Raw genomic sequence first — 41,775 nt, forward strand, 5'->3', positions numbered from 1 at the left:
ATTTGCAATGTGTTGATTATCAGTGGGAAACATCAATAGGCTTGTTTCGCGCTCTTGATGCAGTTTTGCTGAAATGGTTTTCTTCATTTAACATCCCCTGCTGCACGGCTTCACAATCGGTGGAAAGTGTTCCTGAACAGGTTGGTACCGTTGTTCTATATGCAGGGCCACGCTTCGATGCTGTTTCGGCAAGCAGGTTTCCATTGATTATCCCAAGCCGGTTGTTAGGCAACCGTGGCGTGATTTTGTTGCTTGTTCCCGGCTTTCCGAGCGCGTTGGTGCTCTTGTAGGCATCTTGTGGGCGCTTTGCTTCGGCGTGGCCCGTTACGCCTCTGGCAAGAGTGAATGCCAATCTGCACCGCGGCATGCCCCATTTGCTTTGGCCTCTGAATGACGATTCGGGATTGTTGCATGATGTTTGCCATCCACCTGCCACTATGCCTGTTTCCCACAGACAGCTCTCCGGCCCAGGCGTGGCTTCGTTTTTTCAGTCATAAAAGCGGCCGAGGCCTGTAACAGGTGGTGTTTCTGTTGCAGGCCTCGGCCGGTTGTTTTGTATGTGTATTGCGATGCTTTACTTCAGGTAGTCTTCGAAATACTGCGTTATGCGCTCGTGCAGGTGCACGCTTTTGTGCCCCCTCATGTTGTGGCCCTCGCCGGGATAGACGAAGAAGTCGGGCTGGGTGCCGGCCTCCTCGCAGGCGTTGAGGAACTGCAGGGCGTGCTGAGGAACTACGGTGGGGTCGTTCATGCCTATGATTATCTGCAGCTTGCCTTTCAGGTTCTTGGCCTTCGCGAGCAGGCTCGTCTGGGCGTAGCCCTCGGGATTGGCCTCCGGGGTGTCCATGTAGCGCTCGCCGTACATCACCTCATACCATTTCCAGTCGATGACCGGGCCTCCGGCCACGCCCACCTTGAACACATCAGGATATGTGGTCATGAGCGACGTGGTCATGAATCCGCCGTAGCTCCATCCGTGCACGCCCATTCGTGTGGTGTCGACGTAGGCCAGCGACTTGAGGTAAGCCACCCCCCGCATCTGGTCTTTCATCTCTTCTTGCCCCAGGTGGCGGAATGTTGCCTGCTCGAAGTCGCGCCCGCGGTCAGACGAGCCTCGGTTGTCGAGTATGAAGAGCAGGTATCCCTTCTGCGCCATGTACGTCTCCCAGGAGCGGCTGGCATAGTGCCATCCGGCCTCGACGTTGCGTACGTTTGGCCCGCCATATACGTAGACCACGGTAGGGTACTTCTTTGCGGGGTCGAAGCCGATGGGTTTCACCATTCGGAAATAAAGGTCGGTAGAGTCGTCGGCAGCCTTTATCGTGCCGCACGAGTATTCGGGCACGGCATAACCCGCCCATGGGTCGGGGGCGCTCAATATGCGGTTGCTTGCTGCCGTTGCCGTGTTGGTCACACAGATGTCGCGCGGCACGTCGGGCTCTGTGTAGTGGTCGAAGAGCCATTTGCCCGATGCCGACAGCATTCCGCCCTTGTCTCCGCGCCCGAAGTAAGCCGCGTGCATGCCCCGCCCGTTGTCGAGCAGGGTGCGCCGGCCGCTCTTCAGGTCTACGGCATACAGGTTGTTCTGTATCGGCGAGGCCTCGTTGGAGAGTATGATGGCGCTTTTCTTGGCCTTGTTGAACCCGACAAGGTCTATCACAACCCACTTGCCGCTCGTCACCTGGCGCAATTCGCGGCCCTCGGTGTCGAACAGGTAGAGGTGGTTGTAGCCGTCGCGCTGGCTTTGCAGCAGGAACTTGGTGTCGTCCCACGGCAGAAACGCTATAGGCGTCATGGGCTGCACGTACTTGTCGTCGTGCTCGGTGTAGAGCGTGGTCTTTCTTTTCCCGCTGGCGGCGTCATAGCTCCGCAGCGCCATGTCGGTCTGGTCGCGGTTCAGCTCAATCATGTATACGGTCTTTGAGTCGGGGCTCCAGGCTATGTTAGTGAAGTAGCGGTCGGTCGGGTCGCCTGCGTCAAGGTATACGGTCTTGCCCGTCGACAAGTCGTATACGCCCACCGTGACCTTGTGGCTGGTCATGCCGGCCATGGGATACTTGTCGGGCTCTTCGGTGGCTATGCGCGTAAACGTGTTCACCTGCGGGTAGTCGGTCACCATGCTCTGGTCCATCCTGTAGAAGGCGAGGCGCTTGCCGTCGGGGCTCCAGAACGTGCCCTTCATGATGCCGAACTCGTTGCGGTGCACGGCCTGGCCGTAAACGATGTCGCGGCTGCCGTCGGTGGTCAGCGTGCGGGTGGCGCCCTCGGCGTCGGTCACGCATAACTGGTTGTCCCTGACGAAGGCCACGGCGCGCGTTTCGGCTGTCCAGTCGCTGTATTGCTCGCCCTCGCACGGTTGCCTCCACACCACCTTGCCGGCCTTCCAGTCGTAGAGCACGCGCTCCTTGCTGTTTTTCAGCAGTGCCAGAGGGCTGTCGGGGTAGGGGAATGTCACGTTCATGGCCGAGGCCACCTTGCCGTTGCCCATGGCCGCGTCGACCTTGTCGAGCGTGGCGACGGCTGTCTTGCTGCCCGTCTTCATGTCTACCGTGCCCCATTCCTCGGCGTCTTGGTACATCAACTTGTCGCCCCACCATCTCAGGTACATGTTCTTTGGGCGCATGTTGTGGTAGTTGTTGCCGCCGAAGTTTAGGTCTTCGAGTGTGAATTGCTTCAGTTGAGCTGCCATGTTTTGTGTTAAAAACAGTGCCAAAACGAGCGGTATGGTGCGGCGCACCATCTTACCTATCGTTGTCGTAGCGGTTGCGTTTTCGGTCATAGTCACGTCCTCCTTTATTTTGTTTCCTGTCGTTGCGTCCCTGCCTGAAGCGGTCGTCGCGGCCCCACGAGTCTCGGTCGCGGTTGCGTCCGCCCCAGTCGGAGCCACGGCGGTCGTCGCGCCGGTCACGGTTCCACCCGTCGCGGTCGCGCCTGTCGTCACGTCGGTCGTCACGTCGGTCGCGCTTGTCAAACCGGTCGAAGTCAATGCGGTGGAACTTGAATGAGCGTATGTCGCCCTCTTCGTTCTCTTCGGCTTCGTCGAAACGCTTCTTGAACTCCCTGTTCTTCTTGAATCGGCCCTTCTCGGCCATCTGCTTGCGCTCCTCGTCGCTCTGTACGGCTCCGCCTTCTGTGCGGAACTCCTTCATGCGGCCCTCGAAAGTCTGGTACTTCCTGAACTCGCATTCGAGCGAGCCGTTGTATAGCGGTATCTTGATTGATGGCCTCAGGCCTATCTGCTCGAAGCACTCTTCGCGGTAGCTCAGTATCCATGCGTCGTTGTCAACGAACTGGTGCTTCAGGCGTTCGCCTATCATTTTGTACGTGCCGAGCAGGTCGGGCGTTGATATACGCTCGCCGTAAGGCGGGTTGGTCACTATGATGCTCTTTTCCTTAGGCTGGGTGAAGTCCTTGAAGTCGGCCTCCTCAACCGTGATGTCGCTTGTCAGGCCCGCAGCCTTGACGTTCATGCGGGCCGTGTTGACGGCTTTTATGTCTGCGTCGTAGCCGTAGATGTGATGCTTGAACTCGCGTTCTTGAGAATCATCGTTGTAAATCTCGTCGAACAAGTCTTGGTCGAAGTCTGCCCATTTCTCAAAGGCGTACTCCTTGCGGAACACACCCGGGGCCATGTTGCGGGCTATGAGGGCAGCCTCGATGAGCAGTGTGCCCGAGCCGCACATGGGGTCGATGAAGTCGGTCTCGCCGTGCCAGCCGGTCATGAGAATCATTCCGGCCGCCAACACCTCGTTAAGCGGGGCCTCAACGTTCTCCTGCCGGTAGCCGCGGCGGTGCAGGCTCTCGCCGCTGGAGTCGAGAGAGAGGGTGCACCTGTCTTCGGCAATGTGCATGTTCAGGCGTATGTCGGGGTTGGCCACGCTGATGTTGGGCCGCTTCCCGGTCTTTTCGCGGAACTGATCCACTATGGCGTCTTTCACCTTATATGACACAAACTTGGAGTGGCGGAACTCTTCTGAGAACACAACCGAGTCGACCGAGAATGTCTGTTCGAGTGTAAGGTATTGCGACCAGTCTATTTTCTTGGTTTCTTCATACACCTCGTCGGCCGTCGTTGCCTTGAAGTGGCGTATTGGCTTAAGTATTCTTATGGCAGTGTGCAGCTGGAAGTTGGCGCGGTACATGAGTTCCTTGTTGCCTTTGAACGACACCATTCGCCTGCCTATCTGCACATCGTTAGCGCCGAGCTCTGTCAGTTCTTTCGCCAAAACAGGTTCCAGACCCATGAACGTCTTGGCGATCAATTCGAATTCTTGTTCCATTTGTTGTCTTGTTTGGATTTTGCCGGAGAACCAGTTGCCTCGGTTCGTGTTGGCGGAGGGCAAAAACCTTGCCGTCGTTCTGCTGTCATATACCGTTGGTATGGTAGTTCTCCTGTGTGAAGTTATTCCTTTTTATATTTCTTGGTGTTAGGTTTCATGTCTTCGGTCACCCAAATGTTGGCCCCTATAATGCATCCGCGCCCAATGGTGATGCGGCCCAGCACGGTGGCGTTAGAGTAGACTATCACGTCGTCTTCGAGTATTGGGTGGCGTGCAATCCCCTTTATCGGGTTGCCGTTTTCGTCGAGCGGGAAGCTTTTTGCACCGAGGGTGACGCCCTGGTATAGCTTCACGTTGTTGCCGATGATGCACGTTGCGCCTATGACCACGCCTGTGCCGTGGTCGATGGTGAAGTGGTGGCCTATCTGTGCGGCCGGATGTATGTCGATGCCCGTCTCTGAATGTGCCATCTCCGATATTATCCTCGGTATCAGCGGCACCCCCAGGGTGTGTAGCTCGTGGGCTATGCGGTAGTTGACAAGGGCCTTTATCACAGGGTAGCACGATATGATCTCGCCGTAGCTTTGGGCGGCCGGGTCGCCGTTGTAGGCCGCCTCGACGTCGGTGGCCAGCGTGCTTCGTATCTGCGGCAGCCTCCCCACGAGTTGCAGCGATATCGTTTCGGCCTTGTTGGCGCAAGCCCCGGTGCATGGTTCGCCCGCCTTGGGGCATGTGAAGCACAGCCCGGCCATTATCTGGTCGGTGAGGAGCTTGTGCAAGCGCTCTATGTTGACGCCTATATGATAGCGTATTGTGCGGGTATTGACGGAGGACTTGCCGAAGTATCCTGGGAAAATGATGGAACGCGACAAGTCTATTATCTCTTCGAGAACCTTGCCCGACGGCAACGGGTTGCCCTCGCGATGCTGGTGGAACAGGCCCTTTAGCGATGCGGGGTCAGACAATTCGTCAACCGTCCGTGTAAGGATGTGAGCGAAATCGGTGTTACTCATCTTCTTGTTGTGTCAATACGTATTGGTTTGCAAAGATACATTAAAGGGAGGAAACAGCAAAGGATTGCACCGTGTTTTTTTGCTTTTTTTCAGCTGTCGGCCAATGTTGCTCCCGTTGCGGTTGTTTGATGGGCGGATGGCATGATGGTTTGCAGGCCATGGCCGCCGCCCGTCCGCGCTTTTGGCGGCCAGGCCGGCCTTGGCTGCCTTGGCCGTTGTGGCTTTTGGGATGTGCGCCATGGGGTCTTTTCAGCGTTTTGTGTATTTGCTTGGGGCGACCCCATGGTAGCCCTTGAAGCATCGGTAGAAGTAAGAGGGCTCGCTTATTCCCACCGCCATGCCCACCTCGCTAACGTTCATCTTGCCATCGGCGAGCAGCGTGGCTGCCGTTTCCATGCGTATCTTCATTATGTACTTGCCGGGCGACATGCCCGTAGTCTCTTTTGTCTTGCCATATAGTTTGGTCCGCCCAACGTGCATCATCTCTGCCAGGGTGTCGGTGGTGAAGGCCTGGTCTTTGAGGTGGCATCTGATGATTGTGTCGATGCGGTCGCGGAACACCTTGTCCGACTGCGACGTGAGCAGGGCGCCCTGCCCCTTGTGCGCTGCCGTGCCACCGTCTTGTTGTTGCGCTACGGTTGCCGACTGCCATCTTATCAGTTGTGCAGCCCTGGCCAGCAGCACGCGCAGGTTGCACGGTTTGACCATGTAGTCGTCGGCCCCCGCCTTGTAGCCTTTTATCTGGTGCTCCTCGTCGTCGAGCGCCGTGAGTATGATCACAGGCAGATTGCTGGTGGCGGGGTGGCTTTTTAAGTGCTTCACAACGTCGTATCCGCTCATGCCGGGCAGCATCACGTCGCATACTACCAGTGCCGGAGGCTGTGCCGTTATGCCCTTGGCGGCCTCGGCTCCGTCCATGTATGTGTCTGTCTTGAAATAGTTGCCGAGTTCGTTGCGCAACTGTTCCATCATGTCGGGGTCGTCTTCTACAATTGCCACCCGTACGTCGTTCATTGCAAAGGCCGTCTCGATGGGCGTGCCGGTTGGGCGCGACTCACGTCCGTACTCATTGTCGATGGCTTTCGGGCGCACCTCGTCGGGGGTGTAGGCATCAAGTCTTGTTGGCAGCACGACGGTGAAGACAGAGCCTTGTCCGTTGGGGCCGCGTCTGTAGTCGAGGCTTCCGTGGTGCAGACGGGCCATGTTTTTGGCAAGGAAAAGACCTATGCCCATGCCTCCTTGCGACACATATCCGTGCATGAAAGGTTCGAACAGGTGTTCCTGCTGCTCGGCTGCTATGCCCGGCCCGGTGTCGGCCACGGCTATGGTAATGCTGTTTTCGTTCTCGCCCAGCTTCACGGTCAGTTCGACGGAGCCCTTTTGCGGGGTGTATTTTATGGCGTTGCTGAGCAGGTTGTAGGTTATTGTCTCCACCATGTGGCGGTCGAAAGGCATTTCGAAAGAGCGGGCAAACGGTGTGAAGGTGAGCGATATGCCTTTCTGGCGGGCCATGGGCAGGAAGTCGTTGAGCACGTCGCGCACAAACCCAATCACGTCGCCCGGCTCCACTCTCAGCCTCAGGCTGTTGGCGTTTATCTTCCGGAACTCCATCAGGCGGTCAACAAGCCGCGACAGCCTGCGTGTGCCGCGCATGGCAGTAGCCACGGCCGAGCGTGGCGGATGGTTGTCGCCAGCGTCGCATATCTTGTCGATGGCCCCCTGGATGATGGCCAGTGGTGTGCGGAACTCGTGGGCTATGTGGGTGAAGAAGTTAAGCCTGAACTCGCTGAGGCTGCGTTCTATTTCCATTTTGCGGCGCAGCCTGGACTTTGCCCGCCACCCTCTAATCAGTGCCAGGGCAACAGCCGAGGCCGCCATGGCATAGGCCAGCCAGGCCCACCATGTGTTGTACCATGGCTGGCGGATGGTTATCAGCAGTGACGTTTCGGGCGAGTGGCCGTCGGGGGTGAATTTGCGTAGCCTGAAAGTGTATCTCCCCGGCGGCAGGTTGCCGAAGTCGGCGCGGTTCAAGCTTGTCGGTTCGTGCCAGTTGGCGTCGATGCCTTCGAGCATGTATTGGTAAAGGGTGGAATGCGGCTTCGAGTATTCAAAGTCGGAGAACAGCAGCGTCAGCGAGTTCTCCGTGTGTCCGAGGCTGATGTGCCGTGTGCGCGTCAGGGCCGAGGTGAGCGGCCTGTCGTTGCCGTCCATGGTCAGCGCCGACACACCGTTAATCCGGATGTCGGTCAGGGCGCACCGTGCAGAAGCCTGCCTTGTGGGGTCTTTATGCGGCGTTATGGCCAGTATGCCCTGGCGTGAGCCAAAGAACAGCCGTCCGCTGCCGTCGGTGGCCGCACTGTTTTCGATGAACACGTTGCCCATCAGTGTCGGTGCAAAATTGTAGGATGCCACTGCCAGCGTGGCAGGGTTGACACACGAGATGCCCTCTTCTGTTGCTGCCCAGATGTTGCCGTGGGCGTCTTCGGCTATAGAGTTTACTATGTTGCCGGCCAGCCCGTGGGCGGCGTCAAAGTATTTTGTTGCCGTCAGCCTGCCGTTCTTCACGCTGCAATGTGCCAGTCCGTGTCCGTGAACCCCTATCCACAGCCCGCTGCGCTTTGAGTATAGCATGGTTATGACTTCGTTGCCGCGCAGCCGGCGGTTCTGCAGGTTGTAGCGATGGGCCGTCACGGGCTTTTTGCCTTGGCCGCCGTAGCTGATTGCGTACAGTCCGTTGTCGGTGCCGGCCCACATCGTGCCGCGGCCGTCGTCAGCAAGGCATCTAACCCGTCTCTCGTTGGGCGAGCCGTCGAGCATGGCCTGCCATCTCAGGGTTCCTTGCCCGTCGAGTGTGGCCCTCAGCAGTCCGCCGTTCCAGGTGGCAATCCAGAAGTGGTTGCGAGGCGCCTCGGCCAAGTCGTAAATGTCGTCGCAGGGCAGGCGGCTGTCTTTGCTGCCCGTGTGGTAGTGGCGCCGCCCTATGAACAGGCCCGCCCCGCGTGTGCCTGTCCATGGACGGCCGTGGCTGTCGGTCATCATGGCGAACGCTGGCGCCGGCAGCCGGCCGGCCTTCAGCGCGGGGGTGCCGCCGTCGCAGTCGACGCTCACCAGCTCATTCTTGCGGGTGCAGGCCGTCAGCCGTCCGTCGGTTTCGTATCGCAGGGCGTATATGTGGTTTGCCGTCTCGTCGTTGTTGCCGGGTTCCGGGTAAATGTACCTTGCGGCCACGTCTTCCATTACCGACAGGCACACCGCCCCGGCGGCCTCGCTTCCTATCCAGATGTTGCCGTCGCGGTCGGTGGTGGCGCATGTCAGGAAGTCGGAGTATATCACCGGGTGCCTGTCGGATGCGCTGTAGTGCCCCATGTTTTCGGTGGCCTTGTCGAACACGAAGAGCCCGTTGCCATACGTGGCAATGAACACATGGCCTTTGCCGTCGTCGGCAGCGTAATACCTGTGGCGCCTTGCCTGGGCGTAAGGGGCGTTGCTCAGCAGGCTGAAACGGCGCACGGGCTTGCCTTCGGCAAACATCCACAGGTCGCCGGAGCCGTTCGACACGTATATGCACCCGGGCGTGCTGCATTGGTATACGGGCGACTCCACCTGCAATTCGTCGGGCTTGGCAAACCTGCCCGTCGTCATGTCGAGGGCGAATGTCGATTTGTCGGCCATTATGACAAAGCGCTTTCCCCACACGAAACAGAACACCACGCGGCCCATCTTCCCCATGGCCGGCGGCATCCGGTAGGCGCCCGCCACTCTGCCGTTGGCGTCGAGGCGCGTCACCATCCCGTCGGTGACCATTAGCGAGTCGCCTTCGTAACAGCTTTTTGCCAGTATCGGCATGCCTTTCAGGGTTCCGAGCCGCCTGCGCCTGCCCGTTGCCATGGTGTAGGCCGTGAATCGCGCCTCCTCAAGGTTGTATGTGGCGCATGCCGAGTTTGCCGTGGTCACGCGCAGGTTGTGGCCATCTACGGTTATGCTGCCGATGTGCCTGTCGGTGGGTTCGCCCGGCACGGGGCTCAGACCCGTGAAATTCACAGCCGAGTAGCCGTCGAAACGGCTCAGCCCGTTCGACGTGCCCAGCCATACATAGCCGTCGGGGTCTTGGGCTATGCAGTTGATGTTGTTGCTCGGCAGCCCGTCGGCGGTCGATATGCTGCGGCTTGCCAGCTGCAGGTCGGCGCCCATGGCCATGTTTGCCGTTGCTGCCAGTGCAAGGGCGAGCAATGCTCTTCTCATGGTGTCTGTCGTCATGGCAGGTTGTTGTCGTTTGTTTGTTTTACGTTACAAATGTACAAAATAAGATACAAAGCGGTGTCGGCATCATCCTGAAATAATCCATTTGCAGGCATTGCCATGGTTTGGCTGAAGCCTGCCGAGCCCCAGTGGCGCCATGCCATCGACCCAGAGGCTCGGCGCATAGGCCGTGGCGCCAAGTCAGTGGGCTGGAGGCGGCAGGGCGTTTCAATATATATAATAATGTGTAATCCACATAGCGGCATTGCCGTGCCATGCGTACCGCCACCATGTCACGCATAAAGCCACCTCTGTGGCTCCTGCCGTCGCTGCGTGGGGGCCATGGCTGCAGGCGCGGGGTTGGCAGTGGCGGAGTAGCCGTCAGGGCCGGCCCTTATGGCCTGCATTACGGATATTGTAATACAAATGAAACATACATTTAGCTAAAATGCAAAATAAATTACTTAATTTTGCCGCGATTTTCTGAACGAAACATAAAGTTTTATGGAAGCAATTTATTTGGTTATCGTGGTCTTCCTGCTTATTCTGGCGGTGTTTGACCTGTTTGTGGGAGTCAGCAACGATGCTGTCAACTTCCTCAATTCTGCCATCGGAGCCAAGGTGGCAAAGTTTAAGACCGTCATATTCATAGCCTCTATGGGCGTGCTTGTGGGCGCGGTGATGAGTGCGGGGATGATGGACGTGGCAAGGCATGGCATCATGCACCCAGTAAATTACAATTTTCATGAGGTTATGACGATATTCCTCGCCGTGATGGTGACGGATGTCATTGTGCTCGACATGTTCAACACGATGGGCCTGCCCACCTCGACAACGGTGTCGCTTGTGTTCGAGCTGTTGGGCGGAACGTTTGTGCTGGCCATCTTGAAGATGCACGCCGACCCCTCGTTGGGCTTCGACGATTTGCTGAACAGCAACAAGGCACTGAGCGTCATCATAGCCATTTTCGTAAGCGTGGCCATTGCTTTCGTGTTCGGAATCATCGTACAGTGGATTTCGCGCGTCATTTTCACGTTCAACTATACCAAGCACCTGCGTTACACGGTGGCCATCTTCGGCGGCATAGCGTTCACTTGCCTGGCTTATTTCATATTCATACAGGGCCTGGCCAAGTCGCCTCTGATGGCCGACGACGCCAAGGCATGGATTGTTGACAACACCAACATGCTGCTGCTCTGGACGTTTGTCGGTTCGACCATCGTCATGGAGGTGTTCCACCTGCTGCGCATCAATGTGTTCAAGTTTGTTGTGCTCATGGGCACGTTTGCCCTGGCCATGGCCTTTGCGGGCAACGACCTCGTCAACTTCATAGGCGTCCCGCTTGCCGGCCTCGACTCTTACCAAGACTTTGTGGCCAACGGCAACGGCGACGACAGCGCATTCTTCATGACCTCGCTCATGTCGTCGGCCAAGACACCGTTGCTCTATCTGATTATTGCCGGCCTGGTGATGATTGTTGCCATGACCACGTCGAAGAAGGCGCAAAACGTGATAAAGACCAGCGTCGACCTGTCGCGCCAGGACGAGGGCGACGAGATGTTCGGGTCGTCGAAGGCAGCCCGTAGCATTGTGCGCGCCACCCAGGACGCCGGTGGATTCCTCGGCAAGTACGTGCCGAAGTCTGTTTCCAACTGGATTGACTCACGCTTCCGCAAGGAAGACGCCATACTGGCCGACGGCGCTGCGTTCGACATGGTGCGTGCGGCCGTAAACCTGGTGCTCGCCTCGATGCTAATCACCTTCGGCACCAATTACAAGCTGCCGCTGTCAACCACCTACGTCACGTTTATGGTGGCCATGGGCTCGAGCCTTGCCGACCGCGCATGGACACGCGAGAGCGCCGTGTTCCGCGTCACTGGCGTGATATCGGTCATCGGCGGATGGTTCATCACGGCCGGCGTGGCCTTCGGTGCCTGTGCGCTGGTGTGCCTGGTGATGTATTACGGCGGCTTCGTGGCCATGTTCCTCTTCATGGCTCTGGTGGTGTTCCTGCTTGTGCGCAGCAACATACAGTATGGCAAGAAAGCCAAGGAAGAGGGCAAGGACGACGTGTTCAGGCTGATGATGCGCACCCGCGACCCCGAAATTGTTTGGGACTTGCTGACAAAGCACGTGTCGCGCACGCAGAGTTTTGTCAACCGTTTCGCCCTCGAGCAGTTCAACAAGATAATAGACGGCTTGGCAAACGAAAACCACCACGTGCTCTCGAAGAGCCAGCGCGAGCTCAAGAGCGAGCAGGAGCAGCTCAAGAAATTCAGGCGCAAGGAACTGCTGGCGCTGCGCAGGGTGCCCATGGAGATAGCCGCCGAGCGCAACACGTGGTACCACCTGGGCGTCAACAGCGACTCTCAGTTCATCTATTGCCTCAAGCGCATGCTCGAACCGATAAAGGAGCATGTAGACAACAACTTCAACCCGATGCCACAGGTTTATGTCGACGAGTACCGACCTGTCAGGGATAAGATATCCGAACTGATGGAGCGAACCGAGGCCATGCTCTCCACCACGAGGTTCAACGAGTATGACGACGTGCTGTCGGAGGCCGACAAGCTCAAGGACGAGCTCTCGGTAATACGCAAGCACCATTACGACCGCATGCAAAGCGACCACGATGTGAGCAACCTAAAGATTTCGCTCGTATATCTCAACATACTGCAGGAGAGCCAGGAGTTCCTGAGCATCATGCGCCATCAGCTTAGGGCTGCCAACCGGTTCTACGGCAACTGACGCCTCTCCGGGGCTTGGCCGTGAGTCCGCCGCGCAAGGGTCTGAAGCAGGCCCCGGCGCGGCGGATTCTGTTTGGTGCCAACGCCAGGCGCCTGCCGCGGGACATGCCGGCCGGCTATGCCCATGGCTGGGTGGCGGGGCGCCAAGCGGTTCATTCCGCCACGGGCCTGGCGGTGTTGCAAGATGTGCCGTTTTGCACCGCGATACAGGCCGTTTTGCACTGCGATACAGGCCGTTTTGCAGAGTGAAACGGCACGTTCCCATAAATGGTTGGCCCTCAGGCGGTTCGGCAACCGTGCCGCCGGCCTTCGCCATCGCCTGCATTTCACTGCCCAAAGCCATGCATGCAGGTGGCGCCAAGCCCGGCCGGAGGGTGGGCATGGGCCCGGCCGATTTGTTATGAAATGTATATGGCATGATTGTTTGTCGCATATAAGTGGCAAACATACGTTAATGTGTGTTCATTTACCTTTTTGAATAGATTCGTAGATGTTTCGAACGCTTTAATCAAATATATTGCTAAGAAAAATTAAAATGCCCCGGGAGTTTTCTGATATAAGGCGGATTTTACCTAACTTTGTTGCCCGGAACATAATGATATAATGTAATCCGGACATGATATTGGCCATTGGCAGGGCAGAACGATTCTCTCCCAACTCGGTAGAAAAGGACGCAGCGATACTGGAAGGCGTGGCTGACGTGCTTCGGCACGACGGCTACGTAGTCGAGACCGTTGGTGAAACGGCTTTGCAACCCGGTCCCGTTGCAGAGGCATGCTTGTCGATGGGGCGCTTGCCCCAGACGCTGGCTTACCTCACCCAGATGCAGGCTCGGGGCTCGGTCGTGGTCAATTCGCCGGCCGGGGTCGACCTGTGCTGCAACCGTAGGCGGCTCACCGAAGCCTTGCGGATGGCAGGCGTGCCTGTGGCCCCTGCCGAAGGCAGCCACGGCTATTGGCTCAAAAGAGGCAGCGGAGTGGCCGAAAGCCGTCACGACGTGCAGTTTGCGGCCACCAAGGCCGACGTCGCCGTGGTGATGGAGGCCATGAGGCGGCACGGCGTTGACGACATAATGGTGTCGGCCCACGTTGAGGGCGACCTGCTGAAGTTCTATGGCGTGCATGGCACCGGCTTCTTCCGGTATTTCTATCCCGGCGACGACGGGATGTCGAAATTCGGCGACGAGAGGCTCAACGGCCGCCCGCACCACTACATTTTTGATGAGTCGGCATTGCGGCTTGCCGCCGAGCGCGCCTCGAGGGTGGCCGGAGTGGATGTTTACGGAGGCGACTGCATTGTCAGAGCCGACGGCAGTGTTTGCCTGATCGACTTCAACGACTGGCCCAGCTTTTCACGCTGCCGCGACGAGGCGGCGCAGGCCATTGCGAAGCTGACGGCCGACCGGCTTGCACAAACAATTAAAAAGAAAAGAGTATGGCATCAGATATTTTGACTGGAAGCCGCGGATGTATATTCGACTACGGTGGCACACTCGACACCGGAGGCAACCATTGGGGGCGTGTGATATGGCATTCATACGAGCGCATGGGCGTGCCTGTAGGCGAAGAGCTCTTCCGCGAGGCCTATGTCTATGCCGAGCGTGAGCTGGGGCGCAACCCCATTATACAGCCCGACTATACTTTCGAGAAGACGTTGTCTGTCAAGCTGCGCATAGAGATGGAGCACATAGGGCGGTGCTTGGGGGGCTTCGATGCCCCCAAGTGGCACGGCGCGGTGCTCGCCGACCTCTATGGCTCGGTCAAGGCCGAGACCGCGCGCAGCCGTGAAGTGCTGGCCCGGCTGGCCGGACGCATGCCGTTGGTGCTCGTCAGCAACTTCTACGGCAACATACACACCGTGCTCGGCGAGTTCGGCCTTGACGGCCTGTTTGCCGGCGTGGTCGAATCGGCTGTGGTGGGGGTGCGCAAGCCCGACCCGCAGATATTCTCTCTCGGCGTCAAGGCGCTGGGAATGGAGCCGGGCGAGGTTACCGTGGTGGGCGACAGCTATGCCAAGGACATCGTGCCGGCAAAGGCCGCAGGCTGCCATACCGTGTGGATGCGCGGCGAGGGCTGGACCGACGACGAGGCCGCCGACACCTCTGCGGCTGATTTCACCATACACAGACTGGCCGAGTTGCTGTAATGCGGCAGCGGCAAATCATTGCAGAAGACTTAAAAACGACATTGAAACAGTTATAAGTATACATACATTTAATATTAAATTGTAATGAAACAAACTAATGTAAAGCCGGCAGACGGCAAATTAGGCATTATGATTGTCGGCAACGGCGCCGTTGCGACAACATTCATGACAGGCGTGTTCATGACCAGGCGCGGATTGGCCAAACCAATTGGTTCTATGACACAGTACGACAAAATACGTGTCGGCCGCGGAGCAGATAAGCAGTACTTGCATTACAGCGATATAGTGCCACTGGCAAAGCTCGACGACATCGTGTTCGGAACATGGGATGTTTATCCGCAAAACGCATACCAGGCAGCAATGTATGCCGAGGTGCTGAAGGAGAAAGACATCAACCCTGTCAAGGACGAACTGGAGAAAGTCGTACCGATGAAGGCCGCATTTGACCGCAACTACGCCAAGAGGCTTGACGGAGACAACGTCAAAGACTGCAAGACTCGCTGGGACATGGTGGAGCAGATACGCCAGGACATACGCGACTTCAAGCAGAACAACGGCTGTTCGCGCATTGTTGTCATCTGGGCCGCGTCCACAGAGATATACGTTCCGGTAGACGAGACGGTGCACGGAACGCTTGCCGCACTCGAGGCTGCCATGAAAGCTGACGACCGCGAGCACATCGCACCGTCCATGTGCTATGCTTATGCCGCGCTTACAGAGGGCGCCCCGTTCATCATGGGAGCCCCCAACACAACCGTAGACATACCCGCCATGTGGGAACTGGCAGAGAAGACGAAGATGCCAATAGCCGGAAAGGACTTCAAGACAGGCCAGACGCTGGTGAAGAGCGGGTTCGCCCCGATAATCGGAACAAGGTGCCTGGGCCTGAGCGGATGGTTCTCGACCAACATACTCGGCAACCGCGACGGTCTCGTGCTCGACGAACCGGCCAACTTCCACACCAAGGAGGTGAGCAAGCTCTCTACGCTTGAGACAATACTGAAGCCCGAAGTGCAGCCCGATCTCTACACCGACTATTACCACAAGGTGCGTATCAACTACTATCCGCCGCGCAACGACAACAAGGAAGGGTGGGACAACATCGACATCTTCGGCTGGATGGGCTACCCGATGCAGATAAAGATCAACTTCCTTTGCCGCGACTCGATACTGGCCGCGCCGCTGTTGCTCGACCTAACACTGCTGAGCGACCTTGCAGCACGTGCAGGCCGCTACGGCATACAGCGCTTCCTGAGCTTCTTCCTCAAGAGCCCGATGCACGATTACACCAAGGGCGAGGAAGCCGTCAACAACCTCTACCAGCAGTATACCATGCTGAAGAACGCCATACGCGAGATGGGCGGCTACGAGGCAGACGAGGAAATAGATTGACGATTGACGCGGGCGGAGCCACGCTCTCAGCCCTTATTTGACATTGTGGAGCCGGGAAGCCGGTCGTATGGCCATAGGCCTGTGGCGCGACGGCATGTTGATGCAGAGGCCGGGGCAGGCCGCTTAACTCACGGCCAGCGCTTGTTTTTGGCGTTTCGGCTTCTCGGCTCCATTGCTTTCTTGTTTTTGTGTAATGCCATTTAAGCTAAAAAGATTTGGGAAAAAACAGAATAACATATTTGATTCTCATGCTGTTTGCCGTTGTGTTGCAGCTCAATGCGCAGATTTCTGGATATATCATTGACGACGCAACGGGTGACAGCATACCTTATGCCAGCGTGATTTACCGCGGGCACAATGTCGCAGTGGCCTCAAATCTGAGCGGGTATTACACCATAGAGCGGCATGACGGATGGCAGCTTACGTTCAGTTCGGTGGGCTACGAGCCTCAGACGGTAACCATCGGGCCCAAGACCAAGGGGCGGCTCGACATAAAGCTCAAGCCCGACACGCGCAAGCTGAAAGAGGTGACGGTGCGCGCCAAGCGCGGAAAGTACAGCCGGAAGAACAATCCGGCCGTGGAACTGATGAAGAAAGTCATAGCGGCGAAGAAGCGCACCGACCTGGACAACCGTGACTTTTACCAGTACAACAAGTACCAGAAGATAACCCTGGCCATCAACGACATCACGCCGGAGAAGCTGCAGACGCCAAAGCTCAAGAAGATGCCGTGGCTGCGCGACCAGGTGGAGAAGTGCCAATACAACGGAAAGCTCATTCTGCCGCTTTCGGTCGACGAGACCGTGACGCAGAAAATATACCGCAAAGACCCTCACAGCGAGAAGAACATTGTGAAGGGGCAGAACTCTACGGGCATCAACGACCTGTTCCAGACCGGCGACATACTCACAACCACGCTCAAGGACGTGTTCACCGACGTGAACATTTACGACGACCAAGTGCGCCTTCTGCAGTATCCGTTCACCTCGCCGATAGGAAAGAACGCCATAGCTTTCTACCGTTTCTACATCGAAGACACCGTGTTTGTGGATCGGGAAAAATGCTTCCACCTGCACTTCCTGCCCAACAACCAGCAAGACTTCGGCTTCAGGGGCGACATATACATCATGGCCGACTCGTCGTACCAGGTGAAGCGATGCGAGCTTACCATACCCAAGCGCAGCGATGTCAACTTCGTAGAGAACCTGCGCGTGCTCCAGGAGTTCAAGCAACTGCCCGACAGCACGTGGGTGCTTACGCAAGACGACATGGTGGCCGAGCTTAAGCTGACCGACTTTCTGGCAAAAGCCATCGTCATACGCACCACAAGGCTCAGCGACTACGCCTTCGACGCGCTGCCAAAGCAACTGTTCAAGGGCAAGGCGCGTGAGGTAAAGGAGGCCGATGCGATGATGCGCGACGACGATTTCTGGAATAAGTACCGCCAGGTGCACCTCACACAGAGCGAGAGCAAGATGGATGCGTTTGTCCATAACCTTGAGCAGATAAAGGGATTCAAGTATATCATCTTCGGAGCGAAGGCCCTCATAGAGAACTATGTCGAGACGGGCAACCCGAGCAAGGTCGACATCGGACCCATCAACACCATGATTTCGAGCAACTTCATCGATGGGGTGCGCACCCGACTGAGCGCGCAGACCACCGCCAAGCTCAACCCGCACCTCTTCCTAAGCGGCTATTATGCCCGGGGATGGGACAGCCACAAGAACTACTACAAGGGCGAAGTGACCTACTCTTTCAACAAGAAGGAGTACTTGCCGAGGGAGTTTCCAAAGCGCACGCTGACGTTCTCGTCGACCTACGACGTCACGTCGCCGTCAGACAAGTTCATGCACACGGACAAGGACAATGTGTTTACGGCACTGAAATGGACGAAGGTGGACAAGATGATGTTCTACAACAGGCAGGAACTGACCTTCGAGCGCGAGGAAGACTGGGGCTTCAAGACCACGGTGTCGATGAAGACCGAAGAGAACGAGGCCTGCGGCTACCTGCATTTCAGGCCGATGGCCACCGGAGCCGACACCAAGTTCCGTACCACCGAGCTGCGCGCCGAGCTGCGCTTTGCCCCGGGCGAGACCTACATCAACACCAAGCAGCGCCGACTGAAGATAAACCTCGACGCCCCGGTGTTCACCGTCAGCCACACGCTTGGGCTGAAGAACGTGCTCGGAGGCGACTATGACTACAACTATACGGAGGCCAGCATCTACAAGCGCTTCTGGGTGAACAGCTGGGGAAAGATAGACTGCTACGTCAGGGGCGGCGTGCAGTGGAGCAAGGTGCCCTTCCCGCTGCTGTGCATGCCTGCCACCAACCTGTCGTTCATCATACAAGACCAAACGTTCCAGCTCATAAACAACATGGAGTTCCTCAACGACCGCTTCGTCAGCGCCGACGTTTCGTGGGACCTCAACGGCAAGCTGTTCAACCGCATACCGCTCATCAAGAAGCTCAAGTGGCGTGAGTACATAGCCGTGAAAGTGTTGTGGGGAGACCTCACCGACAAGAACAACCCTTACGTGGCGCAGAATGCGGCCGACCCCGTGCTGATGCAGTTCCCCGAAGGTTGCTATGTGATGGACCCGAAGAAGCCGTATGTGGAAATGTCGTTCGGCATACACAACATATTCAAGATAATACACGTCGAGTATGTTCACAGGTTCAACTATCTCGACCTGCCCACGGCCCACAAGCACGGCGTTCGTTTCATGTTCCGCATGACGTTCTGACCAATGCCGGCTTGGCGCCGTCAATCAGAGCGGCCACAGCTTACGGCTTGCCGTTTCACCCCCATTCGGCCATGGCGTCGCAACGATGCCATGGCCGAATGGGGGTTTTAGCGTAATGGCGGGCGGTTGGCGTGACGCCATTCCGTGCCCCGTAGCCGATAGCGCCGCCGGGGCGTAAGCCATCGCCCGCCTGTGCCGGAAGGGGCTCACGTGGCCCCGACTGTGCCGTATGTGCCGTTTTACTATGCCAAACGGCCCATATGGCATTTTGAAACGGGCCGTTTTGCGGTGCAATATGGCCCGTTTTGCAAACGCCTGTGTGCCAAGTGGTTGCGGCGTACTGCCGAAGCCGGCCTCACAGGAGCGTGCCACGGTGGCGCGTGGAAAGCCATACAGGCAAAAAAGACAAAAAAAACTAATTTCTTTCCCCGTCTCGTTTATAATGTGTAATTTTGCCACCGTTTATCAAATAAATGTAGATTCAAATATGAAATATGCTATTATTGCCGCTGGCGATGGCAGCCGTTTGGCAGCCGAAGGCGTGGCCGAGCCCAAGCCGCTCGTGCGCGTTGGCGGCCGTCCGCTCATCGACCGCCTGCTCGATGTGTTCATGCAGAACGATGCCGAAGAGATAATAGTGATATGCAACGACCGCATGTCGTCGGTCGTGGCCCACCTGCGTGAGCTCCAGCGCGACGGGCTCGACGGTGTCCGCTTGCCGTTGCGTTATGTGGTCAAGACCACTCCGAGCTCCATGCACAGCTTTTTCGAGATAAGCCGGTATATGGGCGGGGGGGCGTTCTGTGTGACAACGGTCGACACAATATTCCGTCCCGATGAGTTCGGAGGCTACATACGCGCGTTCAAGAGCGAGGTGTCGGCAGGCAAGTGCCAGGGCATGATGGGCGTCACCGACTACATCGACGACGAGAAACCACTGTATGTGCAGACCGACGAGGCCATGGGGATAACGGCGTTCCTCGACACTTCCGACTCATGCCGCTATGTGTCGGCCGGCATCTACGGGCTCACGCCATCGTCGTTGCCCACGCTCGACGGTTGCATGAGGCGCGGCGAGAGCCGCATGCGCAATTTCCAGCGCGCCATGATTGCCGACGGGCTCGTGCTGAGGGCATACCCGTTTTCTAAAGTCCTCGATGTAGACCATGCCTCGGACATACAGAAAGCCGAGGAGTTTTTAAGTGCAGAATGACGATGAAACGCAATTTCAAGGAACTGCTACATGCCTCATTCAAGTCTGAGGATACCGAAGAGTGGCTCGACGTACACTTCACACGGCCCGTCGGGCTGGCCTTCGCGCTGTTCTGGGAGCGCCTACACGTGCATCCCAACGCCATAACCGTGATGTCGATATTCCTCGGCCTGGGGGCCGGCTACATGTTTTACTTCACCGATGTGTGGCACAACGTGGCAGGGATAGCCCTGCTGATGCTCGCAAATTTCTGCGATTCGACCGACGGCCAGCTGGCCCGTCTCACCGGCCAGAAGACGCTGGTGGGCCGTGTGCTCGACGGATTCTCGGGCGACCTGTGGTTTTTTGCCATCTATCTGGCCATCGCGCTGAGGCTCTGGCCGCAGCTCATACCGTTCACATCGGTGCATTGGGGGCCGCTGGGCATACTGCTTTGCGCCGTGGCCGGCTTCTTGTGCCATTCGCCGCAGAGTTCGCTCGCCGATTACTACCGACAGATTCACCTTTACTTCCTGCTCGGCAAGAAGGGCAGCGAGCTCGACGACTCGGCCTCGCAGCGTGCCATTTACGACTCGCTGCCGCGCAAGGGAGCCTTCTGGGCCCACAAGTTCTATTATAACTATGCCAACTATTGCCGCAGCCAGGAGCGCCGCACGCCGGCCTTCCAGCAGTTTTACAAGTGCCTGCGCGCCCGCTACCAGTCGGTGGAGGATATGCCCCGGCAGCTGCGCGACGACTTCAGGCGTGGCTCGCTGCCGCTGATGAAATATGCCAACTTGCTGACGTTCAATTCACGTGCCATCCTCATTTATGTCACGTGCCTGCTCAATGTGCCCTACGTTTACCCGCTGGTGGAGATTGTTGTCTTCACGGCAATGTACCGTTACATGCGTTCAAGGCACGAACGGCTGTGCCTTGGGCTTAGCCACAGGTATTGCTGATGGGCAGGTGGGCGGCGTTTGTGTTTCTGTTGCTGCTCTTCTGCCCGGCAGGCGCAGCGGCACAGGCGAACTCGGAGCTCAGCCGTGACACTACAAAGTGGTTCAACCGCACCCACCGTGTCAGCGAGATTACAGTGCGCTCCAAGCGCTCACGCTACAGCCGGAAGAACAACCCGGCCGTGGAACTGATGAAAAAGGTCATCGCGGCCAAGCGTCGCACCGACCTGTCTAACCGTGATTACTATCAGTACCGCAAGTACCAGAAGCTCACTTTTGCCGCCAACGAGGTGGTGCCGAGCGACTTTGAGCATGGCTTGCTTAGCAAGATACCGGGCGCACTCAACCAGATTGAGCCGTGCCTGATGACAAACAAGCTGATATTGCCGGTCACGGTGAGCGAGACGGTGACCCGGCGGATATACCGCAAGCGCCCCAAGGCAGAGAAAGACATCGTGGAAGGCGAACGCTCGGAGGGCATTGAGCAATTCTTCCAGTCGGGCGACATCCTGACAAGCGCGCTGAAAGACTTCTTCACCGACGTCAACATTTACGACGACCAGATACGCCTGCTGCAGCACCCCTTCACTTCTCCCATCGGAAAAGACGCCATCAGGTTCTACCGTTTCTACATACAGGACACGCTGAGCGTGAGCGGCGACAGTTGCATACACCTGCACTTCCTGCCCAACAACCAGCAGGACTTCGGATTCCGGGGCGACATCTACATCATCAAAGACTCTTCATACCAGGTAAAGCGATGCGAACTGAGCATACCGCAGCGCAGCGAGGTCAACTTCGTCGACGGCATGATGATACTCCAGGAGTTCACGAAGTCGCCCGACGGCGACTGGCTTCTCACCACCGACGACATGATTGTCGAGCTCGAACTGTTCGACTTCATGCAGAAGGCGGCCGTGATTCGCAACACGCGAATCACCGATTATGCCTTCGGGCCTATAGCCCCGGGCGAGTTTGAAGGCAGGCCCGCGTTGAGCTCCGAGCCCGGGGCAAAGCGGCGTTCGCATGAGTATTGGCAGCAAAACAGGCAGGTAGAGCTGACAAGGAGCGAGCAGAACATGGGCAACTTCCTTGGCACGATGGAGCGGGGAGGGGCTTTCAAGTACATAATGATGGGCTTGAAGCTGCTTGTAGAGAACTTCATCGAGACGGGGGTGGGCGGCCGTCCGAGCAAGGTAGACATCGGGCCGGTGAACACCATGGTCACTTCAAACTTCATAGACGGCTTCCGCACGAGGCTGAGCGCGCAGACAACGGCCAACCTCAACCCGCATTTCTTCATGAGCGGATACTACGCCCGCGGGTGGAAAAGCCGCAAGGACTATTACAAAGGAGAGCTCACCTATTCGTTCAACGCCAAGGAGTACATGCCCCACGAGCAGCCCTTGCGCAACATCACGCTCTCTTCGACCTACGACGTGTGCGCTCCCACCGACAAGTTTATGTCGACAGACAAGGACAATGTGTTCGCTTCTTTCAAGTGGACAACCGTAGACAAGATGATGTTCTACAACAGGCAGCAACTCAAGATGGTGCGCGAGGAGGTGTGGGGACTGCGCTCCACGCTCACCGTCACGGCCGAAGAGAACGAGCCCTGCGGCCAGTTGCGCTTCGTGACGCTTGCCGACCAGGCCCGGGCCGAGGCGTCGGGTGGGGGCGTGACGGCCCCGTCGCGCTCTATACGCACCACCGAGGTGAGGGCCGAGCTTCGCTATGCGCCCGGCGAAAAGCTTGTGTACACCAAGCAGCGCAGCCGTCCGATAAACCGGGATGCACCTGTGCTCACCCTGAGCCATGCCATGGGCGTGGGCGGTTTGCTTGGCGGGCAGTACAGATACAACTTCACCGAGGCCACGTTCTTTAAGCGTATATGGGCCAAGAGCTGGGGAAAGGTAGACGTAGACCTGCGCGCCGGGGCCCAGTGGAACCAGGTTCCGTTCCCCTTGCTCATCATGCCGGCGGCCAACCTGTCGTATGTCGTGCAGCGCGGAACGTTCGAGTTGATCAACAACATGGAGTTCCTCAACGACCGCTACGCCAGCCTTGATGTGTCGTGGGACATGAATGGCAAGCTATTCAACCGCCTGCCGCTCATCAAGCACCTCAAGTGGCGTGAGTTCCTGGCCGTGAGGGCATTGTGGGGCGACCTTACCGACAAGAACAACCCCATGCTGGCGCGCAATGCGGGAAGCTCCGTGCTGATGCAGTTTCCCGAGGGTTCGTATGTCATGAATCCCTCGACGCCATACGTCGAGGTAGCTGTCGGTGTGCACAATGTGTTCCGTTTCTTCCATATCGAGTATGTCCGCAGGCTCACCTACCTCGATTTGCCCACAGCCACCAAGCACGGTGTGCGCTTCAAATTCACCTTGAAGTTCTGAAAAACTTGGCTGCCGAGAGCGTTATCTGCCGCTTTTTGCTTACTTTTGCGGGTGTAACCAAACAACAATGCTTATGAGAAAGATAAACAACCCTTGGCTTTCCAAGCCTGGATACGACTGTTTCGGTTGTTGCCCTGACAATCCGCTGGGCGTCAAGATGGAGTTTTACGAAGACGGCGACAGCGTGGTTTGCTTCTGGAAGCCGCAGGCTCACTACCAGGGATGGATAGACACATTGCATGGCGGCATACAGGCCACGCTGATGGACGAGTGTGCTTCGTGGGTGATGTTCCGCCGGTTGCAGACCACAGGCGTCACCACCAAGCTCGAGGTGCGCTACCGCAAGTCGATAATGACCACCGAAGAGCAGATAACCATACGTGCCACCTTGCGCGAGATGCGCCGCAACCTGGCCTTGATTCATGTCGAGATAGCCAACTCAAATGGTGAACTCTGCACCGAGGGCGAAGCCACCTATTTCACGTTTCCGCCCGAAAAGGCAAGGGAGATGGGGTTTACCAGCTGTGATGCCGACGGCGACGGCGTGACGGCAAAATGACGGCCGGTGGCTTGCGCCGCCCGTCGTGGCCGGTAAAGCCAAAAGAGAAAGGGCCAAGCATGTCTCCCGACAGTCTTGGCCCGATGTTTTCTAACTAACTTATTATCAACTATTCATTACTCATTTTCATTTCGGATGTCATGCCCTACAATTCGCCTTGCCATTTCATGGTGTTTGAGGCATTGCCTCGGGCGATTTTGTTTAGGGCACAAGGAATATCGACTCAGCCTCGGCAGGGATAGTGCCAACGAGTGCAAAACGAGCTTGCTCATGTATTGCCGCCTGCCGCTTATCCTTTCGAATGATAATGCCGACGAGTGCAATGTGAGCTTTCTCACAGATTGCCGAGTTCAATTTTTCTGATGCAAAGATAGCTACAAATTCATCACAATGTCGCCGTTATATTGAAAAAACTAACGTAAACGTTTGCGCATTTGGTCTACTTTACGTAATTTTGCAGCAAGAAGCGGCCGTGTTTGCGGTTCGCCGCTTAAGTGCCAACACTCATTGCAGCAGCTGCAATGGTTAGAAACAATTATTCACGACCTTACAACAAACACTTAAAACTATGGCTGACAGCAGACGAAGAGTTTCACTCAAAGACCTTGCCCAGGAGCTTGGGGTGAGCATTGCCACCGTGAGCCGCGCCCTGCGCAGCAGCCCAGAGATAGGCAAGGAGATGCAGCAGCGGGTCAAGGACTTGGCCCAGAGGCTCAATTATCGTCCCAATCCATTTGCAAGAAGCCTGAGGCGTGAGTCGCCGAGGGTGATAGGCGTGGTCATGCCCAACCTCGTCTCCCACTACTATGCTGCCGTTCTCGACGGCATAGAGGACGAGGCGGCCAAGGCCGGCTATTCTGTGATAAGCGCAAACAGCCACGAGGATTTTGCTGCCGAGGCCAGGGCCATCGACAATTTCATAAGCCTGCATGTGGAAGGCATAGTGGCTTGCCTGGCGCAAGACACCACCGACTACTCTCATTTCGAGGAACTGGCAGCCATGGGCATACCGCTTGTGTTTTGCGGACGCACATGTCTGCCCGACCGTTTCTCGTCGGTCACGGCCAACGGCGACGAGGCCGCCAGGCAGGCCACGCAGCACCTGATAGACACCGGCAGCCGCCGCATAGCCTTCATCGGCGGCCCCAACCACCTTGACATGGTAAGGAGGCGCAAGCACGGCTACCTAGAGGCCTTGCGCGACAACCGCATAGCCATCGACCGCACGCTCGTTGCCTGCGACCGGATTGACTACAACGTGGCGATGAAGGCCGCCGGGCAGATGCTGGCCCGGCCCGACCGCCCCGATGCCATACTGGCTTTCAACGACACAATCACCTTTGCCGCCTTTGCCGCCATCAAGCACATGGGGCTCAGCATACCCGACGAGGTGGCGCTGATAGGCTTCACCGACGATGCCCATGCGGCGTATGTCACCCCTCGCCTGTCGGCCATCGTAGACCAGTCTCACCTGATGGGCGTTACGGCGTGCAGGATGCTGTTGCGCAACATAGCCGGCGACAAGGCTGTGTGCCGCGAGGTGGTGCCCCAGCAGCTTGTCATCAGGGAGACTTCGGCCAAGCGTAGAGACTTGCTTTGAAGCCCCCTCGGCCATCTGTTTGTATTTAATTGCCATGCCGTGGCGGAGTGGCGGCAAACCCGCTGAAGGCCAATGGGTTACGGATATGGGCCGTTTTGCATTGCAAAACGGCCCATATCGCTGTTCAAAACCTGCCGTTTTGCGGTGCAAAACAGCCTGTTTGGCACCGCCGCGGCTCACGCTGCATACTTCTGTAAACATCATTCGCTGCCGTGGGGCTGCCCATGCGCCACCCTGAAGCGGCCGCCGTTGGCGTGTCGCAGCGCCGCTTGCGGCCGTTTGCGGCAACCGGGCTGTGGCGCCGGCCCGGTCATGCCGCCCTGCCGACCGCGCCGTTCAGTTGCCCTCGCGGTAGAAGTCGAGAGCTTCAAATATCTCGTCTCTCGTGGCCGTCTGGTTTATCCTGATGTCGCCGATGCCGCCGAGCAGCGTGAAGTTTATCGTCCCGGCCACGTTCTTCTTGTCGTGAGTCATCAGTTCAAACAGCGTGGCATAGTCGTCGCACGTTATGTTCATCTTTCCGTAATGCTCGTTGATAAACGCCACCGTCTGCCTCATCCTGTCTGCGGGGAAGCCCGTTTTCACCACACTGAGATACAGCTCGCACACCAGTCCGTAGGCCACGGCATACCCGTGTAGCACAGGCCTGTGTGCCAGGGCGAACGACTCGAAGGCGTGGCCGGCCGTGTGGCCCAGGTTGAGGGCCTTGCGCAGCGAGCGTTCGGTGGGGTCTTCGAGCACAATCCTCTCCTTTACGGCCACCGAATCGGCCACCATCCGCCTCAGTTGGCCGAGGTCCGGGTGCTCCACGTCGAACGAAAGGAGCTCGGCCCACATTCGTTCGCTGCTTATCAGGCCGTGCTTCAGCATCTCGGCATACCCCGACAGCATGTTCTCGGTGTCCATGGTGCCAAGGAAGTCGGTGTCTAATATCACGCGGCTGGCATTGTTGAACACCCCGACCTCGTTTTTCAGCCCGTTGAAGTTTATGCCCGTCTTCCCGCCGACCGATGCGTCTACCATGGCGAGCAGCGTTGTCGGGACGTTCACGTAGCTTATCCCGCGCTTGAATGTCGATGCGGCAAACCCGCCAAGGTCGGTCACCATGCCCCCTCCTATGTTTATGAGCATGGAGTGGCGCGTGGCCCCCATCCGGCCCAGCTCGGCCCACACGTGTTGCAGCGAGTCGATGTTCTTGTTGGAGTCTGTGGCCTTTATGGTAATCAGCCCGGCCTCATTGACCCCGGGGCAGCTTGCCGCCAGCGGCAGGCACAGGCGTGCCGTGGTTTCGTCGGCAAGCACGAAGATGCGGTCGGGGGCGCATTCGGCAATCGCCCCGGCCAGTGCCTGGCCCAGGTTATCGGATATTGTAATCTTCTGTTTTTCCATTTTTCAAGCTGTTTTGCATGTTGCAAAGTTACTGTAAATATGTGGGTCTTGAAATAAAAAGGCGTTATTATTTTGCCGAATGTCAAACTTGACGTATCTTTGTGGCATATTTATCGCTGTAATTAAGGATAAACTACTTAAACGACATGGAGAAAGAACACGAACAGAGAGACCTTTTCCACGAGGTCAACGAGGGTTATACCATCCTTGAGGCTATCAACGAGGCCAAGCGTTGCCTTCACTGCAAGGTGCCGTCGTGCCGCAAGGGCTGTCCCATCAGTCAGGATATTCCCGACTGGATAAATGAGATATCGAAGGGAAACTTCGGCAATGCGATGAAGATAATCAACGACAAGAGCAACCTTCCGGCCGTTTGCGGGCGCGTGTGCCCCCACGAGAAGCAGTGTGAAGGCCACTGTGTGCTCACCAAGAAGGGCCAGGGCATACATGTGGGCAAGCTGGAGCGCTTCATCGCCGACTTCGATGGCGACATGGGTCTGATACGCGAGAAGCTGCAACCCAAGACCCGCGGCCGCGTGGCCGTCATCGGTTCGGGGCCCGCCGGGCTCACCATAGCCGGCGACCTGGCCCGCATGGGCTTCAACGTCGAGGTGTTCGAGATGGAGCCCGAGCCAGGCGGCGTGCTCATGTTCGGCATACCGGAGTACCGTCTGCCCAAGGACGTGGTGCGGCGCGAGATAAAGAAGATTGAGGAACTGGGCGTGGTGTTCCACTGCAACACCACCATTGGCACCGACCTAAACATCGACCAGATGTTTGAACGAGGTTTCGACGCCATCTTCATGGGCACCGGGACGGTCAAGCCGCGCAAGCCCGACATCCCGGGGCGCAACCTCAGGGGTGTGAGGCAGGCCGTTTATTTTTTGCGGAAGGTAAGCCTGTACAACGAGGGGAGCATAGCCCGCGAGGACGTACCGGTGCACGACGGCGACCGGGTCTTTGTCATCGGCTGCGGAAATACGGCCATGGACGCCGCACGCACGGCCATACGCATGGGCGCCAAGGACGTGGAGATTGTGTATCACCGCACCATTGACGACATGAGCGCGCTGAGGTCGGAGTACGACGAGGCCGTAGAGGAGGGCGTGAAGTTCAATTGGCAGTCGAGCATAGTCGAGATTCTCGACTACAACGGCATCCTCAGCGGTGTGGTGATAGAGAGCGGCGGCGAGCGCAGGATAGAGAAAGCCGACAAGGTTTTGATGGCCATCGGCTCGGTACCGGCCAGCCGCATCGTGTCGACTACAAAGGGAATAGATGTCGATGAGCGCGGCTACGTGCTCACGCGCGAGACGCCTTACGGCATGACAAGCCGCAAGGGCGTGTTTGCCGGCGGCGATGTGGTCAACCGCCCGTCTACCGTTGTGCTTGCCATGCGCGACGCCAAGCTCGTTGCCGAGGGCATTGCCAAGTATGTAGACGCCATCAAGCTGCTCGAGGCGGTCAACTCGCCGCAGGCTCGCACCGATGGCGCAGGGTAGCAGTTGCTGCCCAGATTGTTTATATTTCTGTGGACGTGGCCGTACGTCAGGGCCGGCTTTGCCGGCGGTGTGGGCTGCGCCATAAAGCTCCGAGGGGGCTGCAAACAATCCGTTTGCAGCCCCCTCGGAGCTTTGTGGCCGCATTCGGTGTTGCCGTTGCGGCGTGGCGCCCTTGCCGTCAGAAGCGCCCCGGCCTGCCAAACCCACCACCTCGCGGGCCGCGTGGGCCCATGCCGCGGTCTCTCGGGCCACGAGGCTGCATGTTCTGGCGCGCCTCCTTTGAGCCAAACAGGTTGAGGCGGTAAATCACGTGTAGCATGCCGAAGCTCGTTATGGCGTTGTATTCGGTGTCGCTGCGCTGCATGGCGTTGATGGTACGGCTGAAGTTGCTCTGCTGGTGAAGCAGGTCGTAGAACTGAAGCATCACGATCAGGTTCTTGCCTTTGAGGAAACTTTGGCTCACCTGGGCGTTCCATATCAGCTCGTTGGTGTTGAGCGACTCGTCGCTGTAGCCCCTGCGGCTGTTCATGTTGAGGTCGAAAGCCACCTCGGTGCCCCACGGCAACCTTACATTAGAGTTGAAACCATAGGCAAACTCCCACGTGTCGAGATTGCTGTTTGGCTGCAGTTTGTTGCGCGAGTGCTCATATTCCACAGAGCCGTTGAGCTCAAATTCAAACCAGTCGTTGCGGAAACCGGCGGTCAGTTCCTCTTCGAACGAAGTGCTGCGGGTGGTGTTCTTTTGCGAGTCTTGGTTGTCGATGCTCACGTAACCTACGCTGTTGGTGTACCTTATCTCGGTGTTTGTGCTTACGTTGAAGAGCCCGGCAGAGTCTATTGCGCTGTTGAACAGGAACTGTCCGCGCGTCGACCAGTTGCCGTTGATGTTCTCGGGGCGTGTCGTCCTGCCGCCGGTCTCAGGGTCATAGCGCACCATGTTGCTGATGGAGTTGCTCGTTGTCTGGAACCTGAAGTTGGCCATCAGGGTCTTGTAGTGGTTCTCTATGTAGTTGTTGTAGAACATATTGAGGGTGTTGGTGAACGACGGCTTAAGGCCGGGGTTACCCATCGATATGTTCAGGGGGTCGCTGTCGTCGGTGATGTCGAGCAGGTCGCTCATGCTCGGCTGGCTGGTTGTGCCGCGGTAGCGCACCCTAAGCTGGCTCACTTTAGATATCTTCCATCTGAAGTCGAGCGTCGGCGATATGTTGGTTACCGTGCGTGTGGTGTCGGTTGTCACCCCCTGGTAGCGCTGAACGAAGTTTGTTTTCTGCGGCATCACGGTCACTCCGAAGTTCAGGTTGTAGGTTGGGCGTATTATTCGCATCATCACCTCGATGTCGTGGATGTAGTTCTTGTACTCCGAGAAGCGGCTGAGGTCTTCGTCGAGATACGTAGTGTATGGGTTTTCGAGGCGGTTCAGGTAGTCGTCCCAGCCGCGGTATACAGGCGACAGGCCGGCGAAGAAGTTCTCGCCGAGGTTGCTGAAGTCGAACGTAGAGCGGTCGCTCTTCGTGTATTTGTATTGGAACTCATAGCTGAATTGCAGGAACGTGGCCTTGAAGATAGGCTCGCTGTAGGTGGCCCTGATGCTGTAGTCCCAGTTTTTCTGCGGGGTGAGGTTGTAACGGTTGGTCTGGTAAGTCGAGTCTTGGCCCAGCATGTTCTTTGTCTTGTACAGGTGTACGTTGTTGGTGCTCAGGCTTTTGCTCTCGCTGTCGCCGAAGTTGCCCCTCAGTCTCAGCGTAACGTTTCGCCCTTCGTTGTTTAGCCGTCGGTTGAACATGAGCATTCCGCCGAAGCTCTTGGACTCGCTGTATGTTATGCTGCTGTTTCTCCGCGAGTTGACAGCCATCGAGTCGGCGGCCATCTGCTCTATTGAGGCAGCTGCCAGCGGGTCGGAAACATACAGATACGGGTCATCGTTGAACGTGGCCGACTCGCTCAGGCTAATCCCGTCGCTTGTCGAGTAGCTGAAAGTAGGCCTGAACATGATGGTGGTCATTGTGTCGGGATGCCATTCAAAGCGCATCTGGGCGTTCCACGAGTCGCTACGCGAATAGCTCTGGTTGAGGCTGTTGGAGAACGACCCCTCTGTGCTTACGAAGTTTTCGGTAGAGTTTTTCGTGCGCGTGTCGCCGTCGCCGTGGTTCCATCTCACGCTTCCGTCAAGGCGCAGCTTGTCTTTCTCTTCATAGTTGAAGTTGAGACCGAGCATCTTCGACGACTGCAGTCCGCGCCGTCCGCCGCCGAACCGTCCGCCTCGCCCGCCGAAGCCGCGGTCGTTGGTGTTGTTGGCGCTGCCGAATCCCATCAGCCTCAGCTTGTCGGTAAACCGCATTGCCATGAGCCTTGCGGCATAGCGGTCTTTAGTTCCGTACGAGAGGTCGGCGTTAGACAGCAGTCCTTTGTTCATGCCTTTCTTTATTCCGAAGTCGAGCACGGTCTGTTCCTCGCCGTCGTCGATGCCCGACACCCTGGCGAGGTCGCTCTTCTCGTCGTACGATTTCACCTTCTCTATTATCGAGGTAGGCAGGTTTTTCAGAGCGGTCTTGGTGTCTCCCACCATAAACTCCTTGCCGTCTACGAGAATCTTCTTTACCTCCTTGCCGTTGATTGTTATGTTTCCGTCGTCGTCAATCTTGGCTCCCGGCAGTCTTTTTATCAGCTCTTCGACCACCGACCCCTCGGGAGTCCTGTAGGCCGCAGCGTTGTAAACAAACGTGTCTTCGCGTGTGGTCACCTTCAGGGCGCGGCCGGTCACGGTGGCCCCCTTCAGCATTATGGCGTCGGGTTCCATGCTTATCGTGCCCAGCGGCATGTTCTTTCCGCCGCTGATGGTGATGTTCTTGTGGTAAGTCTTGAAGCCTATGCACGTCACTTGCAGTATGTACTTGCCGTCGGCCGGGGCTGCTATGCTGAACGAACCGTTTGTGGCGGTCAGCCCTCCCTTGGCCATTGTGCTGTCGGTCTTCAGCAGTTTCACCGTTGTCATGGCCAGAGGCTCGTTTGTTTCAGCTTCGATGACCTTTCCGGTCACGTTGCGTTGCGCGAGAGCAGCGAGAGTTGCCGTCACGACGGCAATCAACAATAAGAGTCTTTTCATTTCTATGCGTGGAGATTAGTTACGCTATTATGACGTTTGGTTTGGTCGAACGTTTAATCAAAAGAAAACTTTGTTTTAATGAAATTAATTTTTTAGCATATCCATATCGTTTTTATGTCGATGTGCAGTCGTGGCGGGTGTTGTGTTAAATCTTTTTAACTGCATTCTCGGGCGTTTCAAACAGTTGTGCGCTATGGCTTGCTTGGTGGTAGCCCGATGCCTTCGGTTGCATGTGGCACACGGCGCGGGGCTGCGGCGCAGGGCCTGCCGGGCAAGCCGCCATGCGCCGTTGCACCATGCCCTATGGCTGGTATGTTTTGTTTACATCTGTTGCATGGCAATGCCGTGCGGGCCGTTTTGCGTGCCTATACGTGCCGTTTCGCCTTGCCAAACGGCACGTATCGGCATACAGCCGAGGCCGTTTCGCGGGGCTGTTTCTGCAGCAGTGCAAATGGTTGGCTGCCAGGATGTTGGCTTGCCGCATACTCGGCGCGAAACATGTTTACACATTCTGCACCGCCGGTGCCTTGCCGTGGGGCGTGCTGCCGGACTGCGGCCACAGCCATCGAGCCTCTGGCGGCGGGGCTGCCCGGCCCGGGCATAAGGCCATGTGCATGGCTGCTGCTGCGCCCGGTGTGTTGCACAATGCTTCTATGACAAGGCAACGGCCCAGGTCACAGCGGCAATCAATGTGCATGGAAGCGGGATGTCAAAGTTTTGGGATAACGATGGCAATATCTAAACAAACACTTTTAGATATTGTAGCATGTTGGTAAAATGCCGCCGGCCGTGCCGAGCCTGTTGTCCACAGGAGTCGGCACGGCCGGCGGCGGCCATCGCCAGATGGTTGTTCAGCGGCTTTCCTCGGCCAGTCTCTCGGCCTCTTTCCTTGCCGGCTTGCCCGTGGCGGTGGTTGGAATGCGGCATACCGAGATGATGTGGTGCGGTTGCCAGTACTTTGGCAGCGCGCTGCGGCATGCCGCCTCGGCTCCGGCCGTGTCGGACGATTGCACAAGCAGCACCACGGCTTCGCCATACTTTGGGTCCTTGCGCTTGGTTACGATGAACGGGGAGCCTATGTGCGGGGCAAGCATCCGCTCCACTTCCTCGGCCTGAATCTTTATTCCGCCGCTGCATATCACGTTGTCCTTGCGCCCGATGATGCGGAAGCGGCGGCCGTCGGGGGCCAGGCGGGCAATGTCGTTGGTGGTGATGGTGGTGGCGCATACGTCGGGCGCGTCGATGGCAAGGCATCCGTCGGGCGTGAGGCTCACCGAAACCCCGTCGAACGGAGTGTACCACTCGGACGCCTCGGGCCCGCTGAGACGCCGCAGTGCTATGTGCGACAGCGTCTCGGTCATGCCGTAGGTGCTCCAGACTGCATTGCCGAAGCCGGCCAGTTCGGCAGCCATGTCGTTGTCTATGGCCCCTCCGCCAATGATGAGGTGACTGATGCTGCCGAGCAGGCGGCGCTCTTCGGCCACCCGTAGCGAGTTGTATACCTGCATGGGAACCATGGCTGCAAACGTGGGGGCGCTCTTAAGGCCTGCCAGCGGATGCCCCGAAGGAGGCACTTCGATAAGGCGCAGGCCGCAGACAATGGCCCTTACGACCATCATCTTGCCCGCTATGTAGTCGAGCGGCATGCATAGCAATGCCGTGTCGCCGGCATTCAGGCCGAGAAAACGGCATGTTGTCAGTGCCGATGCCTTCATCCTGCTTTTCTCGACCCACATGGGTTTGGGGGCGCCTGTTGAGCCGCTGGTGTGCACCAGCAGCCTTTCGGAGCCATCGTTCCATTCTCTTATAAACTCTTCTGCGTTCATTGCTGCGGCTTAAACCAAACGGAGTCGTTCCTCATTTCTATCGGCATGTCGATGTTGTCGGTGTATAGCAGCCCCGTGCCGAGCCCTTGCGGCATCGTGATGCGGTCGCCATACATCTTTGCAGTGAGCTGGGCCACGGCGTTGAGGCCCACGTTGCTCTCCAGCGCGCTTGTTATCCACGAGCCAATGCCGCGCTCGCCGGCCAGCCTTATCCATTCTTCCGTGCCGCGCATGCCGCCGTGCAGCGAAGGCTTGAGCACTATGTAGGCCGGCTTGATGATGTTTAGCATCTGGGCTTTCGTCTCGGTGTCGTTGACGCCAATGAGCTCTTCGTCGAGAGCTATGGGCAGTGGTGAGTCGCGGCACAGTTCGGCCATGTCGCCCCAACGGCGCGTCTTGATGGGCTGCTCGATGGAGTGGATGGCGTATTGAGACAGCAGTTCCAGTTTGTAGAGGGCCTGGTGGTAGGGGAAGGCGCAGTTGGCGTCGAGCCTTATTTGCATCTCCCGTGGCGAGAAACGCTCGCGGATGCGCTTTAGCAAGGCCGTCTCGGCATCAAAGTCGATGGCTCCTATCTTCAGCTTTATGCACCTGAAGCCCTGCCTTATTTTCTCTTCCATCCTGTCGAGCATCTCTTCGTATGAGCCCATCCACACCAGGCCGTTGATTGGAATGCCTGTCTCGCCGCGGCTGAAGGCGGTGTAGAACAGGGCGGCCGAGCCACGCTGGAAGTTCAATAGGGCGGTCTCCAGTCCGAAAAGCATCGAGGGGTAGTCGGCCATGGCGTCGTAGTCTATCTGCCCCTGTTGCTCAAACATGTCGCAGAAAGCCCTCAGGCGTTCGCCATAGTCGGGGCGGGCGTCGCAGCTCAGGTCGGGCAGAGGGGCGCATTCGCCCACACCCAAGCGACCGGGAGCGTCGTCGGCGGTCAGCTCAACAAACCATGATGTCCTCGTGGTGTATGTTCCCCGCGATGTCCCGGCGGGCTGCTTGAAGTGGAATGTGCGCGGAGTGATTGATATTTTGTACCTTTCCATCAGTTAGAAGTTGGTTTTTATGTCAAGGCAGCTTGGGGTATTTCTTGAAGTTGGGCTTGCGTTTCTCGAGGAAGGCGCGGCCCCCTTCCTGTGCCTCGTCGAGGAAATAATAGAGCATTGTGGCGTCGCCGGCCAGTTCCTGAATGCCGGCCTGCCCGTCGAGCTCGGCGTTGAGCCCCGCCTTTATCATTCGCAGCGCCAGCGGGCTGCGCTCCATCATCGTCTGGGCCCACTCTACACACTCGTCCTCAAGGCGCTCGAAGGGCACCACTTTGTTGACCATGCCCATGCGCTCTGCCTCGTTTGCACTGTATTGACGGCACATAAACCATATCTCGCGGGCTTTCTTCTGCCCCACGATGCGGGCAAGGTAGCTTGCACCGAAGCCGGCGTCGAACGAGCCCACCTTTGGCCCTGTCTGCCCGAAGATGGCATTCTCGCTCGCTATGGTGAGGTCGCAGACGAGGTGGAGCACATGTCCGCCGCCGATGGCGTAGCCGTTTACCATTGCGATGACGGGCTTGGGCAGGCGGCGTATCTGCATCTGCACATCAAGAACGTTGAGCCTTGGCACGCCGTCTTCGCCAACATAGCCGCCGCGCCCCTTCACGTTCATGTCGCCGCCCGAGCAGAACGCCTTGTCGCCGGCGCCGGTGAGTATGACCACTCCGATGTGCCGGGCTTCGCGGCACCATGCCAACGCCTGGCTCATCTCCCACGTTGTGCGTGGCGTGAAGGCGTTGCGGTAGCGCGGACGGTTGATGGTTATCTTCGCTATTCCGTCGAATTCGTCGAACAGTATTTCCTTAAAGTCAAACCCTTCGATGGGCTTCCATTCTCTTTTTTCCATGAGTCTTATGTTTGTTTCAGTTTTGTCTGTCTTTTTGCCACGGCTCAGTCATGGCCTGGCATTCATGGTTGCTTTCAGCCGTGAGTAGTATTCGCGTATGGCGCGGCCGTCTTCGTCGGCGTCGGTGAACACTTCGAGAAGCATCGGTCGGGCCGATTGTCGTGTCATGAGCGTCACTATCCCGAGTTGCATCTCGGCCATGTCGGCTGCACGCATGTAGCCTATGTCGTTTTGGGTGCATATCCCCCGTGCGTCGGCATTGTGGCTTGCCGATACCATTGAGTCGCGTGCCGGACTGTCTTCGAGGCCGCGCAGTATATGGAAAATGCCCCCGCAGTGGTTGTTTAGCAGTATTATCCTGAGGTTGCCGCGCAGCGAAGTGTTCCAGAGGGCATTCTGGTCGTAGAAGAAACTGAGGTCGCCGATGATGCAGAACACGGTTTCTGCCGTAGCCACCGAGAAACCTGCGGCCGCCGAGAGCGAGCCCTCTATGCCGTTGACGCCTCGGTTGCACCACACGTAGTGGCCCGCGTAGATGTTTGCAAGGCGTATTGCCGAGCTGTTGGCATAATGTACGTTAAAGCCGGAAGCATAGTCTTCGAGCTGTTGCTCAAAGTATTTCACCGTTGCCATTTGCGAGAATGGCGGGCTGTAGTCGGTGCGGTTGGCATCGGCGGTGGCCAATGCCAACGACCAGCGCGACAGGTATTCTTGCCTGGCAGGGCTGTTGCCGCAACCATTTGCAAGCTGCCCGAGCATGGCGGCCACGCCTTCACGGCAGCCGCAGTCGACCGTGGCAACAAGGTGGGTGGTAGGGTCGGGGGTGAGGCTGGGGTCTGGCGAGACTACAAACGTGGGCGCATTCGACCGCCTGAGGAAACTTCGCATGCGCTTGCTCACCACAGTGTCGCCTGCATAAACGATGATGTCGGGGTACAGCCTGGAATCGTCGGCCATGGCATACAGCACCTCGTCGGCCGGCATTGCCCCGTAGTCGCTGCCCAATGGCTCGGTTATGACCACGGCACGGCGCGAGAGTTGACCGACGAGGCGGCTGCCGATGGTTCCGGCCGGCATCTGCCCGATGACCACCATGGGCCTCTCTGCCTCGTCGAACGCCTTTTCGAGCGTGGTGCAGCGGCAAGTGGTGGGGTCGGGGGTGATGGTTTTGAAACAACGCTCGGCCGGCAGCCGTGCAGCGGAAAAGCCGAACAACGGTTCGGTTATTGGCACGTTGATGTGCACCGGGCACGGTTGCCGCAGCACAGCCAAGGCCAGTGCATCGTTCACAAGGCGGTTGCAGTGCCAGCGGTCTGTGTCATCATGCGGTTCGGGCAGGTTGACGGCCTTGCGCACAAACCGCCCAAGGGCGTCGGGCTGCGGCAGGGTCTGTCCGTCAAGCTGGTCGATCCAGACCGCCGGTCTGTCGGCCGAGACTACCACCAACGGCAAATGCTGGTAGCAGGCTTCGGCTACGGCGGGTGCCAGGTTGAGCAATGCCGAACCCGAGGTGACGCACACCACCACTGGCATCCCGGTGGCTTGGGCTACGCCGAGAGCCACGAAACCCGCCGAACGCTCGTCGGTTACGGGTATGCAAGATATGCCGGGGCATTCGTTGAGGTTGTGTACAATGGGGGCGTTGCGGCTGCCCGGGCACACCACGGCGTGCTTTATGCCGTGAGCCGCGAGCAGCGCTGTGAGTATGTTGACGTTTTCCTTGTCGCTATACATGGTCTGTTGTGTTGTTATTCGTCTGTGACGGTGTCTCCGATGACGTTGCGCATCGTTTCCATCTTTGCCTCTGTCTCAAGCCACTCCTGCTCTTCGATACTGTCGGTGAGCAGTCCGCCGCCGGCATAGAGGCTGCAGCTGTCGCCGTTGATGGCCATGCAGCGTAGCGATACGTACAGGTGGGTCTCGTTGCAAAGGTTTAGCGGGCCCATGAATCCGCTGTAGTAGCTGCGTGGCGAGTGCTCGGCTGTTGTGAGAAAACGGCGTGCTTCGTCCTTTGGCAGCCCGCAGACAGCCGGCGTTGGGTGCAGGGCGTTGATGACGTTGCCTATGCCTTGGCCGGCAGCGAGCGTGAAGTCGAAGTCGGTGCGCAGGTGGATGACGTTGCCGGCGCGCACCGTGCGGGCTTCGCTACGGCTCAGTCCTGTTGTCAGAGGGCGCAGGGTGTCGGCTATGTAGTCGCCCACAATGCGCTGTTCTCTCCTGTTTTTGCCGTCCCAGGCAATGGTTTCGTCGGCAGGCGCGTGCGGCTTGGGCGGGCAGTCGAAGCGTGCGGCAGCGCCGTCAAGGCGCTGTGTACCGGCCAGGGCCACGGTGTGCCATCGGTCGGATGTGCCGCTGAGCAGTCTTTCCGGCGTGGCAAAGAGCCATGTACCGCAGCGTTGTGCCTCTACAAGAGCTACGAACATGCGCGGATACAGGCGGCACGCACGCAAGAAAAGCTGTTCGGCGTCCACTCGCCTGGCCATCCGCTCGGTGGAGCGGCGTGCAAGCACCAGCTTGGCAAACCTGCCCGCCAAGAGTTGCGAGTGGCATCTGGCGAAGTCGCCGGCGTATGCCCTGCGGTCGGCAGCGTCTGCCTCATGTTTGCGTCGGGCCCTCCCGGCCACTTCGGTCTCGCTTGTTGTGCGCCTTGTTTCGATGCGGTCGGGGCGCAACAGCAGCAGTGGCTCGGCGGCAGTGATGGCAAACGGGGCTATGACAAAGCCCTCGCGCCCGTCCAGGGCGCCGTAAGCTGCAAGCTCCTCGGGATGCCCGCTGCCCTGCTCCACTATGGTATAAGTGTCGGAATAGGGCAGCCTGAACAGTGCGCGAGCTGTCATTTTGCGGCCTCCGTGGGTTTGTCGGTGATGAAGTTCATCACGCTTACCGTCGATATCGTCTTCCCGTCGGAGCCGGCCACGGTCACGTTCCACACGTGGAGCGTGCGCCCCCGGTGTACAATGTGGGCCGTGGCAGTGACCGTGTCGCCCTCGAAAGCGCTCCTGACGTGGCTCCCGCTGACGTTGACACCTACGCAGGCCCTGTCCGGGCACAGTATCGACGACCCCACACCGGCCATGTATTCGGCCAAGGCCAGGGTGGCGCCGCCGCTCAGAAGGCCCATTGGCTGGCAGTTTCGGCTGTCCACCAGCATCGTGGCCACGCACGTCTCATCGTCTGGAGTGGATATGAAGTCCATGCCGAGGTTGTCGGCTATGTTTGGCTTTCGCCTTATAAGGTCTTTTATCTTTTCTAAATCCATCGTGTAATATAAAATATGTGGGGTGCTGACTTTGTTGCCCCACAGTCTTCATTGTTCAATGTTGGGCTTTCAACGCAGCGCAAACGGCAGTGGCGGAAGTATGCGTACTGTCTCCCGGTGGCGCCCGTTTTTATGCTAAGACAGCAAGGCGGGCACAACGCCGGCGCAGCATGAGCTTGCCCATGAAATGCCCGTTGCGGCATAATTCATGCAAAGATACAAAATATTCAGTGCATTTCAAGGGATTTCTTGGCTTTTAATATAAAAGCTTTTGGTCGAAGTCAAAGTGGTGGGGCACGGGGAATGGAAATTCATCTGAAATGCCCGGCGTTGGCATAAGCGGCGTTGTGCCCGGCGATGGCCATGTAGTGCCTTTGGCATGTAGCCGTGATGGACGGTAGGACGTGCGTGGCGGCTTACCGATATGGCAATCGCCGGTGTGGGCAAACAATGCCACACACCGGCGAATATAAAGGATTTAAGGTTTTCAATAGCCAGGGTTCTGCTTCCATCCGCCAGACAGTTGCAACTGGCTGTAGGGTATTGGGAACAGTATCCTGCCGTCGCTGTCGTTCCATCGCCACTCAAGCGGACGGCCGGAGGCGTCGTTGCAATCTGCTACGGCCATTCCGTTGTTGTTGGCTTGCAGCGGTGCCGACAGTCCTTTGACGCGATGATTGAAGTGGGCGGCCATCACCTTGTTTATCCGGCCCGTCCTGTTCAGGTCATACCATCGGTGCCCTTCGAAGCACAGTTCGAGCAGACGCTCGTCTTCTATGGCCAGTCGCATTTCGCTTTGCGACGTGACTTGCGTGCCTGCCAGGCCTGCGCGGTGGCGCACGGCGTCGAGATACTCCTTGGCTTCGGCCGTGGCGTTGGTCTCGTTGAGGCATTCGGCATACATGAGCAGCACGTCGGCGTAGCGGTATATGATGTCGTCGCAACCGCTGGCGCACGTCTTCAGGCCCTGGTTGTGCATGTCAAAGTATTTTAGGGTGGCCGGAGTGAAGGCGTCGCCGTTATCGTTTACGTCCACCTCTTCGGTTTGCCTTGAAGTGCCTTGCGATGCGTCATAAAGCCTGTCGTAGACCATCTGGCTGTAGCGTTTGTCTGTTGGGTTGCTCCTAAGCCGGTTGTACAAGTCCCACGTCATGAGCAGACAGCCCACTCCCTGGGTTGTAAGTATCGTGGAAGCGGTGCCGTCGGGCAGGGTGTAGGCCGGCTGGTCGTTGGGGCTCACGGCCGGTATGCACCGCTTCATGAGATAGTTGGCCACCACCGTAGCCCCGTTGTTGAATTGTGCCACGAATATTATCTCCTTGTTGACAGGGTTTTGCGAGTCGAACACACTGGCATAGTCGTCGAGCAACCCGAGGCTTGCGGGGTTGGCCTTGGCATAGCCTACCACCTCTTCAAGCACCTTCCTGGCAGCGCCGAAGTCGCCCAGCGTCATGTGGGTGTCGGCCATCATCACCTTGGCGGCAGTGCTTGTGGCCCGCCCCGCCTTGCCGGCTTCGCTGTAGTGGGGCGGCAGGCAGGCAGCGGCTTTGTCCAGGTCGCTGCCTATTAGTGCGTAGACGTCTTTCTCGGGGCTGCGTCCGTAGTTGTAAAGGTCGCTGTAGTCGTCGACTACATGCTCCGTCAGTGGCACCGGGCCGAACAGCCTTACCAGTGTGAAGTAGGCGTAAGCCCTGAGCATGCAGGCTTCGCCTTCATATTGCTTCCTGTTTTTCTCGCTGACATTGCCAATCTTGTCGAGCACAGAGTTGCATCGGTTTATCATGCTGTAGCAGTTGGCCCAGATGGCGTCGATGGTGGCCGAGGTGGCATCCCACGTTCCTTCGTTGAGGCTGATGTAGTCGGCCTGGTTGTTTTTCTTGTAGTCGTAGGCCTCGTCGGTGCACAGTCCGTTGACCATGATTACGTCTTCCTGCACCGTCCGCAGATAGTAGTAAGCGTCGAGCAGTATGTTTTCTGCCTCGCTGTCGTTGGTAAGATACGTTTCCATCTGCATCGAGTCGGACGGGTAACGGTCGAAGAAACCGTCGCTGCACGCCGTGACAGCCAGTGCGGATGCGGCTATGCATGCCGCTGTGAGTATTTTGTTGATATGTGATGAGTTCATAATGATGTTGCTTTATGGTGTTTCAGAATGTGGCGTTGATGCCGAAAGTCATTACGCGCGATATGGGGTAGCTGCCGAAGTCAACCCCGTTGTTGGTGGCAGAGTTGCCGTTGTAGTTGGCTTCCACCGAGTAGCCGGGATACGAGTCGAACGTCCACAGGTTCTGTATGTTGACGCTCAGGCGCAGGCGTTGCAGCCCCACAGCCTCGCAGGCCTTTGCCGGGAGGGTGTAGCCCAGGGCAATGTTGCGTATGCGCAGGAAGTCGGCGTCGTAGAGGTAGCGCGTCGACGGCTGTATGTTCGAGCCCAGGTTGTTGGTGCCGGCCTTGTGCGAAGTGCCGTTGCCGGGCTGTTCGGCACTGTGCCAGCGCCCCAGTCCCGACTCGGCGAGCACGTTGTCCCACAGGTTCAGCGAGTATGCGCGTGCCGCGGCGTATATCACCTTGCCCCCGGCCTGGCCGTCGATGGTTATGGCAAGGTCGAAGTTCTTGTATCCCAGCCTGTTTGTCCAACCGTAGGTGAAGTCGGGCTGGTAGTTGCCCACATACTGATAGTCGTCGGTGTTGATGGTGTTGTCGCCGTTGGTGTTTTCGTATATCAGGTCGCCGATGCTCTCAGTGCCATACTTCGGATACTTTTTCAGGTCGTCTTCGCTGTTGTAAGTGCCAATCACCTTGAGCATATACATGTCGCCCATGGGCCGGCCCACGATGTTGCGTATCACGTTTCCCCATTTCGTTCCGGCCTTTCCGTTGGGCAGTTGCCTCTGGTTGTTGGCCAGCGACAGAATCTTGTTTCTGTTCAACGACCAGTTGAGCGTGGTCTCCCAGTTGAGGCTGCCCTGCAGAACCTTCGCGTTGAGCGCTATCTCCACGCCTTTGTTCTCCACCTGGCCCGAGTTCATGTATACCGAACCGGCTATGCCGTTGAAGTTTGGGATGTTGGCCGGCATCACGATGTCGCTCGTCCGCTTGTAGAAATCAATGTTGAGGTTGATGCGTTTGATGAATGCCAAGTCGAGTCCGAGGTCAATCTGCCTGTTCTTTTCCCATCCGAGGCTCCTGTTTGAGTAGCCGCTCGGATAATACGACGGCACCGACGAAGTGCCGAACACCACGCTGTGGTCGGTGCTGATGGCCGACACCCAGGCATAGTTTGACCCCACCTGGTCGTTGCCCGTCACGCCGTAGCTGGCGCGCACCTTGGCCAGCGAGAGCCATTCTGCGGGTTTCATCCATTCCTCCTCGGTGACGTTCCATGCCGCCGAGGCCGAGTAGAACAGTCCGGCGCGGTTGTCGGGGCCGAACTTGCTGGAGCGGTCGCGGCGCAGCGAGCCCGAAACCACATACTTGCTGTCGTAGTTCAAGATGATGCGGGCAAACATGGCGTCGAACACATAG

Annotated in this window: 26 protein-coding genes; 12 read left to right on the forward strand and 14 right to left on the reverse strand. The window is 57.7% G+C overall.

The annotated features are described in order from the left end of the window. Positions 1-290: hypothetical protein (locus M3089_RS13375; protein WP_249084602.1), on the forward strand; the 290-nt coding region annotated here is incomplete at its 5' end. 284 nt (positions 291-574) lie between these two features. Here the strand turns inward: M3089_RS13375 and M3089_RS13380 are convergent. From M3089_RS13380 to M3089_RS13395, 4 genes are all read right to left on the reverse strand, one after another. Beyond that, complete coding sequence (locus M3089_RS13380; protein ID WP_394802291.1) at positions 575-2,740, reverse strand: S9 family peptidase; 2,166 nt, start codon at positions 2,738-2,740, stop codon at positions 575-577. Between the two features lies 1 nt (position 2,741). After that, the gene (locus M3089_RS13385) at positions 2,742-4,280 is read right to left on the reverse strand and encodes a THUMP domain-containing class I SAM-dependent RNA methyltransferase (RefSeq protein ID WP_249084603.1); all 1,539 of its coding nucleotides are present in this window, start codon (positions 4,278-4,280) and stop codon (positions 2,742-2,744) included. 122 nt (positions 4,281-4,402) lie between these two features. Beyond that, positions 4,403-5,293, reverse strand: coding sequence for a serine O-acetyltransferase (locus M3089_RS13390; protein WP_249084604.1), 891 nt, complete (start codon positions 5,291-5,293; stop codon positions 4,403-4,405). Positions 5,294-5,542: 249 nt separating this feature from the next. Then, the gene (locus M3089_RS13395; protein WP_249084605.1) at positions 5,543-9,550 is read right to left on the reverse strand and encodes a two-component regulator propeller domain-containing protein; all 4,008 of its coding nucleotides are present in this window, start codon (positions 9,548-9,550) and stop codon (positions 5,543-5,545) included. A 486-nt stretch (positions 9,551-10,036) separates the two neighbouring features. On the opposite strand from M3089_RS13395, the gene M3089_RS13400 reads away from it, so the two are divergent. From M3089_RS13400 to M3089_RS13445, 10 genes are all read left to right on the forward strand, one after another. Further along, the gene (locus M3089_RS13400) at positions 10,037-12,280 is read left to right on the forward strand and encodes an inorganic phosphate transporter (protein ID WP_249084606.1); all 2,244 of its coding nucleotides are present in this window, start codon (positions 10,037-10,039) and stop codon (positions 12,278-12,280) included. Positions 12,281-12,895: 615 nt separating this feature from the next. After that, positions 12,896-13,732 (forward strand): ATP-grasp domain-containing protein, encoded by an 837-nt coding sequence (locus M3089_RS13405; protein ID WP_249084607.1) that lies wholly within the window; start codon positions 12,896-12,898, stop codon positions 13,730-13,732. Beyond that, the gene (locus M3089_RS13410) at positions 13,714-14,424 is read left to right on the forward strand and encodes an HAD family hydrolase (RefSeq protein ID WP_249084608.1); all 711 of its coding nucleotides are present in this window, start codon (positions 13,714-13,716) and stop codon (positions 14,422-14,424) included. Before M3089_RS13405 ends, M3089_RS13410 begins: the two co-directional genes overlap by 19 nt. Positions 14,425-14,508: 84 nt before the next feature. After that, a complete protein-coding gene (locus M3089_RS13415) occupies positions 14,509-15,816 on the forward strand; it encodes an inositol-3-phosphate synthase (RefSeq protein ID WP_249084609.1) in 1,308 nt (435 codons plus the stop codon). A gap of 248 nt (positions 15,817-16,064) precedes the next feature. Continuing rightward, on the forward strand, positions 16,065-18,569 hold the full coding sequence (locus M3089_RS13420) for a DUF5686 and carboxypeptidase-like regulatory domain-containing protein (protein WP_249084633.1): 2,505 nt from the start codon (positions 16,065-16,067) through the stop codon (positions 18,567-18,569). Between the two features lie 487 nt (positions 18,570-19,056). After that, the gene (locus tag M3089_RS13425) at positions 19,057-19,782 is read left to right on the forward strand and encodes an NTP transferase domain-containing protein (RefSeq protein ID WP_205108307.1); all 726 of its coding nucleotides are present in this window, start codon (positions 19,057-19,059) and stop codon (positions 19,780-19,782) included. A 2-nt stretch (positions 19,783-19,784) separates the two neighbouring features. Then, positions 19,785-20,723 (forward strand): CDP-alcohol phosphatidyltransferase family protein, encoded by a 939-nt coding sequence (locus M3089_RS13430; RefSeq protein WP_249084611.1) that lies wholly within the window; start codon positions 19,785-19,787, stop codon positions 20,721-20,723. Then, positions 20,723-23,122 carry a DUF5686 family protein gene (locus M3089_RS13435; protein ID WP_249084612.1) on the forward strand — a complete coding sequence of 800 codons (2,400 nt, stop codon included), beginning with the start codon at positions 20,723-20,725 and terminating at the stop codon, positions 23,120-23,122. Before M3089_RS13430 ends, M3089_RS13435 begins: the two co-directional genes overlap by 1 nt. A 73-nt stretch (positions 23,123-23,195) precedes the next feature. Continuing rightward, positions 23,196-23,681, forward strand: coding sequence for a PaaI family thioesterase (locus M3089_RS13440; protein WP_249084613.1), 486 nt, complete (start codon positions 23,196-23,198; stop codon positions 23,679-23,681). Positions 23,682-24,249: 568 nt separating this feature from the next. Continuing rightward, positions 24,250-25,281, forward strand: coding sequence for a LacI family DNA-binding transcriptional regulator (locus M3089_RS13445; RefSeq protein WP_249084614.1), 1,032 nt, complete (start codon positions 24,250-24,252; stop codon positions 25,279-25,281). 336 nt (positions 25,282-25,617) lie between these two features. Here the strand turns inward: M3089_RS13445 and aroB are convergent, their stop codons facing one another. Next, positions 25,618-26,670: a 3-dehydroquinate synthase gene (aroB, locus tag M3089_RS13450; protein WP_249084615.1), complete on the reverse strand. Its 1,053-nt coding sequence runs from the start codon at positions 26,668-26,670 to the stop codon at positions 25,618-25,620. A gap of 146 nt (positions 26,671-26,816) precedes the next feature. Between aroB and M3089_RS13455 the strand changes: the two genes are divergently transcribed. Next, positions 26,817-28,172, forward strand: a complete 1,356-nt coding sequence (locus tag M3089_RS13455; RefSeq protein ID WP_205108295.1) for an NAD(P)-dependent oxidoreductase — start codon at positions 26,817-26,819, stop codon at positions 28,170-28,172. A 178-nt stretch (positions 28,173-28,350) separates the two neighbouring features. On the opposite strand, the gene M3089_RS13460 is transcribed toward M3089_RS13455, so the two are convergent. From M3089_RS13460 to M3089_RS13500, 9 genes are all read right to left on the reverse strand, one after another. After that, positions 28,351-31,278, reverse strand: a complete 2,928-nt coding sequence (locus M3089_RS13460; protein WP_249084616.1) for a TonB-dependent receptor — start codon at positions 31,276-31,278, stop codon at positions 28,351-28,353. 851 nt (positions 31,279-32,129) lie between these two features. Continuing rightward, entirely contained in the window at positions 32,130-33,104 is a 975-nt protein-coding gene (locus M3089_RS13465) for an AMP-binding protein (protein ID WP_249084617.1), read from the reverse strand. Beyond that, positions 33,101-34,141, reverse strand: coding sequence for an o-succinylbenzoate synthase (gene menC / locus M3089_RS13470; protein ID WP_249084618.1), 1,041 nt, complete (start codon positions 34,139-34,141; stop codon positions 33,101-33,103). The genes M3089_RS13465 and menC overlap by 4 nt, the downstream gene beginning before the upstream one ends. A gap of 22 nt (positions 34,142-34,163) precedes the next feature. Beyond that, positions 34,164-34,991, reverse strand: coding sequence for a 1,4-dihydroxy-2-naphthoyl-CoA synthase (gene menB / locus M3089_RS13475; RefSeq protein WP_249084619.1), 828 nt, complete (start codon positions 34,989-34,991; stop codon positions 34,164-34,166). Between the two features lie 48 nt (positions 34,992-35,039). After that, positions 35,040-36,725, reverse strand: coding sequence for a 2-succinyl-5-enolpyruvyl-6-hydroxy-3-cyclohexene-1-carboxylic-acid synthase (gene menD, locus M3089_RS13480; protein WP_249084621.1), 1,686 nt, complete (start codon positions 36,723-36,725; stop codon positions 35,040-35,042). A 14-nt stretch (positions 36,726-36,739) separates the two neighbouring features. After that, positions 36,740-37,828, reverse strand: a complete 1,089-nt coding sequence (locus tag M3089_RS13485) for a chorismate-binding protein (RefSeq protein ID WP_249084623.1) — start codon at positions 37,826-37,828, stop codon at positions 36,740-36,742. Continuing rightward, positions 37,825-38,250 (reverse strand): PaaI family thioesterase, encoded by a 426-nt coding sequence (locus tag M3089_RS13490; RefSeq protein WP_249084625.1) that lies wholly within the window; start codon positions 38,248-38,250, stop codon positions 37,825-37,827. Before M3089_RS13490 ends, M3089_RS13485 begins: the two co-directional genes overlap by 4 nt. 487 nt (positions 38,251-38,737) lie before the next feature. After that, complete coding sequence (locus tag M3089_RS13495; RefSeq protein ID WP_249084627.1) at positions 38,738-40,375, reverse strand: RagB/SusD family nutrient uptake outer membrane protein; 1,638 nt, start codon at positions 40,373-40,375, stop codon at positions 38,738-38,740. A 22-nt stretch (positions 40,376-40,397) separates the two neighbouring features. Continuing rightward, on the reverse strand, positions 40,398-41,775 hold a 1,378-nt coding region (locus M3089_RS13500; protein WP_249084629.1), incomplete at its 5' end, for a SusC/RagA family TonB-linked outer membrane protein.

Origin of the sequence: Marseilla massiliensis, assembly GCF_023336985.1 — a bacterium.
Lineage (GTDB): Bacteria > Bacteroidota > Bacteroidia > Bacteroidales > Bacteroidaceae > Prevotella > Prevotella intestinigallinarum.

Bases quoted from the DNA above. Each gene is read 5' to 3' on its own strand.
- M3089_RS13435 (WP_249084612.1), top strand. From the start codon at position 20,723: ATGGGCAGGTGGGCGGCGTTTGTGTTTCTGTTGCTGCTCTTCTGCCCG.
- M3089_RS13455 (WP_205108295.1), top strand. From the start codon at position 26,817: ATGGAGAAAGAACACGAACAGAGAGACCTTTTCCACGAGGTCAACGAG.
- M3089_RS13405 (WP_249084607.1), top strand. From the start codon at position 12,896: ATGATATTGGCCATTGGCAGGGCAGAACGATTCTCTCCCAACTCGGTA.
- M3089_RS13415 (WP_249084609.1), top strand. From the start codon at position 14,509: ATGAAACAAACTAATGTAAAGCCGGCAGACGGCAAATTAGGCATTATG.
- M3089_RS13385 (WP_249084603.1), bottom strand. From the start codon at position 4,280: ATGGAACAAGAATTCGAATTGATCGCCAAGACGTTCATGGGTCTGGAA.
- M3089_RS13460 (WP_249084616.1), bottom strand. From the start codon at position 31,278: ATGAAAAGACTCTTATTGTTGATTGCCGTCGTGACGGCAACTCTCGCT.
- M3089_RS13495 (WP_249084627.1), bottom strand. From the start codon at position 40,375: ATGAACTCATCACATATCAACAAAATACTCACAGCGGCATGCATAGCC.
- M3089_RS13485 (WP_249084623.1), bottom strand. From the start codon at position 37,828: ATGACAGCTCGCGCACTGTTCAGGCTGCCCTATTCCGACACTTATACC.
- M3089_RS13465 (WP_249084617.1), bottom strand. From the start codon at position 33,104: ATGAACGCAGAAGAGTTTATAAGAGAATGGAACGATGGCTCCGAAAGG.
- M3089_RS13380 (WP_394802291.1), bottom strand. From the start codon at position 2,740: ATGGTGCGCCGCACCATACCGCTCGTTTTGGCACTGTTTTTAACACAA.
- menB (WP_249084619.1), bottom strand. From the start codon at position 34,991: ATGGAAAAAAGAGAATGGAAGCCCATCGAAGGGTTTGACTTTAAGGAA.
- M3089_RS13410 (WP_249084608.1), top strand. From the start codon at position 13,714: ATGGCATCAGATATTTTGACTGGAAGCCGCGGATGTATATTCGACTAC.
- M3089_RS13445 (WP_249084614.1), top strand. From the start codon at position 24,250: ATGGCTGACAGCAGACGAAGAGTTTCACTCAAAGACCTTGCCCAGGAG.
- M3089_RS13390 (WP_249084604.1), bottom strand. From the start codon at position 5,293: ATGAGTAACACCGATTTCGCTCACATCCTTACACGGACGGTTGACGAA.
- menD (WP_249084621.1), bottom strand. From the start codon at position 36,725: ATGTATAGCGACAAGGAAAACGTCAACATACTCACAGCGCTGCTCGCG.
- M3089_RS13420 (WP_249084633.1), top strand. From the start codon at position 16,065: ATGCTGTTTGCCGTTGTGTTGCAGCTCAATGCGCAGATTTCTGGATAT.
- M3089_RS13395 (WP_249084605.1), bottom strand. From the start codon at position 9,550: ATGACGACAGACACCATGAGAAGAGCATTGCTCGCCCTTGCACTGGCA.
- M3089_RS13400 (WP_249084606.1), top strand. From the start codon at position 10,037: ATGGAAGCAATTTATTTGGTTATCGTGGTCTTCCTGCTTATTCTGGCG.
- menC (WP_249084618.1), bottom strand. From the start codon at position 34,141: ATGGAAAGGTACAAAATATCAATCACTCCGCGCACATTCCACTTCAAG.
- M3089_RS13490 (WP_249084625.1), bottom strand. From the start codon at position 38,250: ATGGATTTAGAAAAGATAAAAGACCTTATAAGGCGAAAGCCAAACATA.
- M3089_RS13430 (WP_249084611.1), top strand. From the start codon at position 19,785: ATGAAACGCAATTTCAAGGAACTGCTACATGCCTCATTCAAGTCTGAG.
- M3089_RS13425 (WP_205108307.1), top strand. From the start codon at position 19,057: ATGAAATATGCTATTATTGCCGCTGGCGATGGCAGCCGTTTGGCAGCC.
- aroB (WP_249084615.1), bottom strand. From the start codon at position 26,670: ATGGAAAAACAGAAGATTACAATATCCGATAACCTGGGCCAGGCACTG.
- M3089_RS13440 (WP_249084613.1), top strand. From the start codon at position 23,196: ATGAGAAAGATAAACAACCCTTGGCTTTCCAAGCCTGGATACGACTGT.